The sequence below is a fragment of the Amphritea sp. genome (assembly GCF_048266285.1).
In the GTDB taxonomy this organism is placed as follows: Bacteria; Pseudomonadota; Gammaproteobacteria; order Pseudomonadales; family Balneatricaceae; genus Amphritea.
Window position 1 is genome coordinate 1 of sequence record NZ_JBLWZV010000008.1, and the last position, 57671, is coordinate 57671.

Sequence of the window (57671 nt, forward strand, 5' to 3'; positions counted from 1 at the left end):
GCTCAGAACAGTTTGCTGCTTTGATTACCGCGCTTCATCGATGTGCTCAATTAAAGCTACCCGTTGCATTGGTTGGTGCAGGCTTGCCGCAGTTAAGGGGTTTAGCTGGTAACTCAAAATCCTACGCAGAGCGACTGTTTAACTACCCTGAGCTAGATTAGTAAAACGCAAGGGTACCCTTATTTTTCGGGGGGATTATCCTCACGCAGAAGCTTGATCTTCTGGTCGCTGAAGCAAAGCATCGGCGAAAAAAGGACTCTGCCCCCTTTAATTTGTTATACGTCTTTCTCTTCTTTCTCAAATAATCCTGAGTATTCAAAATCAATTTCTTCAAACTCTTCATTATTAAGTAAAGAATGCTCTACATCTAAATATATAGTTTTTGCTTTAGCCTTTAAACGATCTAATTTCTGAGAATCCATACCGCAAACAAATAGCTGTGACTGCTCTGGAAGCTCATCAATTAGTAAGGAAACGATACTCTCATAATGCTTTGCAGCTTGTTCATGTTGATTTGGAGTGTCAATAACAAGCGGGCTTAGAACATGATTGCCAAACTTATGAATAAGGTTGTACACGGTAAAGTAATAAGCAAGCATTGCTCTTGTTGATTCTGCGGCACCACCGCTTTCTGCAACTTTTGTGTGGTTCTCTGGCGACTTAATTGAGCTAGTGTTAACACCAAATGCTTTTAACTTGGAAAGATATCGTGGGAAGTACTCCTGAAAAGCCTCCTTAACTAGTTTTCTGCTTTCCTTCGATGCAGCTGTTCGGTCTTTAACCAATAACTTTTCATCTACATCTAGCTGATGTAAAGATTCGATTTTTAAACTTCGATTAGCCTCAACCTTCTTTCTTACTGATTTAGATGAAATAGCATCAAGAACAGAAGATAATGATCGATTAGTATCCTGTTCTGATGAGTACTTCTCATCTAGTTTGTCTATCTTCTCTCTCACCGACTTAAAGGCAGAGTCCTTAGCTAATATATTTTCTTCTAGGTGCACTAAATCGGATTGAAATCTTCTAATAATATCTTCAGCTTGATTTCTATCCTGAAATAATGAGAACCTATTCACTATCGAATTATCATGAACCACGCCGCATGTGGGGCATTCGATATCCTCATCTAAACATTCGGCAAATTCGTAGTCCGCAACAACATCCTCCAACGATTGTTTAGCTATGACAATTTGTGATTCTACATGAGCCTTTTCTGCCCGTAGGTTTGCAAGCTCTTCAAAAAGAATTTCTTGTTGAAAGTGTAGATCCATTATGTCAATACTTATTTCTTCTTCTATTTCATCTAGCTCTACTTCTTCGATAACTATGCCGCTATTTGCTGAAAACTCACCTACTACAGAAATTGCAGTGTCAAAACGGTCTATTTCTTTATTAGTTTCTGACATCTCAACTTTTTTTGAGCATATTTCTTTTGTTTTATCGAAATATTCTTTTCCAATCATTCCTGTATGGTAAGGTATTATGGTCTTTTTCCAGCTTGGGAACTGACCAAGATTATTGAAGCTAGACCAAGCATTCGCCCAACTTTGCTTTTGGTCTATATAAAATGGTAAGAAATAGTAGGCAGGTGGTGGTGTTACCACTTCATCTTTATCTCGTATAGCCAGCAAAGCGTCAAACTCCAACAAAGCCATGATCTCGACTGAGAAATCACCACCTGTTGCAGTGAATACTTTATATTTTCCTTCATGATTCTTAAGAATAAATCGGTTTCCATGCCTGGCAATTTGATAAGGCTTACCTTTAACCTCAAAATCCAAAATCACACGACAATCTAGCGATTTCCAGTTGTCATCAAACTGAGGCTCACATCCGAAGCACCAAAATATATTTTTTACTAGCGAAGATTTACCTACGCTATTTTTTTGTTTTGATAGTATTAAGTTGTAGCTCTTTGAGAAGTCGAATTGGGCCGCCTTCTTTGCTGTCTTGCTTAATATTGTCAGTCGATTGAAGTACATTCCTTTCATCAGCTCGCTCCCTTAAACTTCTTATTAATTTCTTATAATCGAACTTAATATCACTCATATTTCAACACCCTCTAAAAGTTCATATAAGAAAGCTCCTGTTATATCTTCTTGGCTTGGAAAAAAAACCAATGTTTTTTCGTTTAATTCTTTTTTCACATCAGCTTCTAGTGCGCGTGCATTAGTATGCTTTTTAGCATGATTTTTGATGCATCGGATAATATCATTTGAAACTTCTTTTACAATTAAATCCCTGCTTGCAATCTTTCTCGTATAGTATCTATTAAATCCCCTAACAATTTTTCTTCTAGCTAAAGAATTCAATGAATATTCATCGTTAAGGATTTGAATCATCTCAGAAACTATATTCTCATCTGGCTTGCGGCTAATATGCTGCTCGATAACATCAGATAATTGTCCACTTGTTATAGCTTTTCTTTTAAGAGCGTCATCCCAATTTTTATAGTCAAAACTATTCTCTCCTTTTCTGTTTAGATCTCGTATTACACACTCATATATAGAATTGGCATCGTATTTTAGTCCGGGCGCAATTTTGCTTATTAACGAGCTAATCTTCCCTTCAACAACAAAGTCAAAACCTTTTTCAGGTAAAGATGGTATAACAAAAGCTAGCTTAGGAATAAAACCTTCGATTCCAGATATATTTGATATGGCATCTTCTACCTTTTTAACTTCTTCATCGTTTAGCTCACCAGAGTCAATTACTTCAAAATTATATCCTTCTTTATGAATATTAAAGCTATAACCTCCAGTTGAGACAAAATTGACTTTAGATATTTTCTGAGAATATGACTTATCACAACAACTCTCAGCTAGCTTCGCAATTAAGGACTTAGACTCACCCTTGGACACGTTGGTCAGGCTATGAATTGTATGTCTCTTGGATGTTTCTTTAATTTGATTCAGTTCAAATGTTGTTTTGGTAACATCAAGTGAGTCCGCAATAGTAACGTCTTCGTGCTCTTCAATAAAAAGAGCAAACTCACTTCCAATCTCATGTTCATCCAAGATGCGGCAGAATGCCCAATGATACTGATAATTGTACTTTCGGAAAGTATCACTTCCTGACTTTTCCCTTTTCGGTTCAAGCCCCAGAGGGTTAGTTAGTTTCAAATTATCAAAATCCATTTCTAATCCTTTTCAATATTCACTAAAGCCGACCAAGCGTATAACTCGTAATAAAAAGGGAGCGTTAGCGAGTTCAACCCTGCTTTTTGTAGGCATTATTAATTGACTTGTTATCCCTTTTTCGATCGACTGAGGCTACTATTCTTTGTTCTTTTAGCGCGAGCGATAGTTAATTTTTTCCTTGTTAGGTCTTGGTACCTCTGAATATCTTTACTGTTCTTTGCATCATATCCATGGTTTCCAAGATTTCTTCTTACCGCTAAGTCTAAAATTCGAGAAGCATCCTCAAGGCAAGCAATCTGGCTGTCAATAACTTCTATATCTCTAGCCTTATGATATCTAGCAATAGCTTTTCTTAGTAAGCAAAACGACTGCGATCTACCCTTTCTTTCAGCCTCATCAATATATTTATCACCTTCATTTATATCTTTGAGCCGATAACACGCTAACGCTAGGCCAACAATAGCATCACAATTGCTGGGATCTAGTTCAAAAGCTTTTTCTGACATTCTTTTTGCATATTCAAATTTATTGGCTTTATTCAGTAACAACCACGAAAACCTATCATGAAGTGAAGAATTAACTGGATCATCTTCGATCGCCAGTTCATACATTTCGACAGCATTTTCAACATCCCCTTTGTCAGCGTAAACCTTAGCCGATCTTGCATATTCGCTTCGAAATGCTTCTGCTATCCTATCCGTTTTATATTCCTTCTCTACTTTTTCACGCTCAGCTGAATATTGATCAATTTTAACTGCCAGTGATTGTATTCTCTCTTTATCGCTTGGATCGATTTTCCCAAACTGCTGGAGAAAAAAACGTCTTGCCAAATCTACAAGCTCGATAGTAAATGTTCGTCCATAATCTGTTAAAATAGCGAAGTGTGTTTCCTCTAAGCTAGATTGAAATTCAGTATTTTGTATCCCTACTTCCAAACACATCCTCCCTACGCTATTTTGGTCTATAGGACTGGATATGTTTACCAGAACAAAAAAAACTTCTTTTTGCAACTGATTCATTCTGGCCCAAGCATCTTCATAGAGAAATTCCAAAAGGTCTTCGCTAGTTTTTTTAAATAAATTTTCAATTGCCACATCTATCCCTAAATCGGAACGAGCTATATACTTCACTAATGCCTCTAAAAGAATTGGTTTATGCATTAACTGCATCGAAACTCTTCTTAATCTAGGTTCGCCAGCTTGCAATATTGGTATAGCCCTAAAATCTTTAGCCAGCCTCTTCATGAGATTCATTCCCTCATTCTCAGAAAGGCCTTCTATAACAATTGGCGTTGCTTCTATAAACTCTCTTCTTCGGGATGTAATAATCACTCTACCAACAAATTTACCAAGGATCTTTAAAAATTCACCGAGATCTCTTACTTCTTCTATGGTCGTTGCTAATGTCTCTGTATTGTCTATGACTAGCAAAATATCATCTCTTGATAATTTGTTTTCTTGTAAAACCCCTACTGCCTTGTTAATAAGTTGTCGACCAGAGACCGTATACCAATCTTTTTTTAGAATTGGATCAAAAAACCTCATAAGATCCCGGACACACTCGTCCATAATAGGAGAAATTCCAGTTAAATGAACTAGCCCTTCTTCTGTCCACCTGGTTGATTTGGCAGTGTGGTAGCTTATGACGGTAGGCAGAGGTTCATTGAAATCTAACTGGCTTTCTAAAAACTGATTCAACATTTCCAGAACAAGGGTTGTTTTACCATATCCTCCGTCACCAAAAACTAAGCAGTATCTTGAATCTTCATCATCAACCCATTCTTTTAAGCGTCCCAACTCTTTTTTTCTTCCTTCGAAAGTATCTGTCTGGCGAACAGGTATATTATGAAAAAAAGAATAAGTTTTATTTTTTGATACTATTTCCGTTAGCTCATACCGTCCAATTGACTTCAAGCCAGTTGAATTAAATATATTATTTTCTGGAAGTTCGATAGTAAATTCTTTCGCATTATTTTTAGACAACAACTGCCCGTTAATCTTCCAAATACCTTTTTTTACTCGTACACTGATAATTACTATCGGACTACCATTTGAAATTATCGGTGTTTCAATTAAAATATTTTCAAATTTATCCAGAGAATTCAATGTATTTGAATTATTGATTGTAGGTAATATTTTTGAAAAAACGCTTAAGCAATCAACTAAAATACTCTCTGTCGTGCTTGCCCACTCATTCGTAATTTTTTTATCTAATACACCATGAGCAGGTCTTTTATTCCTAAACTCCACCCATTCAACAAGCTGTCTTGAAAGAGGTATTGACACTTGACTCGTGCTTTCAAACCAGCCCATTAAAAAATCTTTAGAAAAATATCCCCTAATTACAGCTGTCAATGCGTCAAGAATCTGTAGCGGAATTCCATCTGTAGGTTTGCAAAACCTATCTGTATGCTCAGAGAGTGCGACATCATCACTTGGTGTTAATGCCTTTGTTATTTCAAACGTCACAACAACCGATGACTGAAGAAGAGATCTCAATATCGATGTTAAAAACGTCAATCTTTCGCTTTTATTTTCTATATTTCTAGCTATTTCTAGCTGGTCTTTAAATAGTTTTTTCATTAAATAATCCGAACATAATATATAAAAGTGATATCTCGTTACTTCCGATAGGACATAAAATTTTAATCATAAGCATGCGTGTTTTGTCGACTTCAATAATTCGACATATTTTTAAGGAAGAGTTGATTAGAAAGAAAAAATCCATTTCCTTATTTAACTTCTTCCTTGTTAGATAAGCATGCGTATTTTCACAAATAACGGTGCGCCTGTTATTTTATACAGGGTTTCCATAATCCATTTAACCTACAGCTTAGCCAATTTTTTAACACGGGTAAACCGCGCATTAAATCGTACAAAACGAGCATCGTTTTCTGCAAAACTAGAAGACACTGTTTATTTAACCATAATTATGTAGGTATCACATGGAGGGTTCTTTATGCCTAAACACAGAAAGGCCGCAGATAGCGGCCTTTAGTTTCCAACTTGAATTGTTGTTATCAACAAAATATATCGTGCTTGTCACACTAATGAGTCACAAACTATATTACGCTCACAATCTTCATTAAATCAGTCACAAACTATATTGAAGGTTGACAACTATTTCAATCTTCCATATAGGTTTCAATACTTGGGCAAGAACAGATGAAGTTCCGGTCGCCATAGACATTGTCGATACGGTTGCTGGTTGGCCAGAACTTACTCTCGCGGGCTGAACGGCTTGGGAATACCGCTTCTTCACGGGTGTAAGGACGATCCCACTCAGCAGCCATAATATCCGCTTGTGTGTGGGGTGCACGACACAGTGGATTGTTATCGGCAGGCCATTCACCGCTCTGCACTTTCTCGATTTCCGCTTTAATCTGGATCATCGCCTCGATAAAGCGATCTAGCTCTACCTTGGATTCAGATTCAGTCGGTTCGATCATCAAGGTGCCCGGCACTGGGAAGGACATTGTAGGCGCATGGAAACCGTAATCCATCAGACGCTTAGAGATATCCTCTTCTGTTACGCCTGAAGCTTCCTTCAACGGACGGATATCAATAATGCACTCATGGGCGACTTTGTTGTTGCGTCCACGGTAGAGCACTGGGTAGTGCGCCGACAGTTTTTCCGCCATGTAGTTAGCATTCAAAATCGCCACCTGAGTAGAACGTTTCAGGCCGGATTTACCCAACATTTTGTTGTACATCCAAGTGATTGGCAGAATTGATGCCGAACCATAAGGGGTTGCTGCTACCGCGCCGTTTTCTGGGTTCAATCCTGCCACTGGGCTCACCTTATGGCTCGCCAAGAAGGGTGCTAAATGACTCTTAACACCGATAGGACCCATACCTGGGCCGCCGCCACCGTGAGGGATAGCAAAGGTTTTGTGCAGGTTAAGGTGGGACACATCAGAACCGATCACGCCGGGTTTAGAGATACCCACCTGCGCGTTCATGTTGGCGCCATCCATATATACCTGACCACCGTTTTTGTGGATGATCTCGCAGATTTCGACGATATCTTCTTCATACACACCATGGGTGGATGGGTAGGTAATCATCAAGCAAGACAGGTCATCTTTATGTTGCTCTGCCTTAGCGCGCAGATCCGCAACATCGACATTACCCTTCTCATCACAACGGGTGACGATGATTTTCAGATCGGCCATTGCAGCAGAGGCCGGGTTAGTACCGTGTGCCGATGATGGGATCAGGCAGATATTACGATCCCCTTCACCGATAAACGCTTGGTATTTACGAATCGCCAGCAAGCCAGCATATTCACCGGAAGCACCGGAGTTTGGCTGCAGTGAAACCGCATCATAACCGGTAATCTCCACCAACTGCTCTTCTAATGAAGAGAGCATTTTGTGGTAGCCCTGCACCTGATCAGCCGGTGCAAAGGGGTGAATATTGGAGAACTCAGGCCAGGTCACCGGAATCATCTCGGCGGTAGCGTTCAGCTTCATGGTGCAAGAACCCAGCGGAATCATGCCGTGTACGAGCGAGTAATCTTTATTCTCCAATCTCTTCATGTAGCGCAGCATATCAGTTTCGCTGTGATAGCTGTTGAAGGTTGGGTGGGTCAGGATCGCATCGCTACGACGCATCTCAGCCGTAATACCGGTTGCGGCACCGGCCACAATCTCAGCATCCAGATCAGCGACACTCAAGCCGTGACCAGCACCAAGTACCACATCAAACAGATCGGCAACATCGGCAGGACGAGTCGTTTCATCCAGTGCGATACCCAGCTTGTCAGCCGCGATTTGACGCAGGTTACAACCGGCATCCAGCGCACGCTGATAAACGTCAGCAGCGGTTTCTGGCAAGGTCAGTGTCAGGGTATCGAAATAGGTATCATTAACCGCTATGCCTTTAGCTTTCAGGCCGTTAGCCAGAATCGCCGTCAGACGGTGGACTCGCTCAGCAATGGTTTTTAAGCCATCAGGACCGTGATAAACACAGAAGAACGATGCCATATTGGCCAGCAACGCCTGTGCAGTACAGATGTTAGAGGTCGCTTTCTCACGACGGATATGCTGCTCACGGGTTTGCATCGCCATGCGTAAGGCTTGGTTACCGTTGGCATCGATAGAGACGCCGATAATACGGCCTGGCACAGAACGTTTCAGTTTTTCACTGGCAGCAAAGAAGGCCGCGTGTGGGCCACCAAAGCCCATCGGTACACCAAAACGCTGAGACGAGCCCAGTACGACATCAGCACCCAGCTCACCAGGCGATTTAAGCAATACCAGCGCCAATGGGTCAGCGGCAACGGAGACCATCGCTTTCTGCGCTTTAGCGTTTTCAATCAGTGTTTTGATATCGGTGATATCGCCATAGGTGCTTGGGTATTGTAGCTGCACACCAAACACATCATGCTTTTCAAGATCGGTGACAGGGTTGCCAACGACAATCTCAAAGCCGAAATAAACAGCACGGGTTTTAATCACGTCGATGGTTTGTGGGTGAACATCATCCGCCACAAAATACACATCGGTTTTCTTACGATTAGAGCGTTTGCACAGCGTCATCGCTTCAGCGGCCGCGGTGGCTTCATCCAGCAGGGAAGCATTCGCCAGATCCATACCGGTAAGATCCATCACCACTTGCTGATAGTTCAGCAGTGCTTCAAGACGTCCCTGCGAGATCTCAGGCTGGTAAGGTGTGTACGCGGTGTACCAGCCCGGATTTTCAAATACGTTACGTAAAATAACGTTTGGCACTTGGGTGTTGTGATAGCCCATGCCGATATAAGAGCGATTAACTTTGTTCTGATCAGCCAGGCTGCGCAGCAATGCCAACGCATCAGCTTCTGATACGGAATCTTCCATTGCCAGTGCATCATCCAGACGGATTGAATCCGGCACTGTCTGTGTCATCAGCTCTTCGATAGAACCAACACCCAAATCAGCTAGCATTGCTGCCGTCTGATCGGCATCTGGGCCAATATGTCGACGCGTAAAGTCAGTCGTCTGCTGAAGCTCACTTAAAGCAGAGACAGGAGTAGAATTATCAGTAGCCATACAATAACCTGTTTAAACTGATCAGCCGGGTTAACGCCTGATCTGAAATCAAAGGGGTGCGAGATGATAATCATCACCTCGCGTTGCGAAAAGATCTGACCGGGGGACACGATAGCCATTATCTCACACGATAATCCTGCACAACAATCGGCTACAGGCAAATCATCCAAGAAAGGCTATCCTGCAGATCAACTCTCTTCAGCAATCGTTGCTGCATAAGCATCCGCATCCAGTAATGCTTCTACTTCAGCCGCATCAGCCAGTTTAATCTTAACGATCCAACCACCCTCGTAAGGCTCGCTATTCACTAACTCAGGCTCGTCTTCCAACGCTTCGTTAATGGCGATAACTTCACCCGCAATCGGTGCATAGATATCAGACGCCGCTTTTACTGATTCAACTAGAGAGAACTCTTCACCGGCAGTCACTTCACGACCGACTTCTGGCAGTTCAACAAACACCACATCACCCAGCAGATCCTGTGCATGATCTGAGATACCCATCGTGACCGTTCCATCACCGTTATCCAGAACCCACTCATGGCTGGACGCAAAGCGGTAATTAGTTGGAATGTTCATAGTCGTATTTCCCATATAATTTAGATCGGTAGCCCGACCGTTACAGTGAATATCAATACCGTTGTTTCGGTGTTACTTATACAGTGGAAAGCGTTTACACAGGGTTTCAACCTGCGCCTTAACGGCCGCTTCCACCGCTGAATTATCATCCGGATTAGCCACCAGACCATCGAGAACGTCGTTGATCAAATTGCCAATCAGGCGGAACTCTTCGGTGCCAAAGCCCCGTGTGGTGCCAGCCGGCGTACCCAGACGGATACCCGATGTCACCATAGGTTTTTCTGGATCGAATGGAATACCATTTTTGTTACAGGTAATGCCGGCACGTTCTAGCGCCGCATCAACCACGTTGCCGGTGAGTCCTTTAGGTCGCAGATCCACCAGCATCAGGTGAGTATCGGTGCCACCGGTCACAATGTCGCAACCGCGTTCAACCATCACACCGGCGAGCGCTTTAGCGTTATCCACAACCTGCTGGATATAGGTTTTAAACTCAGGACGCAGCGCTTCACCGAAGGCAACCGCTTTAGCCGCGATCACATGCATCAGTGGGCCACCCTGCAAACCAGGGAAAACCGCTGAGTTAATCTTTTTGCCGATCTCAAGGTTATTGGTGAGAATCATACCGCCGCGAGGTCCGCGCAGGGTTTTATGGGTCGTCGTTGTCACCACATCCGCATGAGGTAATGGGCTAGGATGTAATCCTGTTGCCACCAAACCCGCAATGTGAGCCATATCGACAAACAGATAGGCACCGACTTTATCGGCGATTTCACGGAAACGGGAAAAATCAATTTCACGAGGGATCGCAGAGCCACCGGCAATAATCATTTTTGGCTGACACTCAACCGCCAACGCTTCAACGGCATCATAATCGATCCGGTTGTCGGTTTTAGACACACCATACTGCACCGCATTAAACCACTTACCCGACAGTGCAGGACGAGCACCGTGAGTCAAATGGCCACCGGCATCCAGTGACATACCCAATACGGTATCACCCGGTTGCAGTAGCGCCAGCATCACCGCGCCATTGGCCTGTGCGCCAGAATGCGGCTGTACGTTGGCAAATTCACAGTTGAACAACTGCTTCGCCCGCTCAATCGCCAAACCTTCGGCTTTATCGACATATTCACAGCCGCCGTAATAACGACGACCCGGATAGCCTTCGGCGTATTTGTTGGTCAGTACCGTGCCCTGAGCCTGCATCACCGCTTTGGAAACGATGTTTTCCGAAGCGATCAGCTCAATCTGATGTTCTTGACGGTTAAACTCTTCATTCACCGCAGCCATAATCTCGGCATCACGTGCGGCTAAATCCTGAGTAAAAAATGCTTCGCTTACAGCGTCACCACGATACAGTTCAGTATTATTCATATTGTTCTTCTCTGTTGGTCTTCGGGAAGTCTGTTAATCAAATCGCTTTTTGGACAGAGCCATCGCCCGTCATTTATTTCTCTAGTACCAGATCTCAAGTGCTTAGCAGGCAACCACATTGACCGCCAAGCCCCCCTGCGAGGTTTCTTTGTACTTGTCTTGCATATCGACACCGGTCTGGCGCATCGTTTCGATCACTGAATCCAGTGACACATGATGTTTACCATCGCCACGCATCGCCAAACGGGCCGCGTTGATCGCTTTCACCGCGCCCATAGTGTTGCGTTCGATACAGGGCACCTGCACCAAGCCTTCAATTGGATCGCAGGTGAGTCCTAGGTTATGTTCCATGCCGATTTCAGCGGCATTTTCGACCTGTTCTATCGTGCCGCCCATCACCGCACAGAGTGCACCGGCGGCCATCGAACAGGCCACACCGATCTCACCCTGACAGCCGACTTCCGCGGCCGAGATAGAGGCATTCTTCTTATACAACATGCCGATCGCTGCGGCGGTGGCGAGAAAATCGAAGATGCCCTGCTCGCTAGAGCCATGTACAAAACGGTCGTAATAGGCCAACACCGCCGGGATCACCCCAGCTGCACCATTCGTGGGAGCCGTCACCACTCTGCCACCCGCAGCGTTTTCTTCATTCACGGCGATGGCGAATAGATTGATCCAATCCATCACCGTTAGCTGATCTTTAAAGGAGGCTTCGGGGCTACTGCGTAACTCTTCATAGAGTTCATTAGCGCGACGTTTAATCCCCAAACCACCGGGCAAGTTACCCTTCTGTACACAGCCACGTTGAATACAGCCTTCCATCACTTGCCAAATATGACGTAGCCCGGCGCGGGTTTTATCTTCACTGCGCCAAACCTTTTCGTTTTGCATCATAATTTGCGCCACGCTCAAGCCGCTTTCTTTACACAGCTTTAACAACTCGACGCCGTTATTGAAGTCGTAGGGCAGCACCACATCATCGGCCTGTGCCGGGGACTGGCTTGCCTCAGCATCACTGAGTACAAAGCCCCCGCCTACGGAATAAAAAATGGCGTCATGCAGTATAATACCCGCTGCATCAAACGCCTGAAAACGCATGCCATTAGGATGTTTCGGCAATGTCTGGGCAAAGTGGAACAGCAGCTCGGTGTCAGGCGAGAAACGAATCTGTCGCTGCCCTGCCAGCATCAACTGCCCGGTTTGCTTAATCTGTTCAACCAACACCGGCACACTATCCGGATCGACCTGATCAGGTGTTTCACCTAATAGTCCGACCATCACGGCCACATCGGTTGAATGCCCTTTGCCGGTCATCGCCAGCGAGCCATACAGCCCTACTTTCAGCTGTTCAACCTGTGTTAGTTGATCACGCTGGGTCAGCTCATCCAGAAACCGGTTAGCGGCAACCATCGGTCCCACGGTATGTGAACTAGAGGGGCCAACGCCTACTTTAAAGAGATCAAATATACTTAAAGACACTGTCTCGTTGCTCCCACGTGGTCATCCACGCTGCTTATTTTGCGGCGCTAGGCCAACATGCTGACCGAATACCCTAATGAAAGACTCAACTTAAACGTAACCGCTTAACCTAAGGCTTCATCATAAAATCGGTTTAGCTACTTATTTTTGTTATGAGTGCTTGATAAGCGTTTTTATTAAGTGCGCTAGCAAAAGCGCTGATAAACGTTTCATCAAGAACTGGATCGAAGGTTAGCAGCGAGATTTCCCAAAATCAACAAAAAGTTTCCTATAGGAAATATATTCCACATAATATCGCTATCAGACGAAAAAAGCGTTCTTTCATTGCCAATGCCGGTTGTGTACTATTATTGGAAACAGCAAGCACACGGTTTGCCAAGCCAAGCAACTATCCATACGTGATATACCCTGAACCCGACAGGTGTAAACGGAGTACCCGATGCCAGACCAACCCTCCTTTCTTAAAGAAGCTCAGCAAATGTTCTCAGTAACTCAGGACAATGCCGAAGCGATGGTAGAACCCCTAGAGCTGGGTAAACGGGTGCGGGAGATACGTCTTAGCCAAAAGCTGACCCTTGAAGAAGCCAGTAAGCTGACCGGGCTGGCCCGCTCGACGCTGTCGAAGATCGAAAATGAACAGATCTCACCCACCTTTACAGCGGTAAATAAATTGGTCAAAGGGTTGGGTATTGATATCCCGCAGCTATTCACTCAACCGAAGAAGAAAACCCCGGGCAGCGGCGGACGGCGTGATATTACCCGTTGCGGTGAAGGCAAACCTCATCCGACGCCCACCTATGAACACGAACTGCTGGCCACCCAGTTATCCAGCAAAAAGATGATCCCGTTCAAAACCACCGTGCGCACCCACTCTTGGGATGAATATGAAGACTGGGTACGGCACGACGGCGAAGAATTTCTCTTTGTGCTGAGTGGCAGCATCATGTTTTACAGCGAGTTTTATGAGCCGATCGAACTGCATACTGGTGATAGCGCCTACTATGACTGTGAGATGGGCCATGCACTGGTTTCAACCAGCCAAAAAGATGCTGAAGTTCTCTGGGTTACCGCTTAACGGCGCCCAGAGTTTAGCGGCATTAATCAACTGTTCTTCTTAGCATCAAGCCTCAGGTTTTACCCTGTAAGCCCCTCAAATAACCCTGCTAATGCCACCAATAACCGCACAAACTCTAGCTACTACAGCCACTGTATTGCTGCTTTAGCCTGGCCCCCACAGAACCTTTGTCACCGAAAATAGCCTGTATACGACATCAACTAGCGTCAATGCGTAACTTTTTATTGCAAAATATTTCCTGTTAGATTAACTTTGTTTCCTATTGGAAACCTATTCTATTACTATAATCTCGATACTAGGGTTTCGTTTAGCGCGCCTCACCAAAGAAGCTTGCTAAAGCGTCAACCGAGCCGTATTGCGATTAACCGCATAATCACTAATGGAGACACTCATGTCTGAACTGAACAAAACACCGCTTTATGATCTGCATCTCGAACTGGGCGGCAAAATGGTCCCTTTTGCAGGCTTTGAAATGCCCGTTCAGTATCCGTTGGGGGTTAAAAAGGAGCATATCCAGACCCGTGAACACGCCGGTCTGTTTGATGTATCTCACATGGGTCAGGTAAAACTCACTGGCGCCAACGCCGCCGCCGAGCTAGAAAAACTGGTTCCCGTCGACATTATTGATCTGCCCGTTGGCAAGCAGCGTTACGCGCTGTTCACCAATGACCAAGGCGGTATTATGGATGATCTGATGGTCACCAATGCCGGTGACTACCTTTATGTAGTGGTTAACGCTGCCTGTAAAGCACAGGACATCGCCCATATGCAGGCGCACCTTGGCGCAGGCGTAGAATTAGAAGTATTGGATGATCGCGCACTGGTTGCCCTGCAAGGGCCAGAAGCCGCTCAAGCACTGTCACGCATCTGCCCTGCAGTGAATGACATGGTCTTTATGGATTCTCGCCAAGTAAGTATCGATGGCGTGGAATGCTTTGTAAGCCGTTCCGGTTATACCGGCGAAGATGGCTATGAGATCTCAATTCCTGCGGCTGAAGCCGAACGTCTGTGCCGTCTGTTTATTGCTCAGCCTGAAGTCGAGTTTATCGGCCTAGGTGCGCGGGACTCACTGCGTCTGGAATCCGGTCTGTGCCTCTATGGTCACGACCTAGATCAAAACACCACACCTATCGAAGGCAGCCTGATCTGGGCGATCAGCAAATGTCGTCGTGCCGATGGTGAACGTGCCGGCGGTTTCCCTGGCGCTGACAAGATCTTTGATCAAATCGCCAACAAAAACTACAGCCGCAAGCGCATCGGCCTGATCGCACAAGGCAAAGCCCCTATCCGTGAAGGCGCAGAACTGCAGAACGCCGATGGCGTTAAAATTGGTGAAGTTACCAGCGGTAGCTTTGGCCCAACCGTGGGTGTTCCAATTGCGATGGGATATGTCGCAACTGAGTATGCCGTACTGGATACAGAAGTATATGCTCTGGTTCGCGGTAAGCAGCTGCCAATGACCGTTGCTAAAACACCGTTTATCGAGCAGCGCTACTACCGCGGCTAAGTGATTAATAACAAGCGCGGTTAATCCCGCGCTTTGCATAACAAGAATAAAGGAACTGCTGATGTCTGTTTATACACCCATCACCCACGAACAACTTGAACGTTACCTGCAGCAATACTCTGTAGGCCAACTGATTGATTTTCAGGGCATTGAGGCCGGTGTTGAAAACACTAACTATTTCGTTACCACCGATGAGGGCCGTTTTGTCCTCACGTTGATCGAATCAGTCAGCCACACACAACTACCCTTTATTCTTGATTATATTGAGCACCTATCACAGAACGGTGTCGCCTGTGCGACACCGATCCATCTGAACAACCAACAGTTGTATGGTCACCTCAATGACCGGCCAGCGGTGTTGATGTCACGTCTAGCGGGTGTGCCATTAGAGCTACCCAATGACCAGCAGGCCAGCATTATCGGTCTAACACTGGCACAGATGCACCGTACTGCCGAATCACTCAAGCCTGAACAAGCTATACATATTCACCAGTGGTGCGTTAACTTGGCTGATAAATTGATGCCTCAGCTAGCGCAAGAGCAGCAGCATATTTTACAGTACAGCCTAAAGGATGCGGAGCAGATCCCTTGGGACACCCTGCCCGGCGGACCGATTCACGGTGATCTGTTTCCAGATAATGCATTGTTTGATGGGGATAAACTCTGTGGCCTGATCGATTTCTATCACGCCTGTTCAGCGCCCTATCTTTACGATCTCTGTATCACCCTGAACGCTTGGTGTTATGACGAGAACAGTGCAACCTATGATTTCAATAAAGCCTTGCTGATACTCGACAGTTATCAGAGCGTTCGCCCACTCAACCACGACGAGCAGCGCAGCTTCAGTGGAATGCTGCAGGTGGCCGCTATGCGTTTCTGGCTGTCCCGTTTACGGGATATTCACTTTCGTAAGGAAGGAGAAGTTGTTACCCGCAAAGATCCCGCGGGTAAGCTGCAACTGCTAAAACTACTCGGCGATAATCAACTACAGATGGCCAGCTGAAGCTATCGATGGCTTGTAAAAAGCACAGACTAAAACGCCGCGACTCAACCGTTAGCCGCGGCGCTTTCATCTCTTATTGCCACTATTGCACCGGCTCAACCCGATAACCGGCTAGCTGCAACTGTTTGATAACCCCCTCATCACCGGCCAGGTGGCCACTGCCCACCAGTACAAACTCGACCGGACGATCACGCAACATCGCCTCAATCTGTGGCAACCAGTGCTGATTTCGGCCCACCAGCAAAGTTTGATATTGCGCAGGCGAATCGCGGCGCATATCGGCCACAATCAGACGTTCCAGATCAGCAAGACTCCCCTTACGCCACGCGGCGACAATATCATCGACAAAGTTCGCTGATTCATCTAACTCATCCAGTGAAAGACGCATGAAGGTTTCTTCATCCCCCGCTCCCATCGTGGCAAGAAAACCGATCTGCTGATCGACGGTTTCCAATCCGCTGACCGGCTTACCCCGCTTAACCGCGCGGGTATGGTAAAAATCATCGATCCCCTGTGCATCAACCCCAATCTGTTTCAGGTTCAGCATCGTTAAGGTAATCACAATCCCAGATGGCCGCAGATCCTTTAACGCCTCGAGGGGCAAACCATACTGCTGCCACACCTTCTCGATACGCTGATACAGCGCCGGCGAAACCCGCTGCGCCAACCCCGAGCCATCGGCATAGCGAACTGCCCGCTGCATACGTTGCTGCACCTCGGCGGTTTGTAGTTGTGCTAGATCCGTTTCAAACACTAAACGATCGGCACGGATAAAGGCCCGATCAAACTCGACCGGCAATGGATAATCACCCTGACGTAAGACATGCACCGTGCCGCCGATATACAGTACGTTATCCCCTGCGCTTACCTTCCAAACACTGCTGCCCGCCATTGCGGTCGTTGTTAGCAGCGCACAACAGAGCGTCAAAAAACCCAGCACGCCTTGTGTTAACCTCATTACACACCTCATTGCATCGCTATAAAATTTTAAACATCGAAGCCTTCGCTATTGGCCTATCATCGTTTATGCAAGATTACCCTCGCCTGAACGCAGAAGCCATCCTCAGATTAATAACCTTAGCCACCGTTCGCTTAATAGACGAGACACAAAAAAACCGGCACAGAGCCGGCTTTTGTTAACGGATTCAGCCTTACTTATTTAAGTAATCTTTATACACCCGTCGAGTAATGCCCGTAAACAGTGTGTACGGGATGGTATCACAGTAGGTTGCCACTTCTGCGGCGGTAACATGCTTGCCCCAGAACTCAACTTCAGTACCGATATCAGCACCTTCAATATCGGTAAGATCGATCCCCAGCATATCCATCGATACCCGACCGATAATACGGCTGCGCTGGCCATTCACCCAAACCGGTGTGCCGTTAACCGCATGACGGGGATAACCATCGGCATATCCCATCGCGACTGTACCCACACGCGTCGGTTTGTCGGCACAAAAGAGGCCAGCATAGCCCACGGTCTCACCGGGCTGAACCTCACGCACAGCAATCACTTTGGAGCTAAGGGTCATCGCCGGAATTAGTTTATCGGCATTCTCCTGAGTCTCTGGGAACGGAGTGGCACCGTATAACATCAAGCCGGGACGCATCCAGTCGCGACGGGCATCAGACCATGCCAGCACCGCCGCCGAGTTAGCCAAACAATGGGGCGCATCGAGACCTTCCGAGGCTTTATTAAACACCGAGAGCTGAGCCTCGGTATCTCCTAGAGCCAACTCATCCGCATTAAAGAAGTGAGTCATCAAGACTATATCAGAGACATTATCCAGTTGCTTCAAGCGCTTAAAGGCTGCTTGATAATCATCTGGATGCACCCCTAAACGGTTCATGCCGGAGTTCATTTTTAACCAGACGGTAATCGGTTTACTAAGCGTCGCCTGAGCAATCTGTTCAATCTGATCCAGGCTGTGCACTGCACACCAGAGGCCATGCTCACTGATATAATCCAGTTCGCTCACCTCAAAATACCCTTCTAGAAGCAATACCGGCTTCTGAATGCCAGCGTCAACCAGCTCGACACCCTCTTCGATACAGGCAACACCAAAAGCATCAGCTTCGGCTTCCAGTGCTCGGGCGACTTCAATCGCCCCGTGGCCATATGCATTCGCCTTAATAATGGCGACCGCGTGGCCCGCACTATTAAGAGAACGTGCTAATCGATAGTTGTGCCGGATAGCATCCAGATCAACCGTAATTTTAGCTGCTCGACTCATGTTAGTTTACCTTACCTTTTGCTCTGGTCTGATAGCGGCCGGCGAAGACCGCTATCAAGGCCGTTAATCTGCGACCTTAAAAAACGACTGTACGGTGACTTATGCCAGCACCATTACCCCTTCAACTTCAATATCTGCATCCTTCGGCAGCGCTTTAACGGCGTAAGCTGCACGGGCAGGATATGGCTGCTCAAAATAACGCGCCATCACTTCATTGACAGTGGCAAAGTTACCCAGATCGGTCAGCAGAATAGTGACCTTAACCAGATCATTCATTGAACCACCCGCCGCTTCAGCAACCGCTTTCAGGTTATCAAACACCTGCACAGCTTGGGCTTCAAAAGACTCGGTGACCATTTCCATAGTCGCTGGTACCAACGGGATCTGACCTGACATGTAAACCGTGTTGTCTACCTTAACCGCCTGAGAGTAAGTACCGATCGCAGAAGGGGCATTTTCAGTCGCAATAATTGTCTTTGTTGTCATGATTAAAATTCCATAAATAAGTAATGTAAGGGCGGCCAACTCATTCATCAGCTGGCCCGATCAGCCTGCTTTTCAGCACCAGAAGCCGCCGATTATAGCCTGTAAAAAAAACTGAGCACAGAGGCATTAAAAAGTGCTGAGGGGGTGCGTAAAAAACCTCTGTGCTCAAAAAATGTTATGCGTTATTTTTGACCATAACGGGCCACTGACAAGCCTTCAGGATCGATATCCGGCTGCTGGCCACTGATCACATCGGCAACGAACTTGCCTGACCCCAGAGACATGGTCCACCCCAAGGTGCCATGACCAGTATTGAGGTACAGATTAGGGTAACGTGTGCCACCGAGTACGGGAGTACCATCCGGTGTCATCGGCCGCAAGCCGGTCCAGAACTCTGCTTTCTCAATATCGCCACCGCCGGGGAATAGGTCACCCACGGTAAACTCGACATTCTTGCGGCGTTTTTCCTGCAACGATGTATCGTAAGAGGTAATCTCCGCCGTGCCGCCGACGCGAATTCGGTCATCGAAACGGGTCACCGCCACTTTATAGGTTTCATCCATGACGGTTGAGACAGGCGCACGAGACTCATCAATAATCGGCAACGTCAGAGAGTAGCCTTTGATCGGATAGACCGGTACAACAACACCGACATTTGCCAGCAGCAGAGTGCTGTAACTACCGAGGCACATCAGGTAGCGATCGGCAGTCATGATGCCTTGTTTGGTTTTCACCCCAACAATGTCACGGTCATCGCTGATCAGACCTTCGATTTCAGTATCAAACTTAAACTCAACGCCGAGCTTCTTACACTCTTCAGCTAAGGCCGTGGTAAATTTGAAGCAATCACCCGTTTCATCACCCGGCAGTCTTAAACCACCGACGATTTTCTCTTGTACATGACCCAGCGCCGGTTCGCGGGCAACACAGCCCTGCCGATCGAGCACTTCATATTTCACGCCGCACTCTTCTAGCACGGCAATATCTTTAGCCGCCGCATCGACCTGCTTCTGGGTACGAAACACCTGTAACGTACCATCCGTCCGGCCTTCATAATCGATATCGATTTCAGAACGCAGATCTTTGAAGCAATCACGACTATACTCAGCTAAGCGCATCATGCGTGCTTTGTTGGTGTGATAAGACGATTCTGTGCAGTTGGCCAGCATTTTGGTCATCCACTTCAGCGTGTTAGCATTCACCTTGGGATTGATCATCAGCGGTGCAAGATCCTGCATCAGCCATTTGATCGCTTTCAGTGGTACCCCAGGAGCAGCCCAAGGCGCAGAATAGCCCGGCGAGATCTGGCCGGCGTTAGCAAAGCTGGTTTCCATCGCTGGACCACTCTGCCGATCAATTATGGTAACCTGATGGCCTTGTTTGGCCAGGTACCAGGCGCTCGCTACGCCAATGACGCCACTACCCAAAATCAAAATTTTCATTAAAGATACCTATCCGTTTTTATATTTATCACCAACAAATGATTCAGCTAGTGTATTGCATCTTTGACAGATTATTTTTTTGTATTTAAACTATTTTCAAATAAATTACCCTACAAATTAACAGCAAAAATAATTTTCACCTCATTTGAGGCTTAAGGGCAAAGCAACGCTATGAACAATAAACAAAAACGCAAGCTGGATAAGATTGACCTGAATATCCTCAAAACCCTGCAGGAAAATGGCCGCATTAGTTATGTCGACCTAGCCGATATCGTTGGTTTAAGTACCACACCCTGCATGGAACGGGTGAAGCGATTAGAGAAAGATGGGCTGATTCAGGGCTACTATGCACGGATCGATCCCCATGCGATGGGCTATGGTATGTTGGTCTTTGTCGAGATATCCCTCTCTTATCAATCCCCCGATGCCTTTCTTAAGTTTAATAAAGCCGTGGTCTCGCTACCCTATGTACTGGAGTGCCATTTGGTCTCGGGTGATGCCGACTTCCTTATTAAGGCACGTATTGCCGATATGTCGGAATACCGTGCATTGCTCGGCGAAATGTTGCTGACCTTGCCGGGCGTTAAAAACTCGAAGAGTTATATCGTGATGGAAGAGGTTAAAGAATCCCTCAGCCTGCCAATCAATCCGGTACAACCAAGAGGTTAACCCTCTTGGTTGACAGCGGAACATGATCACAGCAACACGCGTTCACACTGGCTCGGTCGGCGACACCTGATATCACCTAGGTGATCGCTCAACCCGGCTGATTGCCGATACCAATCAGCCAGTCATGCACCGCTTTGACCCCCGGATTATTCAATGCCCCATGGGCATAAACGATATAGTAGGCACAACGACACTTCTGCTTCGGATAGGGCGCAAATAAACGGCCACGAATAATCTCATCGGTTAACAACGATTCCCGCGCGATGGCCACCCCTAGACCCGATTCCGCCGCCTTAATCGCCATATCACCGCGATTAAAATAGTGTCCCCGATCCGTTTCAATCCCTTTGATACCACTCTCTTGCAACCAATAGCGCCACTCGGAATCCGGCTCGGCATCCGCCCAAGGAGCCGTGTCATGCAGTAACGGTAACCGATTAAGTATTCCGGGTGCCTGCCAATCGATATCACCAAAAAACTCTGGGCTGACCACCGGAAATAGATTTTCATTCATCATCCGCGAATAACTCAAACCCGGGTAGTGGCCAATTCCGTAGTCGATGGCGATATCAAAATCACGGTTATTCAGATCCAGTAAACTCCCTTCCGCTATCGTTTCAATACGGATATCGGGGTAGCGTTTCTGAAAACCGCCCAGCCGTGGAATCAGCCACTTAAACACGAAGGAGGGAATCGAGCGCAAACGCACACTGCCCTCAGGGTCGGAACGTTTAATACGGCTCAAGCAGCTTTCCAGGCTCAGCAATGCAGGCCTGACCGACTCATACAGTTGCGCCCCCCTCGGGGTTAACTCAACTTGTCGGGTTTTACGGGTAAACAGTGCTACGCCGATCTGTTGTTCGAGGTTTTTAATCTGCTGACTGACCGCACCGGGCGTGATCGATAATTCACTCGCAGCCTGGCTAAAACTGTGTAACCGTGCGGCCGCTTCAAAGGTGCGCATAGCGGCGAGAATCTGACTATTAATGTGCATAGGGATGCTTTTTTATTGTCGTTAATATTAGTTTAGTCAAACTAAACTATACAATAGAAATCATCGTTTGTTTAGCCTCACTGAAGACTAGAAAATACCTCCCACTGCGCGATACAAACATAACAAGATGCAGAGCCAACTATGAGCCACCTTATTGATACACCGCTAGGACAAACTCTCACGTCCAGCGAGCCGATGTTATGGTTGAACCCCGACTACAGGGCCGATCTTAGCGCACATAAAAGCGAACTAAGCCGCCATGATATTGACCAAGCCGATCAGCGTCTCAGACGTTTTGCACCGCTATTGCAACAACTCTTTCCTGAACTAGAAGCCCACCAAGGGCTGATCGAATCAAGGCTACAGTCTGCCACCTCACTGCAACAACGGCACTATCCTGAGTTATCAGGCAAGCTAATGATAAAAGCTGATCATGCGCTGCCGGTTGCCGGATCCATCAAGGCCCGTGGCGGTATCCATGAAGTCCTCTGTCATGCCGAACAATTGGCCCTGCAGCATGGCATTATCCAGAGCACTGAAGATGACTATTTAGCCCTGCTCGGTCCCGACGCTACAGCACTATTCAATCGCCATGAGGTCGCTGTTAGCAGTACCGGCAACCTCGGTTTAAGTATAGGCATTATCAGTGCGGCACTGGGTTTCAAATCGGTGGTACATATGTCCATCGAGGCTAAGCAATGGAAAAAACAACGACTGCGTGATCGCGGTGTGACCGTTATCGAACACCGTGATGATTACAGCGCGGCGGTCGATGCGGGACGAAAGGCTTCCAACGCCGATCCCAGCAGTTATTTTGTCGACGATGAAAACTCGCCGCGGCTCTTTCTTGGCTACGCCGTCGCCGCGTTGCGTCTACAACAGCAACTCGCCGAGCAGCAGGTTGTCGTCGATGCTGAACACCCGTTGTTTGTTTATCTACCCTGCGGCGTCGGTGGTGCCCCCGGTGGCATCACCTTCGGCCTTAAGCAGGTATTCGGCCCCGCCGTACACTGCTTCTTTGCCGAACCGGTGGAAGCCCCCTGTGTGTTGGTGGGGATGCAAGCGGAAGATAAGCGTCATCCAGAATCGGTTTATCAGGTCGGCCTCAACGTGGCCACCGAAGCCGATGGGCTGGCGGTGAGCATGGCCTCTGGTTGGGTCTGTTCGATGATGGAAACCATTCTCAGTGGCATCTTTACCGTCACCGATGATGAACTGTTCCGCCACCTCTATCAGCTCAACCAGTGTGAAGGCCTTGAGATCGAGCCTTCCGCTGCTGCGGGTTTTGCCGGGCCACGCTGGTTAAGCCATAGCGATGCGGGTAAGGCTTATCAACAGCAACAACAGTTAACACCGCTTATACACAACGCCACCCACCTACTCTGGACGACTGGTGGCCTGTTTGTACCGCCCCAAGAGATGGAAAAATTCCAGCAGCATGGCGCTCAACTCGCCAGCCTGTAAAGGATACGCTCAGGCCGATCACATTGAGCGCCTGAGTGATGACCGGCTTTAACCATTGCCGGATTTTTTGCAACTAACGCAGCGACTCTTTAAGCCATCGGCTCGACGATTGCTGCGCTAGTTTCACTAAACGATCGCCATAAACGGTCACATACCCAACCGCAGACCATAAGTCTGTCGGCGGGGATAATTACAATAATTAGGGAGTTCATATGGAAGCTATCACATCAATAATCAGCGCGATTAACGGTGTCGTCTGGGGGCCAATGATGTTGGTTCTTATTCTGGGAGTTGGTCTGTTTCTGATGTTGGGTCTGAAGCTGATGCCAATTTTCAAACTGGGAGCCGGCTTTAAACTGCTATGGAGCGGCCGCGCCGCTGATGGCGATGCTGCCAAAGAGGGTGAGATTCCACCCTACCAAGCACTGATGACCGCCCTCTCAGCAACAGTCGGCACCGGTAATATTGCCGGCGTTGCTACCGCGGTTTTCCTCGGTGGACCCGGCGCATTGTTCTGGATGTGGTGTACTGCACTGGTGGGTATGGCGACCAAATACGCAGAAGCGGTTTTAGCGGTTAAATACCGTGAAGTCGATGAAGCGGGCAACCATGTGGGCGGCCCGATGTACTATATCAAAAACGGTCTAGGCGCTAAGTGGGCTTGGCTGGGTACTGCCTTCGCTATTTTTGGTGCCATCGCTGCTTTTGGTATCGGTAACACAGTGCAATCGAACTCCGTTGCCGATGTTATCCAGTCTAACTTTGGACTGAATGTTTGGCTGACCGGTATTATTTTGATGGTACTTGTTGGCGCAGTGCTGATCGGTGGTATCAAGCGTATTGGTAGCGTTGCTGGCGCGCTGGTTCCGGTGATGGCGATTGCCTATCTGGTGGCTGGTTTGATTGTCTTGGCCATCAATGCGGATGCTATCCCCCACGCCTTAAACCTGATCTTCACCTACGCCTTTACTGACAGCGCTGCGGAAGGTGGTTTTGCCGGTGCCGCTATCTGGATGGCGATCCGCTTTGGTGTAGCCCGAGGTATCTTCTCGAATGAAGCGGGCCTTGGTTCTGCTCCTATCGCCCACGCTGCTGCACAAACTAAAGACCCTGTCCGTCAGGGCATGGTAGCGATGCTGGGTACCTTTATCGATACTATCTTGATCTGCACCATCACCGGATTGGTGATCATCACTTCCGGTGAATGGACCTCTGGGGCTTCTGGTGCGGCACTGACCTCAGCCGCCTTCGCACAGGCTCTGCCGGGTGTGGGTAACTACCTGATTGCAGTATCACTGGCGATCTTCGCCTTTACCACCATTATTGGCTGGTCTTTCTACGGCGAGCGCTGTGTTGAGTTTCTATTTGGCCTGAAAGCCATCACCCCTTACCGCATCGCTTGGATTATTGCCGTGCCTCTGGGTGCCGGTGTCAGCCTTGATTTCATCTGGCTGCTGGCGGATACCCTCAACGCAATGATGGCGATTCCAAACCTGATCGCCCTGGCACTGCTCAGCCCAGTCGTCTTCCGACTAACAAGGGAATACTTTGCCAAACAAGCATAACCACTTTTATACCCGTTAATATCTAAGGAGGCTTCGGCCTCCTTTTTACGTCTATACCTTTACTGTGAGAGGCTGGTTACAGCGGTTGCTTGCTAAAGGTTAGATAGGGCAAAGGGGTTGCTCCCGGCTTAAAGCCTAATGACACCTAGCTTCAGTGCTAAAATAGTCTCACCGCAAAATTTTCGCAGCGGTTATTTCCGACTACACTTTAACGGTGGTGTAACGGTACTCTGCAATCATCCAATTAAACTGACAACAGCCCGACCATCTGCCCAATAGGGCCAAGCGAGTACCGCTAACACTGAAGTGTCGACTGTGTGAGGAGCGGAGGTGAAACAAATACCGTTATGGCTAAACAACACTGGATATTACTGCGCGGCTTATGCCGTGAAAGCCGCCACTGGGGTTCATTTCCAGAACAGATGCAACAGCGTTTACCCAACACCCAAGTGAGCTGTATCGATCTACCGGGCAACGGTCAGCGATACCGTCACCCCTGCCCGACCTCGGTGAATGAACTCATCAATGACCTGCACCGGCGCCACCGACCAGAGCAACCCGTGTATCTGCTTGGACTGTCTCTAGGCGGTATGATTGCTTATCACTGGATGCAGGAATATCCCGATGATTTACGCGGTGTAGTACTGATTAACAGCAGCTTATCCGACACCAGCTTCCCCCTGCGCTTGCAGCCCGGAGCCTGGCCAAAAATCATCCGTGCGATGCTCAGCACTGGCTACCCTCGGGAAAAAGCGCTCTTCGATCTCACCTGTGAATCATCCTATGGACGGCAGGAAACACTGTCTTTTTGGCAGATGTATCAGTTGGAATACCCTCTCAGCTTCAGCAATGTGCGACGCCAGCTACAACTGGCCATCCAGTGCGGCCCCCAACCCTATCCGCCTAAAAAACCGGTGCTGTTGCTCAGTAGCGCTAAAGATAAACTGGTCAATCCACACTGTTCAGAACAACTGGCAAACAGCTGGCATATGCCACATATTCAACACCCGAAGGCGGGCCATGATATCCCCCACGATCAGCCCGACTGGCTATTACGTCAGATAACCGAATGGCTCAAAGGTTAGTCGGCTTCGCTGGTTTGAATATGTTGGTTTAACAGTTCCATAAACAGATCTCTGGGTTTATTTAACGGCCCAGAGCGGCGACTGATGGCAGCCACCTGTAAATTATAAAACCGGGTTTCAGGCAGCAACGCCCGCATTCGCCCCTGCGCTACCCACTGCTGGGCAAATTTCTCCGCCAGAAACCCCACATAAACACCGGACAAAATCATGGTCGCCCGGGTTTCATAATAATAGGCTTCGGCCGCTTTATTCATTTCCACTAGCTGCTGATTTGCTTCAGGACTGGTCAACACCCCCGCATGAACCAACTTACATGACTTCAATGCATCATTCAGTTGCTTCTGGTCCTGCTCATTAAATAGCGGATGACGATCACCACAATAGAGCATCGATTTATCTTTATACATTAACAGGAAATCTAGCCCCTCAATATCACGATGGTGGGGAATAAAACCAACATCCGCATCGCCATTGATCACCCGCCGTTCGATCTCTCCAAGGGGCGCGGTATCAAAGCTGATATACACATCCGGTGCCAATGCGGCAAACTCGGCGATCACCTCATCCAGGCCGCATCGCTCATCCAAACTGATCGTATCCGACGTGAGAATCCGCACCTCACCGGTCATCTGCTGATGCAGCGCATTAACGGTGGAGCGAAATTCCGCTAACCGAGAAAATAGCTGCCGGGTTGCGTTATAGATGGTTAAACCTTCCTCAGTTAAAGCAAAACCGGAACGGCCCCGTTGGCAAAGTTTAAGTTTGAGCCGCGCTTCAAGGTTCGACATATGCACCGAAATTGTCGAACGACTGATATTCAACTCCACCTCCGCGGCGGAAAATCCTCCGCACTCAACCACGGTTTTAAAAACCCGTAGTAGGCGGATCTCAAAATCCCCAACCTTCCCCATACTTTGCAGAGCTTTTCCGACCATCTAAGTCTCACCTATTAAGTTTGATAAACACTAAAGTAAGCATTCAATGTTTGTTATTTATAAGACTTTAACACTGGCGCTACTATGACGCCATAAGGCCATTAAGTTAAACCATGACATTGGGTTCTCCTGTTCAAGCAGGCGCTTAATGTTAACGGGTAACGACAACGTTCTATGCTGAGCTGACGTCAGCAACGGGCCATTACTAATAACCTAAACAGGGTTTTCTCATGAGCACAAACATCAATATGGATGCGTTCTGGATGCCATTTACGGCTAACCGGGACTTTAAAAACCAGCCTCGTCTAATTGAGCGCGCCGAAGGTGTTATGTATTACACCAATGAAGGCCAAGAAATTCTCGATGCAACCGCCGGACTGTGGTGTGTTAATGCCGGTCATGGCCGTACTGAAATCGCCGATGCGGTTAGCCAGCAGCTGCGCGATCTGGATTACGCATCCCCTTTTAACTTTGGTCATGAGATCGGTTTTGAGTTTGCCAACCGTCTAATCAAACATACGCCAGCCTCCCTAAATAAAGTATTCTTCGCCAACTCCGGTTCAGAAGCCGTTGAGTCTGCGCTGAAGATTGCCCTGCAATACCAGAAATCCCGTGGTAAAGGTGGTAAAACTAAGTTTCTCGGTCGTGAACTGGCCTACCACGGTGTTAACTTCGGTGGCATCTCAGTCGGTGGCCTGACACCTAACCGTGTTGGTTTTGGCCCACTGCTGCCAACCGATCACCTACCTCATACACTGGATATCGCTAATAACGCCTTCAGTAAAGGCTTGCCAGAGCAGGGCATCGATAAGGCGGAAGCCCTCGAACAACTGATCAACTTCCACGGTGCTGACAGTATTGCCGCAGTGATTATCGAACCGATGAGCGGTGCCGGTGGCGTGATTATGCCACCACAGGGTTACCTGAAACGCATGCGCGAGATCTGTGACCAGTACGATATCTTACTGATCTTTGATGAAGTCATTACCGGCTGGGGACGTTTGGGTTCAGCCTTTGCTTCAGAAGAGTTTGATGTTGTGCCAGACATGATCACCTCAGCAAAAGGTATCACCAACGGTGTGATCCCACTGGGTGCCGTATTCGTTAAAGATGAAATTCACGACCAGATTGTTAACAACGTCGCGGTCGGTGGCATCGAGTTTTACCATGGCTATACCTACTCTGCCCACCCAGTCGCTTGTGCTGCAGGCTTGGCAACACTGGATATCTATGAGAAAGAAGGTTTGCTAACCCGCGCCAGCGGTGAGATTGGCACGCACTTTGAAAATGCATTACATAGCTTGAAAGATGCGCCAAAAGTGATCGATGTACGTAACTATGGCCTCGTTGGTGCAGTGCAGTTTGATGCTTCAGTAGCGGCTAACGGCCCGATCGGTTTGGACTTCCAGAAAGGCTGTTACAAGCGCGGCGTGATGGTGCGGACGATGGGTAATATCGTTGCTTTCTCCCCCCCCTTAACCATCGAAGCCAACCATATCGACCGGCTGGTAAATGTACTACGCGAAACCGCAGAAGATATGTTCGCTTAAACATCACAGCAGTAACCTTTCCGGCGGCGAGCTATCTCGTCGTCGGCTTTTTTTGCCTACCATTTGACGGAACGCCTTTAGGACTTCGCTTTCAGGCCCGCACCTTCCCCTCTGTACACGTCCTTACTTATCAGTAAGGCTTGATTTGCTAGATTCTATTTTGCTGGATCCTCGCTTGGCAGCCCTAGTCTTACAGATCTAAACTCATCATTTTTGCTGACGCCGATCATGCAGTAGCTGTTCAAAATCGCCCAGTTTCACCGGTCTTGAATAGAGATAACCCTGACCAAAATCACAGCCTAGCTCTAACAATAGACGATGTTGCTGTTCGGTCTCGACCCCCTCGGCAATCACTTTAATACCGAGGTTATGCGCCATCACAATGATCGCTTTACATAATGTATAGGCATCGGATCTAAGTGATAGATTTTTGACAAAATACTGGTCGATTTTAAGATAATCGATATCGTATTCGCTGATATAAGCCAAGCTTGAATAGCCAGTGCCAAAATCATCCAATGCCACCTGCACTCCAGCTGTTTTAAAGGCAATCATCTTTTCACGAATCTCGTCTGAACCGCTCATCATCATGCCTTCAGTGATTTCAGCAACCACCGATTGCCCCGATAATGCTAATGAACCCAGTTGTTCTAACCAAGAAGAGATATTGCTATCGAGGCTTTCAAATTGTACCGGCGAGATGTTCACACTCAACTGAAAATCCGCATCATATTTCTGCTGTAGCATCAGCACCGTTTTGGTTGCCTCTTCTAGCACCCAACTGCCAATCGCTAAAATCTGATGGGATTCTTCCGCCGTCGGAATAAACTCATCCGGCATAACCAAACCTTTCTCGGGGTGTCGCCAACGAATTAACGCCTCGGCTTTATTGATAGACCGGTCTTCTAACAACACCAGCGGTTGATAGTAGAGCACAAACTGATGCTCCGTTATGGCACGGCGCATATCGGCAATTAACTGCATCCGCTGAACGGCTTCCTGCTGCATCTCTCGCGTGAAATACTGAAAACAGTTACGGCCTCTTTCTTTCGCGGCATACATCGCCTGATCAGCGGATTTAATCAGATCGCCGACATTAGTCGCATCATCGGGATAAAAGGTGATACCAATACTCGCGGTAATATAGGCCGCCTCATCCTCATCTCCCAATTGATAGGGCATAGCCAAACTATTGAGCAACTCCTCACAAATAGCGTTAACCACATGCATATTCTTAACCTGGCTGAGAATAATGGCGAACTCGTCTCCTCCCTGACGTGCAACGGTATCGACCGAACGCACACACTTAGAGATTCGGGCTGCGACTTGCACCAATAACTGATCACCCATCGCGTGGCCAAGGGTGTCATTCACCTCTTTAAACATATCCAGATCGAGAAACAGAATCGCGGTCGGCAAACCACTGCGGTCCGTATGCTCCAGCTCTTGATGGATTCGATCGCCGAATAGTTTTCGATTAGGCAACCCGGTCAGAATATCCATGTGCGCTTGTTGCCAGATCACCTCCTCTGCCCGTTTCTTTTCAGTAAAATCGATAAACATAGCGATTCTTCGATACGGTTTATCATCATTATCGTAAACCGTATTAATCGTTAACCATTGGGGGAACACCTCACCATTTTTACGCTTATCATAGATCTCACCTTCCCAGAATCCCTCCGTGTCTAACTGATGCCATATAGACTCATAGAATGCCTGATCATGATAACCCGATTTTAATATCGCCGGTGTTTGCCCCAGTAACTCATCGGTGCGATAGCCCGTAATTTTAGTAAACGCTGGGTTAGCCTCGACAATAAGACCATCAATATCGGTGACTAAAATCCCTTCGCTAATCGAATGAAAGACCATTGAAGAGAGTTCTAACGATGCCTCAGCCTGCTTTTTATCGCTGATATTACGTACCACTAGAATAAACTGCGACGTACCTGAAATCCGATTAAGGCGGGCCTCAAAAAACTTCTCGCCCTCAGGGAAGGTCAAGCTATATTCCCAACTTACCGGCTCGATAAGCTGCTGCAGTTGCCCTAAATGGTTTGCCATATCGACGTTTTCAGGCATCACCTCGGTCATCGGCTTATTCAGGAAAACGTCCGGTGCGAGGTAGAGATCAGATTCTTTATCCGCCTTAAAATCGAGAATAATGCCGTGTTCATCAAGTCTAAAATAAAGATCTGGCAGCGCTTTAAACACAGAGTTTAGCTCTTCATTACGTTCCAGTGCCTGTTGCTCGGCACACAAGCGCTTTTGCGCCATCCCCTTAAACTGAGTATGTAACTCCTTAATTTCGGCGGCTGCACTGGTCACCTCAACATCACTAAAACGCCCTTGGGATAATAATCGAGTGGCACGGGTAAGCTGCGCCAAAGGTTGTAAAATGCCGTCACGAAGCCCTTTAATCGCAATAAATAGCACCAAGAACATGACCCCACTCATCAACATCAGGCTCATATATAGCTGGCGACTGGCAGCGGCAATCTCATCCTCAACCGGCACCCCAATACTCATCGTGATTGTTCGGCCCGCCGGGGTGGTATATAGATCTGCGGTGAAATAAACCCTTCGAATACCATCCACATCAATCATGATAGGGTTATTCGCGGCAAGGGTATTTTGATGCAGCAATTTCTCCCGCTTACCGATCTTATCCGTTGAGGATGGGTAATTCGCAACAATAAAGCCCTCGGCATCGGTTATCACCGCAATCGAGTCTCTCGGTAAGCCCGATTTAGCTAGGTAATCATTCCACCATGTCAGCGCCACCACCGCGACCACCGCGCCAGCAATCGTGCCATCATCCTTAAATACCGGATAAGAAAAGTTTACGCTCACCACCTCTGCCGCTCTATCTAGCTGATATTCACCAATGGCAAACTCGTGATTTTGAATGGTTCGCTGAAAATAGCCTCGATCGGCGACAGAGACCGGTTTTTCAAGGGGCAACGCATTGCAATATAGTCGACCATCGTAACGGGGAACCCCAAGGTTCACGTAATCAGGATTTAATTCCAGAATGCTGGCTAAATAAGCTGAGCAGCTCGGATCAGAAGGTTTCTTTACAAAGGGACTATCGGCTAATAATTTGAGATATTTACGGGTACTCTCAACCAAAATATTTTGATGTAACACCGAATGTTCCACCACAAAACGCGCCTGTGCTCGGCTGATATTGATCGCCGACTCTCGCTGTTGCTGCACGTGAATAAAAACAGCTAAAAAACCCGGCAATGCAATCAAGAGCATTAGCAGAACCAAGCGGCACCTTAAAGACCCAAACTGACAACTCAATATCATTTATTCGTTTTCCTCAGCCCCATCTAATCCGCGATAAATCCACCTCAGATCGGGGTATACTTAGGGCCTCCATGGCCCGCAGCGCAGCCTATAGCAATCGTATAACAACGTCTTTATATAGTAGTTACATATTGTCAAATTAACCTTAATTTAATAGGGTTTTGTCACAGAAAACTTAACACCTCATTAGTAGACCTCTCTGCGGTGGGCAACGGACTGACAGAAAAACCACAACAACCACAATCGTTAGCCAAAAGAATGTTTAAGCGAAAGAGAATGAGTTATAACTGAGTGAATATTGGATCACGCTGAAAAATTTCAAACCGCGCACCATATCGGGTCTTCTATACTGGGATGAATCCGCCTAAGGAGATTGATATGAAACATTACTTTGAAAACCTAGCCAAAGCCTTACTGGGGCAAAACTACAGCGCTTTGGCCGAAAAAGAGCAAAAAGTTATCAACAGTATTGCCGAACATACAACCGTGTCGGAGAACGTCAATAATGCCTACAGCGACAGCCTAACCACCGGACAAAAAATAGCAGATGTGGTGGCTCGCTTTGGCGGCTCTTGGTGGTTTATCTCGCTCTTTTTTCTGTTTATCATCGCCTGGATTATGACTAACAGCTATCTGCTGATCGATAAACCCTTTGACCCCTATCCTTATATCCTGCTGAACCTTGGGCTTTCAAGCTTGGCTGCCTTTCAGGCTCCAATTATTATGATGTCGCAAAACCGACAAGCAGCAAAAGATCGGATAAAACAGGATGCCACCTTTGAGATCAATCTTAAATTGGAATTGCAGATCATGCGCTTACACACAAAATTGGATCAACTCAGCGACACGCTCGTTCAACAAGGCAATAAACCTTCAGGAGAATAACCCGTGATGAAATACTTTATCGTGTTTGCGGTCATTGCTGTTTATGCCCTTGCATTACGTTTTATCAATCGCAATATCAATCGGCTGGGTGAGCTTAAGGGCACCGACCCCTACCGGCTCAAATATATTGCCAAAACCCTCAATATCGCCCTGACAGTGTTGTTTTTCACCCTGCTCACACTGATATTGGGAATTCAATATGCACAACTGTCGGTATTTTTATCATCGGTGTTTGCCATCATCGGCGTGGCAATGTTTGCCCAGTGGTCGATTCTAAGCAATATCACCGCGAGCTTGATTATCTTTTTTGGCTTCCCATATCGAGTGGGTGATTATATTAAGATTGTCGATAAGGATGACGATATCAGTGGTGTGGTCGATGAGATCACGTTGTTTCATGTCATCATCCGTCGCCAAGGACAGATCCTCACCTATCCCAATACCCTGATTTTACAGAAAGCGGTGATTAAATTTGATCATCCCCCTACGCAGACTCAAACACCACTAACAAGCCCAACAGAGTCTACCCATATCAATGTGCCTGAAAGTACAGCGAAAGACACTTAAACCAACTTACACGACTCCAGCGTCATACCGACGGGTTAGCGCTGACAATTTCGCACACCTCGGTGGAAATATTACGAAACCTATGTGGACGGTTACTATTGAAGTAGTAACCATCACCGGCTTTTAGGTGATAGATTTGAAAGCCGACCGTCAACTCGATCTCACCACTGATCACCAAACCCGCTTCTTCGCCGGGGTGTTGCAACATCTCAGAACCGGTTTCAGCACCGGGTTCATAGCGCTCTTTCAATAGATCCATCGAGCGTCCCTTATGGCGGGCACCGATTAGCTTAAGACTCAGATTATTAGAACCAATATCAGGCATCTCATCCGCTTTATAGACCACGCTATCGGGTTCTATATCATCGAGATCTAAGGTAAAAAAATCGCCTATCGAAATGGGAATACCAGACAACACCTTCTTCAGTGAACTCACCGAAGGGCTTACCCCGTTCTTCTCAATCATTGAGATAGTACTGTTGGTCACCCCAACCCGCTTCGCCAGTTCCCGTTGCGAAAGCCCATTCATTTTACGAATCGCCTTTAAGCGTTCGCCAACATCTACATGCTCCACACCAGTTCCCGCCATCAGTTTTTTTATAGATTAGAATAATCGCACACCAGCATACCCTGTGCGAAATATTTTATACAAAGAACAGCATAGGAGAAAGGGCCAGTCACCGAAGCGATAGAGGGCCTATCGCCTCGGTGTGGCTCCTAAAGATAAAGAAGCGAAAGAGAGAGGTTAACTAAAGAACTTATACAGCGCTTACAAGCCACCCACTAAGGTGTACTTAATTTCCAGATAATCGTCCATACCATATTTAGACCCTTCTCGGCCGGTGCCGGACTCTTTAACGCCACCGAACGGCGCGACTTCAGTCGACAGAATGCCATCATTAACCGCCACCATGCCATATTCTAAGGCTTCGGAAACACGGAACACCCGCGCATAATCACGGGTAAAGAAGTAGGCCGCCAAACCAAACTCGGTATCATTGGCGATACGCACGGCTTCCTCTTCAGTTTCAAACCGGAACAATGGCGCGACAGGGCCGAAAATCTCTTCATGGGCCAAACGCATATCATTATTGATATCGGCAATAATGGTCGGCTCATAGAAGTTACCGCCCAATGCATGCGGCTTACCACCGGCAATAATCCGCGCACCCTTTGCCACCGCATCTTCAACCATCGCGGTCACCTTATCAACCGCGGCCCGGTTAATCATGGGCCCTTGTTGAAACTCACCTTCGAGGCAGTTACCTACTTTCAATTTCGCCACTTCAGCGGCATAACGCTGGGCAAACTCTTCATAGATACCACTTTGAATCAACAAACGGTTAGCACAGACACAGGTTTGACCAGAGTTACGATATTTAGAGGCAATCGCGGCCGGAATCGCTTTATCTAAATCGGCATCATCAAACACGATCAGTGGCGCATTGCCCCCGAGCTCCATGGAGGTTTTCTTCACCGTATCAGCACACTGACGCATCAACTGCTTACCTACCGGCGTAGACCCGGTAAAGGAGAGCTTACGTACCACAGAGCTATCGGTTAACGCCTTACCCACTTCGATAGGTCGCTTCGTGGTTAAGACATTAATCACACCTGCAGGAATACCGGCACGGTCCGCCAGCTCCATCAATGCCAACGCAGATAGTGGGGTATCTTCTGCGGGCTTGATAATCATGGTGCAACCAACCGCTAACGCAGGGGCGCATTTACGGGTGATCATCGCGTTGGGAAAGTTCCACGGGGTGATCGCTGCGGTTACACCGATCGGCTCTTTAGTGACGATAATACGTTTATCCGCCGCATGACTCGGAATCACATCGCCGTAAGCTCGCTTACCTTCTTCGGCAAACCACTCGATAAAAGAAGCACCGTACAATACTTCACCGGCGGATTCTGCTAATGGTTTGCCTTGCTCGGCAGTCATCAGCATCGCCAGATCATCTTTATTCGCAACGATCAGTTCAAACCAGTTACGCAGCAGTGCTGAGCGTTCTTTAGCGGTTTTCTTTTTCCAGCTTTTAAAAGCCACATCGGCAGCCGCAATCGCCGCTTCGGTTTCGGCAACGCCTAGATCAGGTACTGTAGCAATCTGTTCGCCGGTGGCGGGATTAATCACCGGATTGGTTTCGCCATTTAGGGCATCAATCCACTGACCGTTAACATAAGCTTGTTGTTTTAACAGGGAGGGGTCTTTCAGGGTAATCATATGAAACTCCAAAACAGCGATACCCAACGATCTTTAGCCACTGGGTATATAAAAATAGAATAATAAGACGCGAATTAAACGCCCCGAAGATAACAGCGCTGCTGGCGGCCGTTATCAACAGAGGTTCAGTGGTCGATACATAATGAGCGCCACTAGAGGTTAACCAACCACCTTGCGCGCTTTGAGTTGTGCAATATCTTCTTCGCTTAAGCCAAGACCAGTCAACACGGCATCGGTGTGTTCACCTAACATAGGCGGGGCGTTGTTGTACTCGATCGGCGTATGTGAAAACTTCACCGGATTCGCCACCGAGGGAACACTGCCAACCACCGCATGGGGCAGATCAACCCGCAGCTTACGATACTGCACTTGAGGATCAGCAAAGACTTTATCGAGCGTATTGATTGGCCCACAAGGCACGCCCTGAGCCGATAGATGTTCCAGCCACCAGTCACTGCTTTCATGGGTCATCAGCTCAGCCACCAGCGGCGTCAAATCGGCACGATTCTCAACCCGTAAAGAGTTGGTTTCAAAGGCCGGATTCGTCGCTAATTCAGGCGCCCCAGCTAAGGCACAAAATTTAGCAAACTGCGCATCATTACCCACCGCCAAGATAATATGACCATCGGCGGTTGGAAAAGCCTCATAGGGTACGATATTAGGATGGGCATTGCCCAACCGTGCCGGTGGTTGACCACCCGCCAAGTAATTCATCGCCTGATTAGCTAACGTCGCCACCTGTACATCCAGCAAGGCCATATCGATATACTGTCCTACACCGGTTTCACGGCGATGCAACAGCGCCGCCTGAATCGCATTACAGGCGTACAAACCGGTCATCACATCGACCAGTGCAACCCCTACCTTCATCGGCTGACCATCCGCTTCACCGGTGACACTCATCAAGCCACCCATGGCCTGAATCATAAAGTCATAACCGGCCCGTTCCGCATAGGGGCCATCCTGACCAAAACCGGTGATTGAACAGTACACCAACGCCGGATTGACGCTTTTGAGACTGTCATAATCGAGGCCATACTTCTTCAAGCCACCGACCTTATAGTTTTCGATCACCACATCTACCTCGGCCGCCAAGCGTTTAATTAACGCTTGACCCTCAGCGGTGGTGATATCGATCGCTATCGACTGCTTACCCCGATTAGCCGCATGAAAATAAGCCGCATCAGCAGAATGACCCTCTTCATCCTTGAGGAACGGAGGCCCCCAGCTGCGGGTATCATCACCGCAGCTCGGACGCTCCACCTTGATCACCTCAGCACCGAAATCAGCCAATAACTGGCCAGCCCAAGGGCCCGCCAGAATACGGCTTAAATCCAGTACTTTGATATGACTCAGTGCGCCAGCCATTAGAAGAACGCCTGAATGCCTGTCATCGCCCGACCCAGAATCAGCGCATGAATATCGTGAGTACCTTCATAAGTATTCACCGCTTCAAGGTTCATCACATGACGAATAACACCGAATTCATCGGAGATACCATTACCACCGTGCATATCACGGGCGACACGGGCGATGTCCAACGACTTACCGCAGTTGTTACGCTTCATCAGCGAGATTAACTCCACTGGGCAGCGATCATCATCCATCAAACGGCCCATCTGCAAGCAACCTTGAAGACCCAGCGAGATCTCGGTCTGCATATCAGCCAGTTTCTTCTGGACCAACTGGTTAGCCGCCAAAGGACGCTGAAATTGAATCCGGTCGAGGGTGTATTGGCGCGCAGCCGTCCAACAGAACTCGGCAGCGCCCAGTGAACCCCAAGCAATACCGTAGCGGGCTTTATTCAAGCAACCGAAAGGACCGGCCAAACCCTGCACATTTGGCAGCAGATTTTCATCGGGCACAAACACATCCTGCATGACGATTTCACCGGTCACAGAGGCACGCAGTGAGAACTTACCTTCGATCTTCGGTGCGCTCAGACCCGGCATACCTTTTTCCAGTACAAAGCCGCGCACGACGCCATCCAGTTTTGCCCATACCACGAAAACATCAGCCACCGGTGAATTGGTGATCCACATCTTCGCGCCTTTAAGGCAGTAACCGCCGTCCACTTTAGTGGCACGGGTTTTCATATTATTAGGATCAGAGCCAACATCCGGCTCAGTCAGACCGAAACAACCGATCCATTCACCGGAAGCCAGTTTGGGCAGATATTTCATCCGCTGCTGTTCATTGCCATAAGCGTAGATAGGGTGCATGACCAAAGAAGACTGCACTGACATGGCCGAACGATAACCGCTATCAACCCGTTCAACTTCACGGGCAACGAGACCATAACAAACATAGTTAACATCAGAGCCGCCGTACTGTTCTGGCAGAGTAGAGCCGAGTAAACCTAGGCCGCCCAATTCCTGCATAATTTCTGTGTGGAAGATCTCGTGACGGTTGGCTTCTGTAACCCGCGGTAACAGTTGACCCTGACAGTAATCGCGAGCGGCATCACGTACCATGCGCTCCTCTTCGGTCAGTTGGCTTTCAAGGGAGAATGGATCTTCCCAGTTAAATGCAGGCTTTGTAGAAGATTTGCTCATGGAACACACCTTTATGCTTTTCGTTATGAACGGCCATCACTATAGTCAGCCAACAACACTGAACCGACTAGAATCAAAACCGTATATTGTTCATTATTTTTTACAAAATCAAGTATCATCCGGCCTTCGATAATCCTAATTTTATCCATCTACTGATATTACCCCCCGCCCCTCTTTAGCGTATATGCCCCAACCGGGGGAGGTGAAATGACAGCCTATTCATAGCAGTTTAGTCATAGCATTCCACCCTAACACCTGTCAGCCATCTCAGCTATAAGCAGACGAACAGCGGCCCATTAAAGATATCTATTGCCTGATCGCAATCCGTTCGATACCTTAACCACAGACCTGTTAGGATAATCCAATACAGACCATTGAGGTTGTGATGTGCGCCACACGCTGATCCGAACGCTTTATCTGCTAGGCGGTTTTATATTCGTTCTGCTGGGCATTATCGGTTTGTTACTGCCGTTAATTCCTACGACCCCTTTTCTGCTGCTGGCGGCGTTTTGCTTTTCCCGCAGCTCTGAACGACTGCATCAATATCTGCTTAACCAACCGATGTTCGGTCATTTCATTCGTGATTGGGAAGAACACGGGGTCATTCCCTTCAAGGCAAAGCTATTTTCCACTGCCATGATGTTAACCATGATCAGCTACCCACTAATCTTTCTACCGTTCCATCCCGGCTTAAAAGCGTTGGCTGCCACTACCGTTGTCTTTGCCCTTTGGTATGTGTGGAGTCGGCCATCAGAACAATCTTCTGCCAAACCCACACTCGATAACCCACTGGCTAAAGCCGACGATTAAAACTAACTGCTAGCATCTCTCGCCAAATGCAATACCCTAATACTCACCTCTCGGTTCACCTCTTCGCTCCGCCATAACGGAAAGCCATCATTAGCACTCGTTAAAACAACCGTTACATCCAAGGATCAACAGGAGAAGATGATGAACGAGGCCTGCCATAGACAGAACGCGCTATTAAACAGCAGAAAAAACACACTGATTCCGGCAGAACGCCTATAGATCAAAACCCGTGGTTGGGATAGGTTGCTACCCGTTTGATCAACATAATCGCGACGGCAAAAAGATTACGGGAACAAAGTATCGCGGCATAAGCGCTATACGCCGCGATCAAACAGATAAAAAACGAAAAAAGGCTGGGGGGGCAACCCTCAGCCTTTTTTCAACCCTATGAGCTCAACCTTTTAGCATTTAAAATGCTACTTTGACTCAGCGTGCGTAACGCCCGACCATATCAGGCCCCATTTTCAAGCTCATGGACAGTGGTAAAACTCGCTTTCGTCTTCAGGTTTTCGGTATAAAAACACACCGCATCAGACTGCTTTTTAGCGGCATACATCGCCGTGTCTGCGGCGGCCATTAGTTCAACGAGCGTCTGCCCATCTTTTGGAAAGATCGCCACGCCGATACTGTTCTCAATCACTAAGCTGGTATCGCCTAATATGATCGGTTCTTTTAGACATTCGGTCAGCTTATTCACAATTGACATGATATCGCTTTGATCTGGGTTATCCGGTAAAAGCAGGGTAAATTCATCTCCGCCTAAACGTGCCAGCGTATCGCTATGCCGTAAGACCGCATCGAAACGTCGACTCACTTCGATGAGTAACCGATCACCCTGCTCATGACCCAAGCTATCATTAACAATTTTAAAACCGTTGAGATCCATATATAGCAGAGCAAGCTCACTCTTATTACGCTGACACAGTGCTAATGCCTGTTTCAAGCGATCAAGAAACAGACGTCTATTCGGTAAGCCGGTCAAGGAATCATAAAAAGCATAATGATGCAGTTGATCATTCACCCGCTTTAACTCTTCGGTTCGGCTATCAACCAAACGGCTCAGCCGCTCATGATAACCAAAGGCCGACAGTGTAATCAGTACGGCCAATACACCAAACAACACCTGCACCGCTAGAAAGCTCAACATATCGTTAACCTGCAGCGCCGTTATCGCACTTTTAGGCACATGTAGATTAAAGGTCCACTCATGCTGAGCGGACTTCATAATAAATTGATGATTGAGCCCTTCCTCTGCCTCAATAGCAGCCAAAATACCGATATCGCCATACACCTTTTCGGCAGGGTTGCCGTTTTCGTAGATATACAGACCCATATACTTCTGCACGTTGAGCCTAATACTGCGATCAAGGATCGCCGACACTTGGAAGCCTCCAACTACAAATCCTTTTAACGAATCATAACTTCCCATCGAATCGTCCGTCGGATCAACCGACTGAAACACCGGCGAGAAAATCAAAAATCCCGGATCATTTTTCTCAAGCTGCACCAGTTGAATAATATCCGTGGCGATGTTGGTACGCAGGTTCTTAGCCATCTGCATACTTTTTTTACGGACTGGATGAGAGTACACGTTATAGCCTAACGCCTCCTCGTTGGACGCTAAGGGTTGAATATACTGTACGACGACCAGTGGATCGGCCGGTGCTAACGGCGTCCCCTTTACCTTAAAATCAGGATAATTTTGCTGCATATTATGTTCAAAGGCGGCCACCTCATTAGGCTTAATTAGCGGATTCCAAGAGATACCCTTAATGCCTGGCAAATCCACCATCAACTGTTGGCTATAGGTCAAAAAATCATCTTTATTAACCTGCTCTTGATGTGCCACCCAGACCGTTAACTGATCCAGTGCATCGGTATAACTATCCACATCCCGCTTAAAGTTATTCTCCAGCGCTTCAGCTTTTAAGATGAAGTTATTTTCCATATTCGTGACAATCGAGTCGCCAAAAAACTGCTGTGTCATCTGAAACGCGGCAATAATAATCAAGAGCGGCATCGATAAAGATCTCAACAACCGTTTCGGATCAGACTTTCCCGGCAGTCGAAAGAGTAACCCCAACAACAAAGGTGCCACCAAAATGACCCCGAGAAAATCACCACCCCACCAGGTTAACAAATTGCTCCAATCAATCTGCCGCTGTCCTACTTCACCATAGAAATAGGCCAAGCTCGCATTACCAATAGCCGCACTGATCAAACAGCAGCCCAAAGCAATTAAGATAAAAAACGACACCTGTGCATACGATGGAGCATCCACGATATTGATGTGGAAATACCGTAACAAGCGGACATTGACCCATGCTTGAATAATCGATCCAACAGCAATCAAAGCAGAGGCCTTTAGCACTGTAAGACTGAGCGCCCCTTCATGCCATACAGCAGAGCCGGAATTGAACAGCAAAGAGCCTACAAATAATGCGGGTAAAAAGCGATAACCAAACAGCAAACACCCTACCAACGCAACACCGGCTGGAGGCCATAAAGAGACGATTTGGGCCTGTGGACTAAAAATCGCGAACACACAGGCCGATCCAATATAGAGTAAAAAGCAGAACAAATACTTACTTTTACTCAGGTGGGGTTCAACATTCAAACGCTAGCGGCACTCCGTAAGAGAAATGAGAACTAATCAGTGTGTACAGTGACACAGTGAGAGTTGTCTGTATAACCGCTTTTAGTCTAGCAGACCTTTGGCGAATGACCTGTTTTTGCCTTAGTTAACTTGCAGCCAGCTAGGCTAACCTAATGAGTACTATAATAAATCCCCATAGCGCTCAATATTCGTTTTACGTATCACCTCTTCAATAAAATCTAAAAACACCTTTACCCGCACCGGCGTTAACCGACCCGGTGGGCGGACGGCCCAGATACGGGTTTCGGGCCAAACCTTATAATCAGTTAATACAGGCATCACTCTTCCCGCCTTCACCGCAGGGCCCACATGCCATAACGAAGCCATCCCTATGCCCATATCAGCTTCCACTAGATCGGCAATTGCATCACCCCAGTTAGCATTAATAGGGCCCGAAACCGATACCTCATGGGTTTCACCCACTTTATCCTTAAAGCGCCAGTGGTTTGATTTGGCAAACGGAATGCAGCGGTGCTGAGCAAGCTCCGCCGGTGTTTGAGGATAACCCGCCTGCTCCAGATACCCCGGCGAGGCCACTAAGATCATCGGATTATCGGCTATGCGCCGGGCCAATAAACTGGTCGAGTCGAGCGCATGCATACGAAAGGCGATATCGTATCCCTCCTCGACAATATCGATGGTTTTATCAGTAAAATCGATCTCAATTTGTAAGTAAGGATACTTGGCTAACAACTCAGGAATAAAAGGGACTAGATAAATACGCCCATAGGAGGCCGACACCGTTAAGCGAATTTTACCCTGAACTTTATCGGCGTCCCCCTTAAAAACGTTCCAGGTTTCCTCCACATTATCCAAAATACGTTTGGCATGCTCTAAAAACACCTGCCCATCATGGGTTAAAGTAACGACCCGCGTGGTTCGATGAAACAACTTAACCCCTAATGTCGCCTCCAAGGCCTGTATCCGCTGACTGGCATTCGTTGACGATAGACCAAACTCCTCCCCTGCTCGACCAATAGCGCCGAGTGAAGTAATACGCACAAATAACGCTAAGGTTTTTAAATCCAGATCCAAGACTGACTCCGCTCAACAGATAGATCGTTATTCCCCTCATACTATCCCGAAAAACAGGAAAATCAATCCTGATCTAGCTAGATGATCATTGAAAACGGGACAGCTAACATAAGCCTCATATAAGCAAGACCAAACCAGTCAACCGTTTACACCTAGATGAGGCGTCCCATGAAAGCAATTGGATATCAAACCCCCGGCAGTATCGACCGTCAAGAAGCCCTCGTCGATATCAGCCTCGACCAGCCAATACCACAAGGCAAAGACCTACGAGTTAAGATTCAGGCCGTATCCGTTAATCCCGTTGACTATAAAATCCGACAGGGTATGCCCGCTCCTGAGGGCGGCTGGAATGTCTTAGGCTATGATGCCTCGGGGGTGGTAGATGCGGTCGGTGAAGCGGTGCAAAACGTTCAAGTAGGCGATCAAGTTTTCTATGCCGGCTCCATGATTCGGCCAGGTACAAACAGCGAATACCATCTGGTAGATGAACGTATCGTAGCGAAAAAGCCCACCAGTCTCAGCCATGCAGAAGCAGCGGCGATGCCGCTGACAAGCATTACCGCGTGGGAAGCATTATTTGATCGCTTAGATGTCACCCGTCCAACCACTCAGGGCGGCAAGCTAATCTTGATTATTGGTGGCGCCGGTGGCGTTGGCTCCATTGCGATTCAATTGTTACGCGCCCTGACTGACATGACTATTATCACCACCGTGTCACGCCCTGAGACACAAGCCTGGGTGGAAGAGCTAGGCGCCCATCATGTTATTGATCACAGTAAACCGATGGCGCCACAAATTGAAGCATTAGGGTTAGGCGCGCCTGGTTTTGTATTTTCAACCAACCACCGTCAACATCACCTAGCAGATATCGCTGAGTTGATCGCACCACAGGGACGCTTCAGTTTAACCGATGAAGTCGAAGCCTTTGCCAGCCAGCCCTTTGTCATGAAATCGATCTCCGTGCACTTTGAATTGATGTTTACCCGCTCCTTGTTTGGTACCAGCGATATTGCCGCCCAGCACCAGCTATTAAGCAAAGTCGCAGAACTGATTGATGCAGGAAAAATCAAAACGACACTAACCGAAATCGCCGGCCGCATTAATGCTGATAATTTGAAGAAAGTGCACGCACAGCTTGAAACGGGTAAAGCGCGGGGAAAAATCGTACTCGAAGGCTTCTAAACATCTAATTTCACCAGGAGAGTCATCATGGCTTTTACTCAAATTATCAAATTTTCAATTAAACCAGAGTTCAACGCAGCATTTACCACCGCCCTAGCTGTGAATAAAAAAGGCGTTGCACAGGAACCCGGCAACCTTGAAATGCGACTCTATCGGGATAATGCTAACCCCAATCTATTTTTTGCCTACGACCGTTGGCAAGATGAGGCCGCATTAGCGACTCATATGCAGCAGCCCTACACAAAAGAGCTGCTTGCACTGGCGCAACAAGCGCAGCATAAACCCATTGAAGTGTTTAGCGTCAATGATACTCAGCCAGCCCCTATTGCATTAAAACAGGCTAACCCGGAAGACCCGTTATTTAATATCTTTTTCATCTTTAAGATTAAGCCCGGCAGCCGTGCAAAGCTGATCCAACAGTTCAAAAAACATATTAGCCATACCCGTACCGAAGACGGCTGCTTACTGTTCGATCTTTACACGGTCGAAGGGGATGATGAAACCTTGGTTGTCTATGAGCATTGGCGCAAAGAATCCGACGTTTGGGATATACACTTCAAACAGCCTTACGCCATGGAAACCGGCGCATTAATGGAAGAGTGTGTTATCGGTGAACTGGAACAATATATGAATTTTGTAACCCTGCTATAAACAGCAAACATTACAAAGGCATATAAATCCTTTAACAACAAAGACTAACACCATTTCATTGAGTAAATCACACGTCAATTTATGTTACTCTATACACATTATTTTTGAGTGGTTCGGCAATAAAACCAACCACTCAAAACCGTTTGAAATCTGGAGATAGAAAAATGAACTTGACTGACATTATCAAGTCTCGTTATGCCACCAAAGAGTTTGATAACAGCAAAACCATTCCCGACGAACTGTTTATGCAGATTAAAGAGCTGTTGCGCTACAGCCCTTCTAGCGTCAATTCTCAGCCATGGCACTTTGTCATTGCCGATTCTACGGAAACGCGCAAGCGCATCAGCGCAGGCACTCAGGGTGCTTTCTCTTTTAATGAAGCGAAAGTGATGAACGCTTCCCACGTCATTCTATTTTGCGCCAAAACCAATATTGATGACGCCTATATGCAGCACCTGCTGACGGTAGAGGATGATGACGGACGTTTTGCCGAGCCCGCCTTTAAAGAGGGCGTGAATAATGGACGCACAATGTTTGTCAATCTACACCGCTTCGAACTAAAAGATGCACAGCATTGGATGGAGAAACAGGTCTATCTGAATATGGGCACGGTACTCCTCGGCGCCGGAGCGCTGGGAATTGATGCGGTGCCCATTGAAGGGATTGACACTAAAGCACTCAACGAAGAGTTTGGGTTGCTCGAAAAAGGTTATACCGCACTCGCCGTGATAGCCCTCGGCTATCGTCATCAAACAGACTTCAATGCAGAGCTGCCTAAATCAAGATTGCCGGAAGACGAGATATTTACCCTGCTGTCTTAAACCTGGAGTGCGATCCATTCGCTAATGAGATCAAGCTGATATCTTGCTCATCAATACTCGTCAGGCTTTTCTAAAATCACCGTTAGATAAGCCTGCTCTAATAAAACCGCTCATCTAAAAAGCAACCTAAATACGCAGTCTAAACTGTGCTATACATCGCTAACAAAAGAGAATGCCATTCAAGCCATCGAGCGGTACTGCAAAATCAAGCCAATAATGTCGTGATCGCTAGCGACCGCTTCCATCGCTTCATCCATCCGCCGGCGTTGCGGTAGAGATATATTAAATTTGTTGCGTAAAACTTCGTTCACCTGTTCATCCGAATTAGGGTCAAAAGTCTTGCCCGCAAAATTACAGATGCGTTGGAGCGTAAATGCTTTAGTGGTCATAAATATAATGTCTGCTTCAGTCATAAAATTCTGCTCCGAAAACCGATAAGCAGATAACGAAAAACCGCCGTGGAAACGGCAGAGTGAAAACGAGAAAAGAGTTCAGAATATTAGCAAGGCTATTCTGATAGGCTAGGCGTTAAAATGCGCGCGCCCTACTGCAAACGATCTACCGCCATACAGCCAGTTCGGGCACTAAGATCAAAACGAATAACAGGAGCGCGAAAAGTCAATCGGCAAACAATACTATCGAGGAGATGCCTTACCTAGTACGATATGACGTGGGCCACCGTTATTTTCACGGCCAGAAACACCCTTATCGATTTTTTGGATTTCACCACCGGCCTTTAAGAAGGCGGCTGTCTGCTCAGCAATAGAATCATGGGTTTCATTTGCCGCTGTTTTTTTAGACTTTACTGCCATAAAAAGCACTCCGTTGAATGGTGAACTAAACATCTTACCATTTTTTTGCCCTCTCCGTGCGTATATTTACCCTGCAGGCAAGATGCTTTTAATTAAAGCAAGGCCTTATTGGTATTATTCATTAACGAATAAACCTCAAAAACGTAACGTTCAAGGCCTATACAGTAAAACAAATAGACTGAAAAATAGTATTACTCGGGTGACTCCGTTTTGCTTTTTTAGAATTCTAGCGAATTGTTTGTTTTTACCAGAAATCACTCTGTTTTTTGCTGTTTTAGATTTTTCATAAAGGCAGCAAAATGTGGCAGCAAATTAACAAATAGGTCGTGTTTTTTATTGGCCAACATCATGCCGCCAAATAACTTAATGCCCAGCCCCAGCGGGGCCGCATTTTCAGGACCCACATCCGCTCTGCTTTTTAGTTTTTCGATGATCTCAAACAGCTCATCATGGCTTGAAAATTCAAATTCACAAATGTCATCTTCAGGCACAGAACCATCCGCGTTTTGAATGTGATCAATGCTTATTTTGTACAGGTGCTGTTTCTTCATCATCGTTATCTCTATAAGTTCGTCATCGTATAACGGGCCAACAAGTGCTCACGCTTCGATAACGGTGTTTAATACTTTGGTTAAACAGACACTTAACTCTTTAAATAAAGCTCAATTTTGGGTTTAACCGTCAACGACATAACAACCATTAAGGTTAAGCCTAAAGGTAGCGCTGCTAAAAAACTGAATAGCCAGCCGGTCATAAACTCAGCCGAACTCGAAAACCCAAGGGTATTGGCGGTGGTACTAAACGCCATCATTGACTCCATGATGCAAGCCATCACCCCGCCTGCAACCAAGTTACGGGTATGGGCATTGGTGTTTGGCAGCCACTGTGCAACAAGCTTAGTGATCAGTCCCATCAGCAAAAATCCTGCCGGCATCAGAATGAAGGCGGCTAAAAATGAACTCAGCCAATCGCTATAAAAAGTATTCGCGTAGCCAACATTCATATAGGTCATCACTCCGGTTAATGATCCGCCCATCACACTCATGATACTGAGTACCACCAGCACCTTATAGATCAGCGGTGTTTTCGATATTGAATCGGTGTGTGCGCTCAAGATAGCTCTCCTGTCTTGATACAAATGCAAATATAGTTGATAATGGCAACTATATTTAATATGGTTGACCTTGTCAACTACTTGCGCAGAGATTCTTTATGTCTGATCAATCATCATTAGAAAGCCTGTTTCACTTAGTCCATGGATTAAAGCGTCAGTTACACCAACAGACCGAGCAACTCAACTTGGGTATCACCCCCATGCATGTCCGTGTCATCAAGATTATCCATCGTAAAAAGCCCTGCACCGCCATTGATATCGCCAGCTTTCTCGGACGCGATAAAGCCCAGGTAACACGCTTGGTTAACACCTTGATTGAACGGGGGTTTATTACCCGAATGCCCAACCCGAACGACAAACGCAGTCATTACTTATGCCCTACAGATGCTGGTATTGCCGTTATCAAAGAGATTATCGATATTGATGCCAAAACGGTGCAGGTGATGACCGAGGGACTTACGTCAGAAGAGCTAGCGGAATTTCAGCGTCTTTCAGGCATCATGGCTAACAACCTTCATCCCACAAGCGACTCGCACTAGTCGCCCTTGCGACATTCATCGCAAACCTAAAACCGCTAAACTAAGCCCGATCACCGCGCTGTAGGTAATAAGCGATCAGACCAAGACACAATCCCCAAAAGGCACTACTGATACCCCACAGATTCAATCCCGAGGCGGTCACCAAGAAGGTTAATAGAGCCGCGTCTCTCTGACTTGGATCGGCCAGTGCCGCCGACAAGCTATTACCAATAGTACTCAGCAACGCCAGACCAGCAGCCGCCCTCACTAATGCTTCAGGGAAAGCCATAAACAACGCGGCAATGGTCGAACCAAACAAGCCCGTCAGCAAGTAAAAACCACCTGCCCAGACCGCCGCTAAATAACGTTTGCGCGGGTCATGCCCTGCTTCATCACCCATACAGATAGCGGCGGTAATGGCCGCTAGATTAAAGGAGAAGCCACCCAATGGCGCTAATAGCACACCGGTTAAGCCGGTCCAGGTCAATAATGGTGAAACAGGAGTGTCATACCCGTTGGCCCGCATCACCGCGACACCGGGGACGTTCTGAGAGGCCATCGTGATAATAAACAGAGGAATGCCAACACCGATGATACTTTGTGGATCAAATACCGGGGTCACCCATACGGGAGTCGATAACTGCCACTGCAGAACCTCTAGATTCAATTGCCCCTGAAAGAAAGCCACCAGCGTACCGATCAGCAATACCAACGGAATCGTATAGCGCGGCAAGGTAATCTTAATCAGCAGGAACGCCGTTAGCATCAGCCCCACGAGTAATAAGTTAGTTGCCATTACCGTAAATAGATCGAGGCCAAACTGCAGTAAAACCCCCGCCAACATCGCCCCGGCCAACGGCATCGGCACATGATGCATGATCTTTTCAAACCAACCGGTAATACCGCATACCAGAATCAACGCCGAGCTGAACATAAATAACCCAATCGCTTCATTAAGCGGCACACCGGATAATGCCGTGACCAACAACGCAGCACCGGGGGTCGACCATGCGGTCAAAATAGGGGTGCGAAAATAGACCGATAAACCGATACTGGTCAGCCCCATGCCAATACCTAGCGCCCATAACCACGAACTCATTTCTACCGCTGAGGCACCGGCGGCGGCCGCAGCCTGAAAGATAATCACTGCCGAACTGGTATAACCCACCAAAACCGCAACAAAACCAGCGGATATATGCGACAGGCTAAAGAAGCCACAGCGTTTTGAGCGACCCATGATTGATCCCATCCGAACAACCCCTTACACTTAATTCATTACTTGTGCGCTATAACGCCCAAGACCAAAAGCGTATCATTGTGCGCTATAGCGCACAACAGAAATCTAGCCATTGGGAATTTATCTGTGCAAGAAATTAATCAGAACCTCGCCAAACACTTGAAGCAACAGCGTCAGCAAAAAAAATGGAGCCTCGATCGCACCGCCAATGAAACCGGAGTGAGCAAAGCGATGCTTGGGCAGATCGAACGTGGGGAGTCCAGCCCAACCATTACCACCCTATGGAAAATCGCCAGTGGTTTTAATATCTCATTATCGAGTTTAATCGACCCCTTATCGGCCAATAGCGATGCCACGGTCATTCCACCGATACTGGCAGACCACAAATACCTAGCCAGTGATAATGCACCCGTGCCGCCCATTTTTCCCTATGATCCTAATATGGGGTTTGAGATGTTTGAATTCATCCTCGATGCTGGTGTCGAACGACTGTCAGAGGCTCATCGCCCCGGCGTAACCGAACATGTGGTGGTCATTAGCGGCACGATCCAACTGCTTATTAACGATGAATGGCTAACGTTAACCCAAGGGGAGGCGATACGTTTTGCGGCGGACAAACCCCACGGTTATCGCAACAGCGCTGATCACGCTGCTGTTTTTCACAATATCATCCACTATGGGCAGCCAATCGTTGATTCCCCCTCAACCGATTGATTTGTCATTCGGCATCTGCCCTATCGCTACTTTTAAGCTACCCTTAAATTAACCGGTATAAACCATGAGGGTAGCGAACAATATGTCTAATCATCACACCTATAGAAAGATAGAAATAGTCGGCTCGTCACCCATCAGCTCTGATGATGCGATTCGTAATGCGCTGGCACAATGCAGCAAAACCATCAAACATATGGATTGGTTCGAAGTCATTGAAACTCGAGGTCATATCATCAATGGCCATATCGGGCATTTTCAGGTCACTCTCAAGGTTGGTTTTAGGCTGGAAAAGAGCTGATTTGAATCGTCACCCCATCATCGCCTAAAAGTCAGCCCCGATGCGGAGAGTGTTAAGCCGTACAATATTCACTGGGGTTTAATTAGGCGATGATGGTTGCGGCGCACTACCCTGCTGCTCGCCATCCTCATCTTGCTTTGGATGTTCGAGAGATGTCATTTGCTCGGTTTTTTCGCTAATCACCTCGGTTATGCGCTGCTTATCATTACCGCTAGCACTTTTCGCCTGTACCCCTAATGCTTTTATTTCACTTTTCAGTTCCTGCTTTTTCTCTTCTCGAGCTTGGGCCTGTTCAGCTTTATCAAAGACAATCTCTTCCGCTTTAAACAGTTCAGTGGTAGCCGCTTTAATCACCGAATTAGGCAATATTTTGGTTGTCTCTGACAGCTGCCGCTGGTTCATAAATCCTGGAGAGACAATCTCAATATCATTGCCATGTAAGGTATCGAGAATTGCCCGGTACAGGTTTGAGCGGGTTGTTAACAAGCTTTTTACTTCGCTAAGTAAGCCACTCACCCGATAGGTAATCGCATGATCGCCCAGTTCGACGATCTGACAGAAAGGTTCAGCTAAACCGGCTTCGCCAGCCGCTTCGATCAGTAAATTTTCTACCTGGCCATGGTGCAGGTCATACCCTAGAGATAGCGTAACCGAAACAATTGCCCCATCCGATAAAACCACTTCCACCGGATTGGTAATCAAATAGGTATTGGGCAGTGACACTAATTCACGATGTTCGGTTTGAATCTCGGTATCTAGCAAGCCACGCTCAGCCACCCGGCCAAAGTGCTCACCCACCCGAATAAAATCACCCACCCGGAAAGGCCGTGTATTTCGCAGCATTAACCCCGCCATCAGGTTAGTGGTCACCGTGGTCGATGAAAAAGCAATCACCCCGGAGACCAGCACACCAATGAGCCCTATCACCTGATTTCGGGTGCTGACACTCACCGGTAACGCAATGGCAATCAACACCGCCGCCGCCAAGCTCAGTACCAGCATAATCAACTGCCGCGGCAAGCGACGCTCATTCCCCATCTCGGGATGACGCGCCAGTAACAACCAATGCAGTGTCAGCAGCAATAGAACAGCCAACACAACCGTGATAAACAACGGAATAAAGGCCATGACCTGATCAGACAGTTGTTCCATAAATCCCTCAGACAGCACTATTCGACTCAATCGCTAACGACTGTATAGGATACATTCCAGATATCACAGATATTCTCTATTGTCGGCAACGCTTCCTCGCCAACATGACCCATGGTCACGCTGATATAAGCAGCCCTAGCCACCACCTTATGACAGCCATCAATCTCTGACAAACGTTGAAAAAAGGCATCTTCATCAGCCAAGCATTTAAATATCGGGGCGGTGATTTTAATAAGCTGCATGGCTATAGAATACCCCATTATGCGGGCATCTGCCGCGCCCTAATTTAACGTGAAAGCATCAAAGCCAATAGACCGGATAGTGCCGCCCGGGATTACGCGACATATTGTTGACCAATAGTGCCACTAATAACATCACCATTGCCCCAGAGAGAATCGGTGACACCACATATAGATAGCCCATCGCATGGATACTATCGCCGCCGATAATAGCAATCAGGGCAGTGGCTCCGCCCGGCGGGTGAAGCGTGCGGGTAAAATGCATCGCCACGATCGCTAAAGATACCGCCAAGGGAGCCGCAAAAAGCGACTGATCACCTATTAAGAGGTAGACCGTTACACCGATCAATGCCGATACCACATGACCACCAACAATGTTACGAGGTTGAGAAAACTCAGCTAACGGCGCGCCATAAATCAGTACGGCAGATGCACCAAATGAACCAATCAACAGTAGATTATCCATCCCTAGATGGTGCAGTTCGCGTCCCATGACCGAGATAATGAGAATGCCCATAAAGGCCCCAACCCAAGACCAAACAATCTTTTTAAGCGGTTTACGCGGTGGGCACTGCCCTTTAGTTTTCATACGCGCAAAATAGTTCTTCATGTTAATACGACCCAACACATCAGCTTGCCCTTGCCTATGCCGCATAGGCAACGATCAAAGGTATTTTTACCAAACGATTTAAGTGGCGGCATTCTATCAAAACCGCGCTGAGAAGCTTAAATAAATTAATTCACGTCAACTCAAAATTCATTCACCTACTGGATTCAGAGGCGAGCATAGAACAAGGTGACGGTAAACAATGACAGACGGTTTCTTTCCGCGCCCGTTAGAACACAAGGCAGCCGGTAAATCGGACGTAAAAAGCAACAAGCCGAACGATATCGCTATCGCCCGGCCTGAAAGTTAACAGGGGTGTAATAAAAGCTTACACCTGCTCCTGTTGATAATAACGCTTCAACACTTTCGCTAAGCTGACGGGATCATCACTACCGGCCAACTCACGAATCGAATGCATCGCCAGCTGTGGCACACCAATATCAACCGTTTTCACACCGATCTCGGCAGCGGTGATTGGACCAATGGTGCTACCACAACCCATATCACTGCGAACAACAAAGGACTGCAATGTCACACCTTCCTGTCGAGCAATATGACGAAACAACGACGCAGTTTCACTGTTGGTGGCATAACGCTGATTCGCATTAATTTTAATCACCGCACCGGCATTCATCCGCGGGCCATGATTACCGTCATGTTTATCGGCAAAGTTAGGGTGCACCGCATGGGCATTATCCACGGAGACCATCATTGAGTTGGCAATCATCCGGCTACGGGATTCGGGGTCCGGTTGTAAACGCTCAAGTAACTGTTTCAGCATCGGTCCCTGTGCACCTGCAGCGCTCATGCTACCCACCTCTTCATGATCGTTACAGACCAGCAGACAGCTCTGTTCGGAATCAGACTCAATCAACGCCTGCATACCGATAAAGCAGCTCAGAAGATTATCCAATCGAGCCGATGCAAAGAATTCATTATTTAAGCCGATATAGGCAGGTATCTGCACATCATAGAAGCTCAATTCATAATCAAGAATCTCTGCGACATCATCGATGTGGTGCATCAACAACTCGTTTTTAAGGATGTCACGCAGCTCAATTTTATCGTCACCAACCAGTTGCGCCATAATCGGCGGCAGATCGGTTTGTGGATTAACATTCAAGCCTTGATTGACATCCCGATTAAGGTGAATGGCTAGGTTAGGTATCACCGCCACAGGGCGTTCAAAATTAACGAGAGCGCTGGCCATGTCACCATCGTTATTAATGTAATTAACTCGTCCAGCAAGTGATAGGTCACGATCAAACCACGGATTGAGCAAGGCACCACCATAAACTTCCACACCAACCCGCAAGCATCCCTGACTTTGGGTTTCGGGGTTCGGCTTCACCTTCAAACAGGGGCTATCGGTGTGCGCCCCGACCATCCGAATACCCGAACGGGTTAAACCAGCATTCGCCGCCAGCGTCCAAGCAATAATGGATGATTCATTACGTACAATAAAATACCGGCCACCGGGCCTAACATTCCAAACATCCTGTTCCAAAAGCTCAATAAAGCCAGCTTCCTGTAACCGTGCTCGCATCTCGTAAACCGCATGAAATGGGGTCGGCGATGCGGCGAGAAATTCAAACAGTTGCTTATTAAAGTCATGTTTTTGCATCATTGATCGACCTTTTCCTCTGGCAGGATTTCTAACAACTCTAGTTCAAAAATAAGGGCCGAATTGGCCGGCACCATACCACCGGGGCTACGGGCACCATAAGCTAATTCAGACGGCAGGTAGATCTTCCAGCGCGCCCCCGGTGACATTTCAAGCAGCGCCAAGCGCCAACCTTTAATCACATCTTTAATCGTAAACAGTGCCGGCTTAGTTTTCTGCGCTGAGCTCTCAAACACCTCACCATCCACGGTCCAACCGGTATAGCGCACCTTAACACGGTCTAACACCCGTGGTTTTGGCCCATCTGCGGCCTTTAATATCTCATATTGCAACCCAGAATCGGTCACAATAACGCCCTCTCGTTGTGCGTTTTCAGTGAGGAAACGGGTGCCCATCTGTTTAGTTTCATCATTCAATGCTTTATCAAGCAACTCCTGGCGAAACTGTTTTTCCTCTTCACTTTGGCCACAACCAGCGACGATGGTAACTAACAACGATAAAAACGTAATCTTCAAAACCCGCATAATCACGATGGTAGTACCTACTTCAATTAATAAACGAGGGATAAGCCGTTGATTTTACATCAGCACGAGACAAGACTACACTCAGATTTTCTGAGTTACGGAACCAAGCGGGTCATTTGTCTGTCTCAGAGTCTATATGTAGTCGTAAAACAGGAACATACAGTTTGATACACACACGCCCATTACGTCGCTTGCTCACCACATCACTTGCCCTGAGCCTGTTGATAGCGCTTCCCGCGAGTGCTCTAACCAATCCTGTTTTACAGCCGGATCCCATTCATAAGCAGACGATTACCGATATTGTCACTTCACTGAATCAGGGCCACTATAACAACATTGCCCTCAATGACACACTCTCCGGCAAAGTATTGGATCAATACTTAGAGAGCCTCGACCCTTCGAAAGCATTCTTTTATCAGTCCGATATTGATGAGTTCCAACAATACCGCACTCAGATTGATGATGAAATCCGCAGTGGTGACCTAACCGCCGCTTACAGCATTTTCAACCGCTACCAGCAACGCTCACAAGACCGTCTAGAAAAACTGGTTAGCACATTGGAAAGCCCTGACTACCAGGTCGACTTCAGCATCGATGAGAGCATTGAAACCGATCGAGAAGAAAGCCAGTGGCCCGCCGATGAAGCTCAGATGAACGAGTTTTGGCGCAAGCGCCTAAAAAGCGCTCTCTTAGGATTAAAAATCGCCGATAAGAGTATCGATGAAGCCAAAGAGTTATTGATAAAACGCTATAAGAGCCAGCTTAATCGGGCGACACAAACCAACAACGAAGATGTGTTTCAAAACTTTGCCAATGCGCTAACCAAGCAGTTTGATCCACATACTCAGTATTTTTCTCCCCGACTATCGGAAAACTTCAATATCAACATGAGCCTTTCCCTCGAAGGTATTGGCGCGGTATTGCAAAGCGAGAATGAAAACACCAAAGTTGTACGTCTTGTGCCGGCAGGCCCCGCCGATAAAGCCGGACAGCTAAAACCTGCTGACCTGATTGTGGGCGTGGGCCAAGGTGAAGATGGTGAAATTGAAGATGTCGTTGGCTGGCGTCTCGATGAGGTCGTAGACCTGATTCGGGGCCCCAAAGATAGCGTTGTCCGACTCAACATTATCCCTGCTGATGGCGATGACACCCACCAGAAAATCATTAAGATCACCCGTAATAAGGTCAAGCTGGAAGAACAAGCGGCTCAGAGTAAAATCATCGAAATCGACCATCAAGGCAAGCCCTATAAATTGGGCGTCATCAGCATACCGGCCTTTTATATCGACTTTGCCGCCCTACAGCGTGGCGACCCGAACTATAAAAGTACCACTCGTGATACGGCGAAGCTGATCAACGAGCTAAAAGCCGAAGGAATTGATGGCTTGATCGTCGATCTGCGCAACAACGGAGGCGGCTCACTTCGTGAGGCCAACGAACTGGTAGGACTATTTATCAGCCGAGGCCCGACAGTACAAATCAGAGACCCATTGAATCGCGTTAATATTCAAGCCGACCTAGACCCTCGAGTCGCGTATAACGGCCCAATGGCTGTCCTAGTTAACCGACTCAGTGCCTCAGCATCGGAAATCTTTGCCGGCGCTATTCAGGATTATCAGCGTGGCCTTATCGTCGGTAGCCAGACCTTTGGTAAAGGTACAGTGCAAACCCTCGCGCCATTACATCACGGCCAAATCAAACTGACCCATGCTAAGTTTTACCGCATATCCGGTGAAAGCACCCAGCATAAAGGGGTTGTCCCGGATGTCAGCCTACCGACTATGTATGATATGGATCTGATCGGTGAAAGCGCCTTAGATGGTGCTCTACCCTGGGATACCGTGCCGGAAATTCCTCATCAGCGTTATATCGACTTCAGCACCATTTTACCGGTACTCAATCGTCGTCATCATGAACGAACACAGTTTAATCCCGACTTCCTATTCATGGATGCACAAATTAAGCGTATGCATGAAAACAAGCAGGATAAACAGATATCGCTCAACGAAGCCACCATTAAGGCGGAGCGCAATGACTCTGAACAGTGGCTACTCGATCAAGAAAATAAACGCCGGGCCGCGAAACAATTACCCACAATCAATGAACTCTCTGATCTCGATGATCTACTTGAAAAAGACTCTCAAGGTCGTACCATCAGTCCGGAGCAGGAAGCCCTGCTAACAGAAACCGGCAACGTCTTACTCGATATGATTGAATTAACGGATAAGTATATCGCTATCAAAAACTGATCTGCCAAGGGTAAGGTTCGATGCAGCTAAGCAAGTTCAAATTAGGTCTTTTGATCGGCATACCCGTCATGCTGATCATTTCGGCGGGGACAGGCTATTTAATCTATAGCCTGATCAGCGCCCAGCATGAGGAAAACCGTAAAAAAGTAGAGGGCTTTGGCGAGCTAGTCATCCCACTCGACTCAACCGCATCACAATCCTCTACTGATCGAAGCCCAAGTATCGGCAACGATGAATTGAGCCCTACCCAACGAATCATCGTCACCCTCAAAAACGAACGCAGTAAACTGATCGAAGAAGCGGGTGAAATGCGCCAAGAGATTAGCAGTCTGCATATGAAGATTGCCGAACTCGAACGTTACAAGCAGACCAATGAGCGCTATGCACCGCACACCTTCAATGAAGAAGTATCCACGGTGCATACCCGCATGAAACAGCTGTTGGCTAGCCAAGAAGAATCAAAGCGTTTTTCTCGTAACCAACTGAAAGGCATGGCGGCAGCCTCCGCCCAAGAGTACAAACGCTACCTGACCATGCATAAGCTATTACTCGATCAGGACCAGATTGATACCATCGTCAATAGCCATTTACCCGTGTATGCCTACTGTATTGGCGACGGCATGGATATCGCCGCAAACAACCGGGAAGAAGAGCAGCAAGTCGTCGAATATTTCAAAACCATGACCACCGTACTCATGAGCAGTCGGCTTAAAAGTGATCTCAAAGCGATTATCGAGCCCTGCCAAGCGCTGCTAGCAAAACGTTTAAGCTACCTATCGCCTAACGCCTGAAGCAGATAAAACGCCCCACCTACCGACACCTATAAGCCTGCAACCCAGTTCTCGCGGATGCAGGCCCTTTTACCAAAAAAGCAAAATCGGTATAATTTGCCCCCTGTCCTCTTGCCTGCCGCTCATTTTATCAGCCACCACAGCGCTCATCAGGATAACCAAAACCGGACCTGTATCGGGCTGATGGTACGGGTGTAAACACGGCCTGCCCTGTCTTTCCTTAGGGCAAGCCTACAGGAATACATATGTCCGAAAGCTTTGCTGAATTATTCGAAGAATCCCTACAACATCTCGATATGCAACCCGGCACCCTGGTTATGGGTGAAGTCCTCGATATCGATCATGATTGGATCACGGTGAATGCCGGTCTAAAATCTGAAGCGATCATCCCTCGCGAACAGTTTCTCAACGATGCTAATGAGCTTGAAATTCAAGTTGGCGATATGGTTAAAGTCTCACTGGAAA

At 47.5% G+C, this 57671-nt stretch carries 50 protein-coding genes (1 of these 50 running past the window's edge); 20 read left to right on the top strand and 30 right to left on the bottom strand.

Going from position 1 to position 57671, the window contains the following annotated elements; genetic code table 11:
- Positions 1-275: 275 nt before the first annotated feature.
- From ACN0T0_RS10890 to ACN0T0_RS10920, 7 genes are all read right to left on the bottom strand, one after another.
- Complete coding sequence (locus tag ACN0T0_RS10890) at positions 276-1994, bottom strand: hypothetical protein (protein WP_417225970.1); 1719 nt, start codon at positions 1992-1994, stop codon at positions 276-278.
- Positions 1995-2048: 54 nt separating this feature from the next.
- On the bottom strand, positions 2049-3140 hold the full coding sequence (locus ACN0T0_RS10895; protein ID WP_417225971.1) for a DUF4297 domain-containing protein: 1092 nt from the start codon (positions 3138-3140) through the stop codon (positions 2049-2051).
- Between the two features lie 110 nt (positions 3141-3250).
- A complete protein-coding gene (locus ACN0T0_RS10900) occupies positions 3251-5725 on the bottom strand; it encodes a tetratricopeptide repeat protein (protein WP_417225973.1) in 2475 nt (824 codons plus the stop codon).
- 542 nt (positions 5726-6267) lie between these two features.
- Complete coding sequence (gcvP, locus tag ACN0T0_RS10905) at positions 6268-9177, bottom strand: aminomethyl-transferring glycine dehydrogenase (RefSeq protein ID WP_417225975.1); 2910 nt, start codon at positions 9175-9177, stop codon at positions 6268-6270.
- A 188-nt stretch (positions 9178-9365) separates the two neighbouring features.
- Positions 9366-9755 carry a glycine cleavage system protein GcvH gene (gene gcvH, locus ACN0T0_RS10910; protein ID WP_417225977.1) on the bottom strand — a complete coding sequence of 130 codons (390 nt, stop codon included), beginning with the start codon at positions 9753-9755 and terminating at the stop codon, positions 9366-9368.
- A 72-nt stretch (positions 9756-9827) separates the two neighbouring features.
- Positions 9828-11132 (bottom strand): serine hydroxymethyltransferase, encoded by a 1305-nt coding sequence (gene glyA / locus ACN0T0_RS10915; protein WP_417225979.1) that lies wholly within the window; start codon positions 11130-11132, stop codon positions 9828-9830.
- 102 nt (positions 11133-11234) lie between these two features.
- Positions 11235-12614, bottom strand: a complete 1380-nt coding sequence (locus tag ACN0T0_RS10920) for an L-serine ammonia-lyase (protein WP_417225981.1) — start codon at positions 12612-12614, stop codon at positions 11235-11237.
- A 439-nt stretch (positions 12615-13053) separates the two neighbouring features.
- On the opposite strand from ACN0T0_RS10920, the gene ACN0T0_RS10925 reads away from it, so the two are divergent.
- The 3 genes from ACN0T0_RS10925 to ACN0T0_RS10935 all read left to right on the top strand — a co-directional run bounded on the left by ACN0T0_RS10925 (position 13054) and on the right by ACN0T0_RS10935 (position 16199).
- On the top strand, positions 13054-13689 hold the full coding sequence (locus ACN0T0_RS10925; RefSeq protein ID WP_417225983.1) for a helix-turn-helix domain-containing protein: 636 nt from the start codon (positions 13054-13056) through the stop codon (positions 13687-13689).
- Positions 13690-14080: 391 nt separating this feature from the next.
- Positions 14081-15196, top strand: coding sequence for a glycine cleavage system aminomethyltransferase GcvT (gene gcvT, locus ACN0T0_RS10930; RefSeq protein WP_417225985.1), 1116 nt, complete (start codon positions 14081-14083; stop codon positions 15194-15196).
- Between the two features lie 61 nt (positions 15197-15257).
- Positions 15258-16199 carry a homoserine kinase gene (locus ACN0T0_RS10935; protein WP_417225986.1) on the top strand — a complete coding sequence of 314 codons (942 nt, stop codon included), beginning with the start codon at positions 15258-15260 and terminating at the stop codon, positions 16197-16199.
- An 82-nt stretch (positions 16200-16281) separates the two neighbouring features.
- Here the strand turns inward: ACN0T0_RS10935 and ACN0T0_RS10940 are convergent, their stop codons facing one another.
- From ACN0T0_RS10940 to ACN0T0_RS10955, 4 genes are all read right to left on the bottom strand, one after another.
- Entirely contained in the window at positions 16282-17157 is an 876-nt protein-coding gene (locus ACN0T0_RS10940; protein WP_417225987.1) for a TraB/GumN family protein, read from the bottom strand.
- Between the two features lie 193 nt (positions 17158-17350).
- A complete protein-coding gene (alr, locus tag ACN0T0_RS10945; RefSeq protein WP_417225988.1) occupies positions 17351-18433 on the bottom strand; it encodes an alanine racemase in 1083 nt (360 codons plus the stop codon).
- Between the two features lie 99 nt (positions 18434-18532).
- Positions 18533-18919 carry a RidA family protein gene (locus tag ACN0T0_RS10950; RefSeq protein ID WP_417225990.1) on the bottom strand — a complete coding sequence of 129 codons (387 nt, stop codon included), beginning with the start codon at positions 18917-18919 and terminating at the stop codon, positions 18533-18535.
- Positions 18920-19101: 182 nt separating this feature from the next.
- On the bottom strand, positions 19102-20361 hold the full coding sequence (locus ACN0T0_RS10955; RefSeq protein ID WP_417225991.1) for a D-amino acid dehydrogenase: 1260 nt from the start codon (positions 20359-20361) through the stop codon (positions 19102-19104).
- A gap of 171 nt (positions 20362-20532) precedes the next feature.
- Between ACN0T0_RS10955 and ACN0T0_RS10960 the strand changes: the two genes are divergently transcribed.
- Positions 20533-21030: a winged helix-turn-helix transcriptional regulator gene (locus tag ACN0T0_RS10960; protein ID WP_417225993.1), complete on the top strand. Its 498-nt coding sequence runs from the start codon at positions 20533-20535 to the stop codon at positions 21028-21030.
- Between the two features lie 88 nt (positions 21031-21118).
- Here the strand turns inward: ACN0T0_RS10960 and ACN0T0_RS10965 are convergent, their stop codons facing one another.
- Positions 21119-22024: a LysR substrate-binding domain-containing protein gene (locus ACN0T0_RS10965; RefSeq protein WP_417225994.1), complete on the bottom strand. Its 906-nt coding sequence runs from the start codon at positions 22022-22024 to the stop codon at positions 21119-21121.
- 141 nt (positions 22025-22165) lie between these two features.
- Between ACN0T0_RS10965 and ACN0T0_RS10970 the strand changes: the two genes are divergently transcribed.
- The 3 genes from ACN0T0_RS10970 (at position 22166) to ACN0T0_RS10980 (ending at position 26138) form a co-directional block, all read left to right on the top strand.
- Positions 22166-23488: a D-serine ammonia-lyase gene (locus ACN0T0_RS10970; RefSeq protein ID WP_417225995.1), complete on the top strand. Its 1323-nt coding sequence runs from the start codon at positions 22166-22168 to the stop codon at positions 23486-23488.
- Between the two features lie 212 nt (positions 23489-23700).
- Positions 23701-25053, top strand: coding sequence for an alanine/glycine:cation symporter family protein (locus ACN0T0_RS10975; RefSeq protein ID WP_417225997.1), 1353 nt, complete (start codon positions 23701-23703; stop codon positions 25051-25053).
- A gap of 347 nt (positions 25054-25400) precedes the next feature.
- The gene (locus tag ACN0T0_RS10980; protein ID WP_417225998.1) at positions 25401-26138 is read left to right on the top strand and encodes an alpha/beta fold hydrolase; all 738 of its coding nucleotides are present in this window, start codon (positions 25401-25403) and stop codon (positions 26136-26138) included.
- Here ACN0T0_RS10980 and ACN0T0_RS10985 read toward each other — a convergent pair.
- The gene (locus ACN0T0_RS10985; protein WP_417226000.1) at positions 26135-27073 is read right to left on the bottom strand and encodes a LysR family transcriptional regulator; all 939 of its coding nucleotides are present in this window, start codon (positions 27071-27073) and stop codon (positions 26135-26137) included. The two genes, ACN0T0_RS10980 and ACN0T0_RS10985, sit on opposite strands and share 4 nt — an antisense overlap.
- A gap of 230 nt (positions 27074-27303) precedes the next feature.
- Between ACN0T0_RS10985 and ACN0T0_RS10990 the strand changes: the two genes are divergently transcribed.
- Positions 27304-28623: an aminotransferase class III-fold pyridoxal phosphate-dependent enzyme gene (locus tag ACN0T0_RS10990; RefSeq protein ID WP_417226002.1), complete on the top strand. Its 1320-nt coding sequence runs from the start codon at positions 27304-27306 to the stop codon at positions 28621-28623.
- 207 nt (positions 28624-28830) lie between these two features.
- On the opposite strand, the gene ACN0T0_RS10995 is transcribed toward ACN0T0_RS10990, so the two are convergent.
- Positions 28831-31887, bottom strand: a complete 3057-nt coding sequence (locus ACN0T0_RS10995; protein ID WP_417226004.1) for an EAL domain-containing protein — start codon at positions 31885-31887, stop codon at positions 28831-28833.
- A gap of 429 nt (positions 31888-32316) precedes the next feature.
- On the opposite strand from ACN0T0_RS10995, the gene ACN0T0_RS11000 reads away from it, so the two are divergent.
- Positions 32317-32823, top strand: coding sequence for a DUF1003 domain-containing protein (locus ACN0T0_RS11000; protein WP_417226005.1), 507 nt, complete (start codon positions 32317-32319; stop codon positions 32821-32823).
- 6 nt (positions 32824-32829) lie between these two features.
- Positions 32830-33390, top strand: coding sequence for a mechanosensitive ion channel domain-containing protein (locus ACN0T0_RS11005; protein ID WP_417226007.1), 561 nt, complete (start codon positions 32830-32832; stop codon positions 33388-33390).
- Between the two features lie 22 nt (positions 33391-33412).
- Here ACN0T0_RS11005 and ACN0T0_RS11010 read toward each other — a convergent pair whose 3' ends face one another.
- The 4 genes from ACN0T0_RS11010 to ACN0T0_RS11025 form a co-directional block, all read right to left on the bottom strand.
- On the bottom strand, positions 33413-33964 hold the full coding sequence (locus ACN0T0_RS11010) for a cupin domain-containing protein (protein ID WP_417226010.1): 552 nt from the start codon (positions 33962-33964) through the stop codon (positions 33413-33415).
- Positions 33965-34159: 195 nt separating this feature from the next.
- Positions 34160-35617: an NAD-dependent succinate-semialdehyde dehydrogenase gene (locus ACN0T0_RS11015; protein WP_417226012.1), complete on the bottom strand. Its 1458-nt coding sequence runs from the start codon at positions 35615-35617 to the stop codon at positions 34160-34162.
- A gap of 159 nt (positions 35618-35776) precedes the next feature.
- Entirely contained in the window at positions 35777-36985 is a 1209-nt protein-coding gene (locus ACN0T0_RS11020; protein WP_417226014.1) for a CaiB/BaiF CoA transferase family protein, read from the bottom strand.
- The gene (locus ACN0T0_RS11025; protein WP_417226016.1) at positions 36985-38172 is read right to left on the bottom strand and encodes an acyl-CoA dehydrogenase; all 1188 of its coding nucleotides are present in this window, start codon (positions 38170-38172) and stop codon (positions 36985-36987) included. Before ACN0T0_RS11025 ends, ACN0T0_RS11020 begins: the two co-directional genes overlap by 1 nt.
- 387 nt (positions 38173-38559) lie before the next feature.
- Between ACN0T0_RS11025 and ACN0T0_RS11030 the strand changes: the two genes are divergently transcribed.
- Positions 38560-38982, top strand: coding sequence for a YbaN family protein (locus tag ACN0T0_RS11030; protein WP_417226018.1), 423 nt, complete (start codon positions 38560-38562; stop codon positions 38980-38982).
- Between the two features lie 451 nt (positions 38983-39433).
- On the opposite strand, the gene ACN0T0_RS11035 is transcribed toward ACN0T0_RS11030, so the two are convergent.
- Both ACN0T0_RS11035 and ACN0T0_RS11040 read right to left on the bottom strand, forming a co-directional pair.
- Complete coding sequence (locus tag ACN0T0_RS11035; RefSeq protein WP_417226019.1) at positions 39434-41599, bottom strand: diguanylate cyclase domain-containing protein; 2166 nt, start codon at positions 41597-41599, stop codon at positions 39434-39436.
- Positions 41600-41758: 159 nt separating this feature from the next.
- Positions 41759-42673, bottom strand: coding sequence for a LysR family transcriptional regulator (locus tag ACN0T0_RS11040; RefSeq protein ID WP_417226021.1), 915 nt, complete (start codon positions 42671-42673; stop codon positions 41759-41761).
- Between the two features lie 168 nt (positions 42674-42841).
- Between ACN0T0_RS11040 and ACN0T0_RS11045 the strand changes: the two genes are divergently transcribed.
- The 3 genes from ACN0T0_RS11045 to nfsB all read left to right on the top strand — a co-directional run bounded on the left by ACN0T0_RS11045 (position 42842) and on the right by nfsB (position 45327).
- The gene (locus ACN0T0_RS11045) at positions 42842-43855 is read left to right on the top strand and encodes a zinc-binding alcohol dehydrogenase family protein (protein WP_417226023.1); all 1014 of its coding nucleotides are present in this window, start codon (positions 42842-42844) and stop codon (positions 43853-43855) included.
- Positions 43856-43882: 27 nt separating this feature from the next.
- Entirely contained in the window at positions 43883-44506 is a 624-nt protein-coding gene (locus ACN0T0_RS11050) for a putative quinol monooxygenase (RefSeq protein WP_417226025.1), read from the top strand.
- Between the two features lie 164 nt (positions 44507-44670).
- A complete protein-coding gene (gene nfsB, locus ACN0T0_RS11055; protein WP_417226027.1) occupies positions 44671-45327 on the top strand; it encodes an oxygen-insensitive NAD(P)H nitroreductase in 657 nt (218 codons plus the stop codon).
- Between the two features lie 179 nt (positions 45328-45506).
- Here nfsB and ACN0T0_RS11060 read toward each other — a convergent pair whose 3' ends face one another.
- From ACN0T0_RS11060 to ACN0T0_RS11075, 4 genes are all read right to left on the bottom strand, one after another.
- A complete protein-coding gene (locus ACN0T0_RS11060; RefSeq protein WP_417226029.1) occupies positions 45507-45740 on the bottom strand; it encodes a hypothetical protein in 234 nt (77 codons plus the stop codon).
- A 222-nt stretch (positions 45741-45962) separates the two neighbouring features.
- Complete coding sequence (locus ACN0T0_RS11065) at positions 45963-46139, bottom strand: hypothetical protein (RefSeq protein WP_417226031.1); 177 nt, start codon at positions 46137-46139, stop codon at positions 45963-45965.
- A gap of 254 nt (positions 46140-46393) precedes the next feature.
- Positions 46394-46693, bottom strand: a complete 300-nt coding sequence (locus ACN0T0_RS11070) for a DUF3861 domain-containing protein (protein ID WP_417226033.1) — start codon at positions 46691-46693, stop codon at positions 46394-46396.
- Between the two features lie 89 nt (positions 46694-46782).
- Positions 46783-47253 carry a DUF2798 domain-containing protein gene (locus tag ACN0T0_RS11075; protein ID WP_417226035.1) on the bottom strand — a complete coding sequence of 157 codons (471 nt, stop codon included), beginning with the start codon at positions 47251-47253 and terminating at the stop codon, positions 46783-46785.
- 98 nt (positions 47254-47351) lie between these two features.
- Between ACN0T0_RS11075 and ACN0T0_RS11080 the strand changes: the two genes are divergently transcribed.
- Positions 47352-47792 (top strand): MarR family winged helix-turn-helix transcriptional regulator, encoded by a 441-nt coding sequence (locus ACN0T0_RS11080; RefSeq protein ID WP_417226037.1) that lies wholly within the window; start codon positions 47352-47354, stop codon positions 47790-47792.
- 40 nt (positions 47793-47832) lie between these two features.
- Here ACN0T0_RS11080 and ACN0T0_RS11085 read toward each other — a convergent pair whose 3' ends face one another.
- A complete protein-coding gene (locus tag ACN0T0_RS11085; RefSeq protein ID WP_417226039.1) occupies positions 47833-49020 on the bottom strand; it encodes a benzoate/H(+) symporter BenE family transporter in 1188 nt (395 codons plus the stop codon).
- A gap of 114 nt (positions 49021-49134) precedes the next feature.
- Here ACN0T0_RS11085 and ACN0T0_RS11090 point away from each other — a divergent pair, with 114 nt between their 5' ends.
- Together ACN0T0_RS11090 and ACN0T0_RS11095 are read left to right on the top strand one after the other, a co-directional pair.
- Positions 49135-49722: a helix-turn-helix domain-containing protein gene (locus ACN0T0_RS11090; RefSeq protein ID WP_417226041.1), complete on the top strand. Its 588-nt coding sequence runs from the start codon at positions 49135-49137 to the stop codon at positions 49720-49722.
- Between the two features lie 82 nt (positions 49723-49804).
- Positions 49805-50020 carry a dodecin gene (locus ACN0T0_RS11095; RefSeq protein ID WP_417226043.1) on the top strand — a complete coding sequence of 72 codons (216 nt, stop codon included), beginning with the start codon at positions 49805-49807 and terminating at the stop codon, positions 50018-50020.
- Between the two features lie 78 nt (positions 50021-50098).
- Here the strand turns inward: ACN0T0_RS11095 and ACN0T0_RS11100 are convergent, their stop codons facing one another.
- The 5 genes from ACN0T0_RS11100 to ACN0T0_RS11120 all read right to left on the bottom strand — a co-directional run bounded on the left by ACN0T0_RS11100 (position 50099) and on the right by ACN0T0_RS11120 (position 54166).
- Positions 50099-51172: a mechanosensitive ion channel domain-containing protein gene (locus ACN0T0_RS11100; RefSeq protein WP_417226045.1), complete on the bottom strand. Its 1074-nt coding sequence runs from the start codon at positions 51170-51172 to the stop codon at positions 50099-50101.
- Between the two features lie 26 nt (positions 51173-51198).
- A complete protein-coding gene (locus ACN0T0_RS11105) occupies positions 51199-51414 on the bottom strand; it encodes a hypothetical protein (RefSeq protein WP_417226047.1) in 216 nt (71 codons plus the stop codon).
- A 58-nt stretch (positions 51415-51472) separates the two neighbouring features.
- Positions 51473-52021, bottom strand: coding sequence for an HPP family protein (locus tag ACN0T0_RS11110; protein ID WP_417226049.1), 549 nt, complete (start codon positions 52019-52021; stop codon positions 51473-51475).
- Positions 52022-52346: 325 nt separating this feature from the next.
- Positions 52347-53642 (bottom strand): M18 family aminopeptidase, encoded by a 1296-nt coding sequence (locus ACN0T0_RS11115; protein ID WP_417226202.1) that lies wholly within the window; start codon positions 53640-53642, stop codon positions 52347-52349.
- Positions 53642-54166, bottom strand: a complete 525-nt coding sequence (locus ACN0T0_RS11120) for an FKBP-type peptidyl-prolyl cis-trans isomerase (protein WP_417226204.1) — start codon at positions 54164-54166, stop codon at positions 53642-53644. The genes ACN0T0_RS11115 and ACN0T0_RS11120 overlap by 1 nt, the downstream gene beginning before the upstream one ends.
- 164 nt (positions 54167-54330) lie before the next feature.
- On the opposite strand from ACN0T0_RS11120, the gene ACN0T0_RS11125 reads away from it, so the two are divergent.
- The 3 genes from ACN0T0_RS11125 to rpsA form a co-directional block, all read left to right on the top strand.
- Positions 54331-56415, top strand: a complete 2085-nt coding sequence (locus ACN0T0_RS11125; protein WP_417226051.1) for a carboxy terminal-processing peptidase — start codon at positions 54331-54333, stop codon at positions 56413-56415.
- A gap of 20 nt (positions 56416-56435) precedes the next feature.
- The gene (locus ACN0T0_RS11130; RefSeq protein WP_417226053.1) at positions 56436-57206 is read left to right on the top strand and encodes a hypothetical protein; all 771 of its coding nucleotides are present in this window, start codon (positions 56436-56438) and stop codon (positions 57204-57206) included.
- Positions 57207-57451: 245 nt separating this feature from the next.
- Positions 57452-57671: the start of a 30S ribosomal protein S1 gene (rpsA, locus tag ACN0T0_RS11135; protein WP_417226055.1), read on the top strand. The gene runs 1460 nt beyond the window's last position; the window shows 220 of its 1680 coding nt (coding positions 1-220); the start codon lies at positions 57452-57454; its stop codon lies beyond the right edge, outside the window.

What these genes read in the sequence shown, in the direction of transcription:
- ACN0T0_RS10890 (WP_417225970.1), bottom strand. Translation starts at nt 1,994, where the DNA reads ATGAAAGGAATGTACTTCAATCGACTGACAATATTAAGCAAGACAGCA.
- ACN0T0_RS10895 (WP_417225971.1), bottom strand. Translation starts at nt 3,140, where the DNA reads ATGGATTTTGATAATTTGAAACTAACTAACCCTCTGGGGCTTGAACCG.
- ACN0T0_RS10900 (WP_417225973.1), bottom strand. Translation starts at nt 5,725, where the DNA reads ATGAAAAAACTATTTAAAGACCAGCTAGAAATAGCTAGAAATATAGAA.
- gcvP (WP_417225975.1), bottom strand. Translation starts at nt 9,177, where the DNA reads ATGGCTACTGATAATTCTACTCCTGTCTCTGCTTTAAGTGAGCTTCAG.
- gcvH (WP_417225977.1), bottom strand. Translation starts at nt 9,755, where the DNA reads ATGAACATTCCAACTAATTACCGCTTTGCGTCCAGCCATGAGTGGGTT.
- glyA (WP_417225979.1), bottom strand. Translation starts at nt 11,132, where the DNA reads ATGAATAATACTGAACTGTATCGTGGTGACGCTGTAAGCGAAGCATTT.
- ACN0T0_RS10925 (WP_417225983.1), top strand. Translation starts at nt 13,054, where the DNA reads ATGCCAGACCAACCCTCCTTTCTTAAAGAAGCTCAGCAAATGTTCTCA.
- gcvT (WP_417225985.1), top strand. Translation starts at nt 14,081, where the DNA reads ATGTCTGAACTGAACAAAACACCGCTTTATGATCTGCATCTCGAACTG.
- ACN0T0_RS10935 (WP_417225986.1), top strand. Translation starts at nt 15,258, where the DNA reads ATGTCTGTTTATACACCCATCACCCACGAACAACTTGAACGTTACCTG.
- ACN0T0_RS10940 (WP_417225987.1), bottom strand. Translation starts at nt 17,157, where the DNA reads ATGAGGTTAACACAAGGCGTGCTGGGTTTTTTGACGCTCTGTTGTGCG.
- alr (WP_417225988.1), bottom strand. Translation starts at nt 18,433, where the DNA reads ATGAGTCGAGCAGCTAAAATTACGGTTGATCTGGATGCTATCCGGCAC.
- ACN0T0_RS10950 (WP_417225990.1), bottom strand. Translation starts at nt 18,919, where the DNA reads ATGACAACAAAGACAATTATTGCGACTGAAAATGCCCCTTCTGCGATC.
- ACN0T0_RS10955 (WP_417225991.1), bottom strand. Translation starts at nt 20,361, where the DNA reads ATGAAAATTTTGATTTTGGGTAGTGGCGTCATTGGCGTAGCGAGCGCC.
- ACN0T0_RS10960 (WP_417225993.1), top strand. Translation starts at nt 20,533, where the DNA reads ATGAACAATAAACAAAAACGCAAGCTGGATAAGATTGACCTGAATATC.
- ACN0T0_RS10965 (WP_417225994.1), bottom strand. Translation starts at nt 22,024, where the DNA reads ATGCACATTAATAGTCAGATTCTCGCCGCTATGCGCACCTTTGAAGCG.
- ACN0T0_RS10970 (WP_417225995.1), top strand. Translation starts at nt 22,166, where the DNA reads ATGAGCCACCTTATTGATACACCGCTAGGACAAACTCTCACGTCCAGC.
- ACN0T0_RS10975 (WP_417225997.1), top strand. Translation starts at nt 23,701, where the DNA reads ATGGAAGCTATCACATCAATAATCAGCGCGATTAACGGTGTCGTCTGG.
- ACN0T0_RS10980 (WP_417225998.1), top strand. Translation starts at nt 25,401, where the DNA reads ATGGCTAAACAACACTGGATATTACTGCGCGGCTTATGCCGTGAAAGC.
- ACN0T0_RS10985 (WP_417226000.1), bottom strand. Translation starts at nt 27,073, where the DNA reads ATGGTCGGAAAAGCTCTGCAAAGTATGGGGAAGGTTGGGGATTTTGAG.
- ACN0T0_RS10990 (WP_417226002.1), top strand. Translation starts at nt 27,304, where the DNA reads ATGAGCACAAACATCAATATGGATGCGTTCTGGATGCCATTTACGGCT.
- ACN0T0_RS10995 (WP_417226004.1), bottom strand. Translation starts at nt 31,887, where the DNA reads ATGCTCTTGATTGCATTGCCGGGTTTTTTAGCTGTTTTTATTCACGTG.
- ACN0T0_RS11000 (WP_417226005.1), top strand. Translation starts at nt 32,317, where the DNA reads ATGAAACATTACTTTGAAAACCTAGCCAAAGCCTTACTGGGGCAAAAC.
- ACN0T0_RS11005 (WP_417226007.1), top strand. Translation starts at nt 32,830, where the DNA reads ATGAAATACTTTATCGTGTTTGCGGTCATTGCTGTTTATGCCCTTGCA.
- ACN0T0_RS11015 (WP_417226012.1), bottom strand. Translation starts at nt 35,617, where the DNA reads ATGATTACCCTGAAAGACCCCTCCCTGTTAAAACAACAAGCTTATGTT.
- ACN0T0_RS11020 (WP_417226014.1), bottom strand. Translation starts at nt 36,985, where the DNA reads ATGGCTGGCGCACTGAGTCATATCAAAGTACTGGATTTAAGCCGTATT.
- ACN0T0_RS11025 (WP_417226016.1), bottom strand. Translation starts at nt 38,172, where the DNA reads ATGAGCAAATCTTCTACAAAGCCTGCATTTAACTGGGAAGATCCATTC.
- ACN0T0_RS11045 (WP_417226023.1), top strand. Translation starts at nt 42,842, where the DNA reads ATGAAAGCAATTGGATATCAAACCCCCGGCAGTATCGACCGTCAAGAA.
- ACN0T0_RS11050 (WP_417226025.1), top strand. Translation starts at nt 43,883, where the DNA reads ATGGCTTTTACTCAAATTATCAAATTTTCAATTAAACCAGAGTTCAAC.
- nfsB (WP_417226027.1), top strand. Translation starts at nt 44,671, where the DNA reads ATGAACTTGACTGACATTATCAAGTCTCGTTATGCCACCAAAGAGTTT.
- ACN0T0_RS11060 (WP_417226029.1), bottom strand. Translation starts at nt 45,740, where the DNA reads ATGACTGAAGCAGACATTATATTTATGACCACTAAAGCATTTACGCTC.
- ACN0T0_RS11065 (WP_417226031.1), bottom strand. Translation starts at nt 46,139, where the DNA reads ATGGCAGTAAAGTCTAAAAAAACAGCGGCAAATGAAACCCATGATTCT.
- ACN0T0_RS11070 (WP_417226033.1), bottom strand. Translation starts at nt 46,693, where the DNA reads ATGATGAAGAAACAGCACCTGTACAAAATAAGCATTGATCACATTCAA.
- ACN0T0_RS11080 (WP_417226037.1), top strand. Translation starts at nt 47,352, where the DNA reads ATGTCTGATCAATCATCATTAGAAAGCCTGTTTCACTTAGTCCATGGA.
- ACN0T0_RS11085 (WP_417226039.1), bottom strand. Translation starts at nt 49,020, where the DNA reads ATGGGATCAATCATGGGTCGCTCAAAACGCTGTGGCTTCTTTAGCCTG.
- ACN0T0_RS11095 (WP_417226043.1), top strand. Translation starts at nt 49,805, where the DNA reads ATGTCTAATCATCACACCTATAGAAAGATAGAAATAGTCGGCTCGTCA.
- ACN0T0_RS11100 (WP_417226045.1), bottom strand. Translation starts at nt 51,172, where the DNA reads ATGGAACAACTGTCTGATCAGGTCATGGCCTTTATTCCGTTGTTTATC.
- ACN0T0_RS11105 (WP_417226047.1), bottom strand. Translation starts at nt 51,414, where the DNA reads ATGCAGCTTATTAAAATCACCGCCCCGATATTTAAATGCTTGGCTGAT.
- ACN0T0_RS11110 (WP_417226049.1), bottom strand. Translation starts at nt 52,021, where the DNA reads ATGAAGAACTATTTTGCGCGTATGAAAACTAAAGGGCAGTGCCCACCG.
- ACN0T0_RS11115 (WP_417226202.1), bottom strand. Translation starts at nt 53,642, where the DNA reads ATGCAAAAACATGACTTTAATAAGCAACTGTTTGAATTTCTCGCCGCA.
- ACN0T0_RS11120 (WP_417226204.1), bottom strand. Translation starts at nt 54,166, where the DNA reads ATGCGGGTTTTGAAGATTACGTTTTTATCGTTGTTAGTTACCATCGTC.
- ACN0T0_RS11130 (WP_417226053.1), top strand. Translation starts at nt 56,436, where the DNA reads ATGCAGCTAAGCAAGTTCAAATTAGGTCTTTTGATCGGCATACCCGTC.